The organism is Roseateles sp., from assembly GCF_039595295.1.
Taxonomy (GTDB): domain Bacteria; phylum Pseudomonadota; class Gammaproteobacteria; order Burkholderiales; family Burkholderiaceae_C; genus Roseateles.
In genome coordinates, this window is record NZ_JBCNLU010000004.1 from 111,717 (window position 1) to 167,095 (window position 55,379).

General features: G+C 68.9%; 53 protein-coding genes (2 of these 53 cut by a window edge). 28 read left to right on the plus strand and 25 right to left on the minus strand.

Annotated elements, in window-relative coordinates:
* On the plus strand, positions 1-535 hold the 3' portion of the coding sequence (locus ABDW59_RS04810) for a nucleotidyltransferase family protein (protein WP_343628361.1). It extends 110 nt beyond the left edge of the window; only the last 535 of its 645 coding nucleotides appear in the window; the start codon falls outside the window, past its left edge; its stop codon occupies positions 533-535.
* Positions 536-559: 24 nt separating this feature from the next.
* Here ABDW59_RS04810 and ABDW59_RS04815 read toward each other — a convergent pair whose 3' ends face one another.
* Entirely contained in the window at positions 560-1,192 is a 633-nt protein-coding gene (locus ABDW59_RS04815) for a gamma-glutamylcyclotransferase (RefSeq protein ID WP_343628362.1), read from the minus strand.
* A 265-nt stretch (positions 1,193-1,457) separates the two neighbouring features.
* Here ABDW59_RS04815 and edd point away from each other — a divergent pair, with 265 nt between their 5' ends.
* Together edd and ABDW59_RS04825 are read left to right on the plus strand one after the other, a co-directional pair.
* Complete coding sequence (gene edd / locus ABDW59_RS04820; protein WP_343628363.1) at positions 1,458-3,278, plus strand: phosphogluconate dehydratase; 1,821 nt, start codon at positions 1,458-1,460, stop codon at positions 3,276-3,278.
* A gap of 86 nt (positions 3,279-3,364) precedes the next feature.
* Positions 3,365-3,997: a bifunctional 4-hydroxy-2-oxoglutarate aldolase/2-dehydro-3-deoxy-phosphogluconate aldolase gene (locus tag ABDW59_RS04825; protein ID WP_343628364.1), complete on the plus strand. Its 633-nt coding sequence runs from the start codon at positions 3,365-3,367 to the stop codon at positions 3,995-3,997.
* Here ABDW59_RS04825 and ABDW59_RS04830 read toward each other — a convergent pair whose 3' ends face one another.
* A complete protein-coding gene (locus tag ABDW59_RS04830; RefSeq protein WP_343628366.1) occupies positions 3,998-4,600 on the minus strand; it encodes a PaaI family thioesterase in 603 nt (200 codons plus the stop codon).
* 83 nt (positions 4,601-4,683) lie between these two features.
* Here ABDW59_RS04830 and ABDW59_RS04835 point away from each other — a divergent pair, with 83 nt between their 5' ends.
* A complete protein-coding gene (locus ABDW59_RS04835; RefSeq protein ID WP_343628367.1) occupies positions 4,684-5,223 on the plus strand; it encodes a MarR family winged helix-turn-helix transcriptional regulator in 540 nt (179 codons plus the stop codon).
* Positions 5,224-5,253: 30 nt separating this feature from the next.
* Here the strand turns inward: ABDW59_RS04835 and ABDW59_RS04840 are convergent, their stop codons facing one another.
* Both ABDW59_RS04840 and ABDW59_RS04845 read right to left on the minus strand, forming a co-directional pair.
* On the minus strand, positions 5,254-6,717 hold the full coding sequence (locus ABDW59_RS04840) for a methyl-accepting chemotaxis protein (RefSeq protein ID WP_343628368.1): 1,464 nt from the start codon (positions 6,715-6,717) through the stop codon (positions 5,254-5,256).
* Between the two features lie 152 nt (positions 6,718-6,869).
* On the minus strand, positions 6,870-7,634 hold the full coding sequence (locus ABDW59_RS04845) for an exodeoxyribonuclease III (RefSeq protein ID WP_343628369.1): 765 nt from the start codon (positions 7,632-7,634) through the stop codon (positions 6,870-6,872).
* A gap of 276 nt (positions 7,635-7,910) precedes the next feature.
* Between ABDW59_RS04845 and ABDW59_RS04850 the strand changes: the two genes are divergently transcribed.
* The 7 genes from ABDW59_RS04850 (at position 7,911) to ABDW59_RS04880 (ending at position 15,538) form a co-directional block, all read left to right on the plus strand.
* Complete coding sequence (locus ABDW59_RS04850; protein WP_343628370.1) at positions 7,911-8,450, plus strand: ECF-type sigma factor; 540 nt, start codon at positions 7,911-7,913, stop codon at positions 8,448-8,450.
* The gene (locus ABDW59_RS04855) at positions 8,447-11,128 is read left to right on the plus strand and encodes a serine/threonine-protein kinase (RefSeq protein WP_343628371.1); all 2,682 of its coding nucleotides are present in this window, start codon (positions 8,447-8,449) and stop codon (positions 11,126-11,128) included. The genes ABDW59_RS04850 and ABDW59_RS04855 overlap by 4 nt, the downstream gene beginning before the upstream one ends.
* Before the next feature lie 197 nt (positions 11,129-11,325).
* Positions 11,326-12,138, plus strand: a complete 813-nt coding sequence (locus ABDW59_RS04860; protein ID WP_343628373.1) for a hypothetical protein — start codon at positions 11,326-11,328, stop codon at positions 12,136-12,138.
* Positions 12,139-12,238: 100 nt separating this feature from the next.
* Positions 12,239-13,003 carry a hypothetical protein gene (locus ABDW59_RS04865; protein WP_343628374.1) on the plus strand — a complete coding sequence of 255 codons (765 nt, stop codon included), beginning with the start codon at positions 12,239-12,241 and terminating at the stop codon, positions 13,001-13,003.
* Positions 13,004-13,046: 43 nt separating this feature from the next.
* Positions 13,047-14,057, plus strand: coding sequence for a hypothetical protein (locus ABDW59_RS04870; protein ID WP_343628375.1), 1,011 nt, complete (start codon positions 13,047-13,049; stop codon positions 14,055-14,057).
* A 175-nt stretch (positions 14,058-14,232) separates the two neighbouring features.
* Complete coding sequence (locus tag ABDW59_RS04875; protein WP_343628377.1) at positions 14,233-15,186, plus strand: fasciclin domain-containing protein; 954 nt, start codon at positions 14,233-14,235, stop codon at positions 15,184-15,186.
* A gap of 67 nt (positions 15,187-15,253) precedes the next feature.
* Positions 15,254-15,538 (plus strand): DUF72 domain-containing protein, encoded by a 285-nt coding sequence (locus tag ABDW59_RS04880; RefSeq protein WP_343628379.1) that lies wholly within the window; start codon positions 15,254-15,256, stop codon positions 15,536-15,538.
* Between the two features lie 255 nt (positions 15,539-15,793).
* On the opposite strand, the gene ABDW59_RS04885 is transcribed toward ABDW59_RS04880, so the two are convergent.
* The gene (locus tag ABDW59_RS04885; RefSeq protein WP_343628381.1) at positions 15,794-16,456 is read right to left on the minus strand and encodes a cupin domain-containing protein; all 663 of its coding nucleotides are present in this window, start codon (positions 16,454-16,456) and stop codon (positions 15,794-15,796) included.
* 2 nt (positions 16,457-16,458) lie between these two features.
* Positions 16,459-16,944, minus strand: a complete 486-nt coding sequence (locus ABDW59_RS04890; protein WP_343628382.1) for a nuclear transport factor 2 family protein — start codon at positions 16,942-16,944, stop codon at positions 16,459-16,461.
* 169 nt (positions 16,945-17,113) lie between these two features.
* Here ABDW59_RS04890 and ABDW59_RS04895 point away from each other — a divergent pair, with 169 nt between their 5' ends.
* Positions 17,114-19,432 (plus strand): TonB-dependent receptor, encoded by a 2,319-nt coding sequence (locus ABDW59_RS04895; protein ID WP_343628383.1) that lies wholly within the window; start codon positions 17,114-17,116, stop codon positions 19,430-19,432.
* Between the two features lie 78 nt (positions 19,433-19,510).
* On the opposite strand, the gene ABDW59_RS04900 is transcribed toward ABDW59_RS04895, so the two are convergent.
* The 3 genes from ABDW59_RS04900 to msuE all read right to left on the minus strand — a co-directional run bounded on the left by ABDW59_RS04900 (position 19,511) and on the right by msuE (position 22,269).
* Positions 19,511-20,536 carry a methionine synthase gene (locus ABDW59_RS04900; protein WP_343628384.1) on the minus strand — a complete coding sequence of 342 codons (1,026 nt, stop codon included), beginning with the start codon at positions 20,534-20,536 and terminating at the stop codon, positions 19,511-19,513.
* A gap of 35 nt (positions 20,537-20,571) precedes the next feature.
* Entirely contained in the window at positions 20,572-21,603 is a 1,032-nt protein-coding gene (locus ABDW59_RS04905) for a DUF1852 domain-containing protein (RefSeq protein WP_343628385.1), read from the minus strand.
* An 84-nt stretch (positions 21,604-21,687) separates the two neighbouring features.
* Complete coding sequence (gene msuE, locus ABDW59_RS04910) at positions 21,688-22,269, minus strand: FMN reductase (RefSeq protein WP_343628386.1); 582 nt, start codon at positions 22,267-22,269, stop codon at positions 21,688-21,690.
* A gap of 73 nt (positions 22,270-22,342) precedes the next feature.
* Here msuE and ABDW59_RS04915 point away from each other — a divergent pair, with 73 nt between their 5' ends.
* The gene (locus tag ABDW59_RS04915) at positions 22,343-23,242 is read left to right on the plus strand and encodes a LysR family transcriptional regulator (RefSeq protein ID WP_343628387.1); all 900 of its coding nucleotides are present in this window, start codon (positions 22,343-22,345) and stop codon (positions 23,240-23,242) included.
* On the opposite strand, the gene ABDW59_RS04920 is transcribed toward ABDW59_RS04915, so the two are convergent.
* The 9 genes from ABDW59_RS04920 to ABDW59_RS04960 all read right to left on the minus strand — a co-directional run bounded on the left by ABDW59_RS04920 (position 23,185) and on the right by ABDW59_RS04960 (position 30,826).
* Positions 23,185-24,150: a TIGR03915 family putative DNA repair protein gene (locus ABDW59_RS04920; protein WP_343628388.1), complete on the minus strand. Its 966-nt coding sequence runs from the start codon at positions 24,148-24,150 to the stop codon at positions 23,185-23,187. The two genes, ABDW59_RS04915 and ABDW59_RS04920, sit on opposite strands and share 58 nt — an antisense overlap.
* A gap of 13 nt (positions 24,151-24,163) precedes the next feature.
* Positions 24,164-25,489: a putative DNA modification/repair radical SAM protein gene (locus tag ABDW59_RS04925; RefSeq protein WP_343628389.1), complete on the minus strand. Its 1,326-nt coding sequence runs from the start codon at positions 25,487-25,489 to the stop codon at positions 24,164-24,166.
* Positions 25,490-25,579: 90 nt separating this feature from the next.
* A complete protein-coding gene (locus ABDW59_RS04930) occupies positions 25,580-27,121 on the minus strand; it encodes a hypothetical protein (RefSeq protein WP_343628390.1) in 1,542 nt (513 codons plus the stop codon).
* 140 nt (positions 27,122-27,261) lie between these two features.
* Positions 27,262-27,840, minus strand: a complete 579-nt coding sequence (locus ABDW59_RS04935; RefSeq protein WP_343628391.1) for a DUF4337 domain-containing protein — start codon at positions 27,838-27,840, stop codon at positions 27,262-27,264.
* 84 nt (positions 27,841-27,924) lie between these two features.
* The gene (locus tag ABDW59_RS04940) at positions 27,925-28,428 is read right to left on the minus strand and encodes a dihydrofolate reductase (RefSeq protein ID WP_343628392.1); all 504 of its coding nucleotides are present in this window, start codon (positions 28,426-28,428) and stop codon (positions 27,925-27,927) included.
* 37 nt (positions 28,429-28,465) lie between these two features.
* On the minus strand, positions 28,466-28,768 hold the full coding sequence (locus ABDW59_RS04945) for an antibiotic biosynthesis monooxygenase (protein WP_343628393.1): 303 nt from the start codon (positions 28,766-28,768) through the stop codon (positions 28,466-28,468).
* 142 nt (positions 28,769-28,910) lie between these two features.
* The gene (locus tag ABDW59_RS04950) at positions 28,911-29,690 is read right to left on the minus strand and encodes a zeta toxin family protein (RefSeq protein WP_343628394.1); all 780 of its coding nucleotides are present in this window, start codon (positions 29,688-29,690) and stop codon (positions 28,911-28,913) included.
* A complete protein-coding gene (locus ABDW59_RS04955) occupies positions 29,671-29,928 on the minus strand; it encodes a hypothetical protein (protein WP_343628395.1) in 258 nt (85 codons plus the stop codon). Before ABDW59_RS04955 ends, ABDW59_RS04950 begins: the two co-directional genes overlap by 20 nt.
* Before the next feature lie 40 nt (positions 29,929-29,968).
* The gene (locus ABDW59_RS04960) at positions 29,969-30,826 is read right to left on the minus strand and encodes a thymidylate synthase (protein ID WP_343628396.1); all 858 of its coding nucleotides are present in this window, start codon (positions 30,824-30,826) and stop codon (positions 29,969-29,971) included.
* A gap of 146 nt (positions 30,827-30,972) precedes the next feature.
* On the opposite strand from ABDW59_RS04960, the gene ABDW59_RS04965 reads away from it, so the two are divergent.
* Together ABDW59_RS04965 and ABDW59_RS04970 are read left to right on the plus strand one after the other, a co-directional pair.
* Positions 30,973-32,541, plus strand: coding sequence for a methyl-accepting chemotaxis protein (locus ABDW59_RS04965; protein WP_343628397.1), 1,569 nt, complete (start codon positions 30,973-30,975; stop codon positions 32,539-32,541).
* Between the two features lie 21 nt (positions 32,542-32,562).
* The gene (locus tag ABDW59_RS04970) at positions 32,563-34,569 is read left to right on the plus strand and encodes a bifunctional diguanylate cyclase/phosphodiesterase (protein ID WP_343628398.1); all 2,007 of its coding nucleotides are present in this window, start codon (positions 32,563-32,565) and stop codon (positions 34,567-34,569) included.
* Between the two features lie 176 nt (positions 34,570-34,745).
* Here ABDW59_RS04970 and ABDW59_RS04975 read toward each other — a convergent pair whose 3' ends face one another.
* From ABDW59_RS04975 to ABDW59_RS05000, 6 genes are all read right to left on the minus strand, one after another.
* Complete coding sequence (locus ABDW59_RS04975; RefSeq protein WP_343628399.1) at positions 34,746-35,390, minus strand: hypothetical protein; 645 nt, start codon at positions 35,388-35,390, stop codon at positions 34,746-34,748.
* Positions 35,387-36,709 carry a hypothetical protein gene (locus ABDW59_RS04980; RefSeq protein WP_343628400.1) on the minus strand — a complete coding sequence of 441 codons (1,323 nt, stop codon included), beginning with the start codon at positions 36,707-36,709 and terminating at the stop codon, positions 35,387-35,389. The genes ABDW59_RS04975 and ABDW59_RS04980 overlap by 4 nt, the downstream gene beginning before the upstream one ends.
* A 384-nt stretch (positions 36,710-37,093) precedes the next feature.
* Positions 37,094-37,735 carry a response regulator transcription factor gene (locus tag ABDW59_RS04985; protein ID WP_343628401.1) on the minus strand — a complete coding sequence of 214 codons (642 nt, stop codon included), beginning with the start codon at positions 37,733-37,735 and terminating at the stop codon, positions 37,094-37,096.
* The gene (locus tag ABDW59_RS04990; RefSeq protein ID WP_343628402.1) at positions 37,732-38,403 is read right to left on the minus strand and encodes an ATP-binding protein; all 672 of its coding nucleotides are present in this window, start codon (positions 38,401-38,403) and stop codon (positions 37,732-37,734) included. The genes ABDW59_RS04985 and ABDW59_RS04990 overlap by 4 nt, the downstream gene beginning before the upstream one ends.
* Before the next feature lie 76 nt (positions 38,404-38,479).
* Positions 38,480-40,681: an ATP-binding protein gene (locus ABDW59_RS04995; protein ID WP_343628403.1), complete on the minus strand. Its 2,202-nt coding sequence runs from the start codon at positions 40,679-40,681 to the stop codon at positions 38,480-38,482.
* A gap of 14 nt (positions 40,682-40,695) precedes the next feature.
* A complete protein-coding gene (locus ABDW59_RS05000; RefSeq protein WP_343628404.1) occupies positions 40,696-41,046 on the minus strand; it encodes a response regulator in 351 nt (116 codons plus the stop codon).
* Positions 41,047-41,332: 286 nt separating this feature from the next.
* Here ABDW59_RS05000 and ABDW59_RS05005 point away from each other — a divergent pair, with 286 nt between their 5' ends.
* The 13 genes from ABDW59_RS05005 to ABDW59_RS05065 all read left to right on the plus strand — a co-directional run bounded on the left by ABDW59_RS05005 (position 41,333) and on the right by ABDW59_RS05065 (position 54,989).
* A complete protein-coding gene (locus ABDW59_RS05005; protein ID WP_343628405.1) occupies positions 41,333-42,067 on the plus strand; it encodes a response regulator in 735 nt (244 codons plus the stop codon).
* A gap of 120 nt (positions 42,068-42,187) precedes the next feature.
* Complete coding sequence (gene tssA / locus ABDW59_RS05010) at positions 42,188-43,240, plus strand: type VI secretion system protein TssA (protein ID WP_343628407.1); 1,053 nt, start codon at positions 42,188-42,190, stop codon at positions 43,238-43,240.
* An 88-nt stretch (positions 43,241-43,328) separates the two neighbouring features.
* A complete protein-coding gene (gene tssB / locus ABDW59_RS05015) occupies positions 43,329-43,838 on the plus strand; it encodes a type VI secretion system contractile sheath small subunit (protein ID WP_343628409.1) in 510 nt (169 codons plus the stop codon).
* A gap of 46 nt (positions 43,839-43,884) precedes the next feature.
* On the plus strand, positions 43,885-45,384 hold the full coding sequence (gene tssC / locus ABDW59_RS05020; RefSeq protein ID WP_343628411.1) for a type VI secretion system contractile sheath large subunit: 1,500 nt from the start codon (positions 43,885-43,887) through the stop codon (positions 45,382-45,384).
* A gap of 151 nt (positions 45,385-45,535) precedes the next feature.
* Positions 45,536-46,015 carry a type VI secretion system tube protein Hcp gene (locus ABDW59_RS05025; protein ID WP_343628412.1) on the plus strand — a complete coding sequence of 160 codons (480 nt, stop codon included), beginning with the start codon at positions 45,536-45,538 and terminating at the stop codon, positions 46,013-46,015.
* A 175-nt stretch (positions 46,016-46,190) separates the two neighbouring features.
* Complete coding sequence (locus ABDW59_RS05030) at positions 46,191-46,688, plus strand: type VI secretion system tube protein Hcp (protein ID WP_343628413.1); 498 nt, start codon at positions 46,191-46,193, stop codon at positions 46,686-46,688.
* Between the two features lie 32 nt (positions 46,689-46,720).
* A complete protein-coding gene (locus tag ABDW59_RS05035) occupies positions 46,721-47,524 on the plus strand; it encodes a type VI secretion system accessory protein TagJ (RefSeq protein ID WP_343628414.1) in 804 nt (267 codons plus the stop codon).
* Positions 47,525-47,576: 52 nt separating this feature from the next.
* Positions 47,577-48,071, plus strand: coding sequence for a type VI secretion system baseplate subunit TssE (gene tssE, locus ABDW59_RS05040; protein WP_343628415.1), 495 nt, complete (start codon positions 47,577-47,579; stop codon positions 48,069-48,071).
* 10 nt (positions 48,072-48,081) lie between these two features.
* Complete coding sequence (gene tssF / locus ABDW59_RS05045) at positions 48,082-49,965, plus strand: type VI secretion system baseplate subunit TssF (RefSeq protein ID WP_343628416.1); 1,884 nt, start codon at positions 48,082-48,084, stop codon at positions 49,963-49,965.
* A complete protein-coding gene (gene tssG, locus ABDW59_RS05050) occupies positions 49,962-51,059 on the plus strand; it encodes a type VI secretion system baseplate subunit TssG (protein ID WP_343628417.1) in 1,098 nt (365 codons plus the stop codon). The genes tssF and tssG overlap by 4 nt, the downstream gene beginning before the upstream one ends.
* Positions 51,056-53,707 (plus strand): type VI secretion system ATPase TssH, encoded by a 2,652-nt coding sequence (gene tssH, locus ABDW59_RS05055; protein ID WP_343628418.1) that lies wholly within the window; start codon positions 51,056-51,058, stop codon positions 53,705-53,707. Before tssG ends, tssH begins: the two co-directional genes overlap by 4 nt.
* A gap of 105 nt (positions 53,708-53,812) precedes the next feature.
* Complete coding sequence (locus tag ABDW59_RS05060; RefSeq protein ID WP_343628419.1) at positions 53,813-54,310, plus strand: helix-turn-helix transcriptional regulator; 498 nt, start codon at positions 53,813-53,815, stop codon at positions 54,308-54,310.
* 28 nt (positions 54,311-54,338) lie between these two features.
* On the plus strand, positions 54,339-54,989 hold the full coding sequence (locus ABDW59_RS05065; protein WP_343628420.1) for a nucleotidyl transferase AbiEii/AbiGii toxin family protein: 651 nt from the start codon (positions 54,339-54,341) through the stop codon (positions 54,987-54,989).
* 18 nt (positions 54,990-55,007) lie between these two features.
* Here ABDW59_RS05065 and ABDW59_RS05070 read toward each other — a convergent pair whose 3' ends face one another.
* A protein-coding gene (locus ABDW59_RS05070) for a hypothetical protein (RefSeq protein WP_343628421.1) crosses the window boundary here: on the minus strand, positions 55,008-55,379 show its 3' portion. The gene runs 360 nt beyond the window's last position; only the last 372 of its 732 coding nucleotides appear in the window; the start codon falls outside the window, past its right edge; the stop codon is at positions 55,008-55,010.

The window sequence follows — 55,379 nt, forward strand, 5'->3', positions numbered from 1 at the left end:
GCACACGCTGCGTCAGGCGATGGCCTCGGATCTGCCGTTGCTGGTCGTCACCTCGTCCGCGTTGGCGCCCTTGGTCCGACGTCATGTGGCCTCGCGCGACATGCTGGTCTTGCCCGACCAGGACCGCCTCGGCCGTCCTGCGCCGCTGGGCATGGGCCACTCCATCGCGGCCGGCGTCGCCGCCACGGGGGATGCGCCGGGCTGGCTGATCCTGCCGGCCGACATGCCGATGCTGCGCGCCAGCACGCTGCTGGCGGTGGCGCAAGCGCTCGAGACCGATCCCATCGCCTACGCCCAGTACCAGGGCCGGCGCGGCCATCCGGTGGGCTTCAGCGCGGAGCTGTTCTCGGAGCTGGCCGCCCTCCAGGGCGACGAGGGCGCGCGGCGTCTGCTCGCGCGCTATCCGGCCCGTGCCATCGACGTCGACGATCCGGGCGTGCTGGTCGACATCGACACCCTCGAGGACCTGCGCCAGGTGCAAGGCGATCCGACCCAGCCCCGGCCGACCGGGACCGGACTGCGGGCCTCCGGCTGACAAGCACCCGGAGGCGCCGCTGCCTCAAAGCCCGTTCTTCCGCGCCAGCGCCAGTTGGCGTTCCAGCGCCCGATCGTGGATGCCGTGCTCCCGCAGCGAGGTCACGGCGCGCTGCAGATAGTCCAGCGTCGTGCCGTAGCGACCGTGCGCGTGCCGCAGGATGTGCAGCAGCCGGTCGTCGGCGATGTCGCCTACCCAGCCCGGGCTGCGCCGGGACAAGGTGAAGGCCAGCGCCTTGCGCACGCCCAGGCCGTCGGCGCAATGGCAGTCCAGCCAGCGCGGCACGTAGGTGCCGATCACCATCTCGCGCAGCCACAGGCGGTGCAGGGTGGCCTCGCTGTCCTCGGGCGCGACGCGGTACATCAGGCCGCGACAGCTGCCACCGGACAACAGCGTCATCACCAGCCCCGGTTCCTCCGCGCTCCCTCGGTTGACCAGCGAGCGCAGCCGCAGCGCGCGGTGATAGCCCTGGACCTTGGCCACCAGCGTCTGCGCCGGCTCGAAACCGGGGTTCCACATCAGCGAGCCATAGGCGAACATCATGAGCCCGTGCTCCCGGTCCCATTGGCGCTCGGCGACGGCGAGCAGCGCTCGGCTGTGGGCGGGCAGGTCTTCCAGGCGGGCGTCGGCGAGGGGGTCGGGCGTGGCGATCGACATGGGCTGGCATGCTGCCACAGGGCGGCGGGCGTGTTGCGCGGCTGGCGGGTTGGCCGAGAGACTCGCGCGGTATCGACCGCCTGGGTCGCCTGAGCCGGCGGGGCCGGGCGGGAACGCGTCGTGCCGCGTGTCGTCGGGCGCCGGAAACGGATGCGCTTGTAACTCGGTTGTACCTGGATTTGCGGTCCCGACAGGGGCGCCGCGCCTCCGGGGCGTGTAATATGGTTACCAATCAAACCCTGGCCGAGTTACATCGGCAGTCGGCATGAACAAGACGCTTCTCGACGTCACCGCGCGCATCAAGGCGCGCAGCGCCGCTTCCCGCGAGCGCTATCTGGACCTGATCGAGCGCATGGCGGGCCGCCAGCGCGGCGTGCAGCGCCTGGGCTGCGCGAACGTCGCGCACGCGGTGGCGGCCATGCCGGCCAACGACAAGCTCCGCATCGTGGCGGAGAAGGCCCCCCATCTGGGCATCGTGACGGCCTACAACGACATGCTGTCGGCGCATCAGCCCTACGAGGGCTACCCGGCCATCATCCGCGACGAGGTCCACCGCCACGGCGCGACCGCGCAAGTCGCGGGCGGCGTGCCGGCCATGTGCGACGGCGTGACGCAAGGGACGCCGGGCATGGAGCTCAGCCTGTTCTCGCGCGACACCATCGCGATGGGCACGGCGGTGGCGCTGTCCCACGACGTCTTCGACGCGGCGCTGCTGCTGGGCATCTGCGACAAGATCGTCCCCGGACTGCTGATCGGCGCGCTGCACTTCGGGCATCTGCCCTGCGTGTTCGTGCCGGCGGGGCCGATGAGCTCCGGGCTGTCCAACAACGACAAGGCCAAGGTGCGCGAGCTGTATGCGCAAGGCAAGGTCGGTCGCGACGAGCTGCTCAAGGCCGAGTCCCAGGCCTATCACGGCGCGGGCACCTGCACCTTCTACGGCACGGCCAACAGCAATCAGATGCTGCTGGAGGCGATGGGCCTGCATGTGCCGGGCGCCGCTTTCGTCCATCCGCATGACGGGCTGCGCGAAGCGCTGACCCGCGAGGCCGTGCGCCAGGCGCTGAAGATCATTCCGCAGCGCGACTACACGCCGATCGGCCGCATGGTCGACGAACGCACCATCGTCAACGCGATGGCCGCGCTGCTGGCCACCGGCGGCTCCACGAACCACCTGATCCACTGGGTCGCGGTGGCGCGCTCGGCGGGCATCCTGATCGACTGGGGCGATTTCTCGGACCTGTCCGGCGTGGTGCCGCTGCTGTCGCGCGTCTATCCGAACGGCAGCGCCGACGTGAACCAGTTCCAGGAGGCCGGCGGCCCCGGCTTCGTGATCCGCGAGCTGCTGGGCGCGGGGCTGATGCATGGTGACGTGCTGACCTCGGTTGCCGGCCAGGGCCTGAGCGCCTTCGCGCGACTGCCGCGCCGCGCCGAGGACGGCTCGGTCGCCTGGTCCGACTTGCCGGCCGCGAGCCGCGACGAATCGGTCGTGCGCACGGCCGCCGCGCCGTTCTCCCCGACCGGCGGATTGAAGCTGCTGGCGGGCAACCTTGGCCGCGCGGTGATCAAGGTCTCCGCCGTGCCGGAGGACCGCCACACCGTCGAAGCGCCGGCGCGCATCTTCGACAGCCAGGAGGCCATGCAGGCCGCCTTCAAGGCCGGTGAGCTGGAGCGGGACGTCGTGGTCGTCGTGCGCTTCCAGGGACCGCAGGCCAACGGCATGCCGGAGCTGCACAAGCTGACGCCGCCGCTGGCGGTGCTGCAAGGCAAGGGCTTCAAGGTCGCGCTGGTGACCGACGGGCGCATGAGCGGCGCGTCGGGCAAGGTGCCCGCCGCCATCCACGTCAGCCCCGAGGCGCTGTCCGGCGGACCGCTGGCCAAGCTGCGCGACGGCGACCTGGTGCGCGTGTGCGCCAACAGCGGAGAGCTCTCCGCGCTGGTGCCGGCGGCCGAATGGGATGCGCGCGGGCTGGCGTTGATCACCGATGACGCGGTGCTCGAGAACGGCGCCGGACTGGGCCGCGAACTGTTCGCGGGCATGCGCCGCAATGTGACCTCGGCGGAAGAGGGCGCCATCTCCTGGCTGTGAGCTCTGGACATCGACCTCGCGGCGCTTCTGAACGCCGCGTCGCGGGCTCGATGCCGCCCCATTGAATCGACTTTGAGGAACCTCGAATGAGCAAGCTGGATACCCTGAGCCTGGCCGACCATGGCCCCGTCATCCCCGTCATCGTCATCGATCGCGTCGAGGACGCGGTGCCGCTGGCGCGCGCGCTGGTCGCCGGCGGCGTGAAGGTGCTGGAGGTGACGCTGCGCACGCCGGTGGCGCTCGAGGCGATCGCGGCCATCGCCAAGGAGGTGCCGGAGGCCATCGTCGGCGCCGGCACGCTGCGCACGGCGGCGGACGCTGTCGCCGCCAAGCAGGCCGGCAGCCGGTTCGCCGTCAGTCCCGGCTTCACGCTGGAACTGGCCAAGGCCTGCGAAGCGCAAGACCTGCCCCTGCTGCCGGGCGTCTCCACCGCCAGCGAGGTCATGATGGCCGCCGATGCCGGTTACCGCTTCCTGAAGCTATTCCCCGCCACGGCGGTGGGCGGGGCCAACCTGCTCAAGGCACTCGCCGGCCCCTTCGCGGATGTCGCGTTCTGCCCCACCGGCGGCATCACCGTGCAGACCGCGCCGGACTTCCTGAAGCTCCCGAACGTCAAGGTCTGCGGCGGCTCGTGGCTCACGCCCGCCGACGCCGTCAAGGCCGGAGACTGGGTTCGGATCACGCAGCTGGCTAAAGAGGCCAGCGCGCTGCGCGGCTGATCACCCCTCTCGGGGGACTTCGCCACACAGCATCCCTGAACGCTTCGGCGGATCGAACACGAGGCAAGTCGTGCTGGCATGCGCATAGAGCTTCCCATCGTGGCCGATCAGGTCCGCTTCCGCCGTCGCCATCTGGCGACCCACGTGGCGGACCCGCCCGATCGCGCGCACGACCGGCACGCGTTCATTCAGAGCGCGGACCAGGTTGATCTTCAGCTCCAGCGTCGTGTAGCCCCGACCCGGGTCCATCGTCGTGTGAACCGCGCAGCCCAGCGCCGAATCCAGCAATGTGGCGTACCAGCCGCCGTGCACCGTGCCCATCGGGTTGTAGTGCCGGAACTTGGGCGTGCCCTGGAAGATCACCTCGCCCTTGGCCACGCGCAGCAGCGTGAAGTCCAGGGTCTGCGCGATCGGCGGCGGCGGGAGCTTCCCGTCCAGCATCGCCTGCATCTGCTCCAGACCCGTCAGCCCGGCGATCTCCGCCATCGTGGCCACGCCGTGATCGGGCCGGATCTTCGCCCGGACCTGCTTCTCCTCCTCCAGCCATTGCGCCAGGATCGCGTCGGACTCGGCCGTCGTGGTGGGGTTGACTGCTGCGTTCATCTGAACTCCATCGAAAGTCGAAAGCTTGTGCCTGCAATGGTTGCAGCTACAATCATTCCCTGTCAAGCAGCGAGGCGACACCCATGAACGCCATGAACGCGACGGTCACATCGTCCAAGTCTTCCGCCGGCGAGCGCCCGTCCGCGCCGGCCTCGCAAGGCGAGCCGATCTCGCCCAAGGGCTGTACCAACTTCAAGCTTCGTCAGCTGACCCGGCTGGTCTCCAACCACTGCGAAGCCCATTTCGCCGAGACCGGATTGAAGACCACGCAGTACGCGTTGCTGTCCCACATCGTCGTGCTCGGGCCCATCCAGCCCAGCGAGCTCGCCCGGCGCATGGATCTGGACCTGTCCACGCTCTCGCGCAACATCCAGCCGCTGCTGACCCTGGGGTTGGTGGAGATGCTCCCCGGCGCCGACGCCCGCAGCCGGCAGATCCAGGCGACGGAGGAAGGGCATGCGCGCCGCCGCCAGATGAAGGCCACCTGGAAGCGCGCCCAACTGTCGCTCAATGAGCGGCTGGGCGACGAGCGCGTCCAGCGCCTGCATGCGCTGCTGGACGAGTGCTCCGCGCTGATGCGCGGCGATGTGGACGTCGACGAACTCGACGGCCTCGACACCTGAGCGGCTTTACGAACGAGGCCGCTTCCGGTCTCAAGCTTCGAGCCTGAAGACACCCAGCGCGGCGCTGACCTCGCGCGTCTGCGCGCGCAGATGATCCGACGAGCGCGCCAGATCCTCGACCAGGGCGACGTTCTGCTGCGTGATGCCTTCCAGATGCCTCACGGCGCCGGAGACCTCGGAGATCCCTTCGAGCTGCGTCTGCGCGCTGCGCTCGATGTCCTCGATGACGCCGCCGAATCGCTCCACCGTGGCCAGCGTGTCCGCCATGCTGCGGCGCGCCTCGTCGGTCTGTTTCGCGCCGGCCTCGACCTTCTCGCCGGAGGCGGCGATGAGCTGCTTGATCTCGCGGGCGGCGTCGGAGCTGCGCTGCGCCAGCGCGCGCACCTCGCCAGCCACGACCGCGAAGCCGCGTCCGTGCTCCCCCGCCCGCGCCGCCTCCACCGCCGCATTGAGCGCCAGCAGATTCGTCTGGAAGGCGATGCCCTCGATGAGGTGGGTGATCTCGCCGATGCGGGCGGAGGCTTGCGCGATCGCCTGCATGGTGTCGTTGACCGAGCGCACGTTGCCGTCGCTGCGCCGCGCGGCGGCGCCGAGCTCGGCGGCCACCTCGCGGGCGCGGTGCGCCGTGTCGCGGTTGCCACGGACCTCGTCGGTGATGCGCGCCATGCTGCCGGTGGTCTGCTCCAGACTGGCTGTCTGCGACTCGGTGCGCTGCGCCAGGTCGTGATTCCCCTGCGCGATGGTCGCGGCGACCGCCTCCATCTGCGTCAGCTCGTGCTGGGTGTCCGAGACCAGCGCGCGCAGATTCACGCGCAGCTGGCTGAGCGCGCCTTCCAGCGCCACGGTCTGCCCTTGACCGCCGGCCGCGCCGCGCGCGTCCCCTGGCCCTGTCCGACCGCCTTGACCGTCACGCGGTCCGCTGAGGTCGCCCGCCGCCAGCCGGTAAGCCACGCGCTGGCTCTGCCGCAGCGCGGCGCGATGCCGGCCCGGCCGCAGCACCGCGCCGAGCCCGCTCAGCACGCGTTGCCACAGCGCCGCGCGCGGCCGGCCGCTGTCCAGGCGCGGGCCCCGGGTGCCGTCGCGTTCGGCGCTCTTGATCCGGGCGTAGAGGGCCTCGGCCTCGCGCACCTGCTCGCGCGAGGGCGCGGTGCGGACCGAGAGATAGGCCACCGGCACGTCTCCCTGCAGCAGCGGAGTGACGTTGGCCATGACCCAGTAATGGTCGCCGTCCTTGCGGCGGTTCTTGACCACGCCCGACCAGGGGCGGCCGCTTTGGATCGTCGCCCACAGATCGCGGAAGGCCTCTTCCGGCATGTCGGGGTGCCGGATCAGGTTGTGGGCCTTGCCGATGAGCTCTTCGCGGACGAAGCCGCTGACCGCCACGAAGGCCTCGTTGCAATGCAGGATGCGGCCCTTGAGGTCGGTGGTCGACACCAGCGCCCGACCCTCGGGCAAGGGGAACTCGCGTTGCGTGACCGGCAGATTCGTTCTCATTGATGCATTCCCTGTACGGCAGCTCTTGACTTGGATCAAGACGCAGCATCTATGAGTCAGTTCCACCACAACTTGAGCAATATCAAGTCATTGCGGGTTCACCCTGTAGTCGGTAGGCGCGGCGTGAAGGAATGCCGATGGGCGCAGGACGCTCAATCCAGGGTGACGATGACCGGCGCGTGGTCGCTGGGCTTGGGCAGCTTGCGCATCTGGCGGTCGATGGTGCAGGCGGTGACGCGGGACTTCAGCGCGTCGCTCACCAGGATGTGATCGATGCGCAGGCCCTTGTTCTTCTGGAAGCCCAGCATCCGGTAATCCCACCAGCTGTAGCTCTTCGGGGGCTGCTCGAACATCCGGTAGGCGTCGGTCAGGCCCAGGTCGAGCAGCGCCTGGAAGTGCGCGCGTTCCTGGGGCGAGGTGTGCGTCTGACCGACGAAGGCGGCCGGGTCATAGCAGTCCCGGTCCTCGGGGGCGATGTTGAAGTCGCCCATCAGCACCAGCTTCTCGTGCTGCTGCAGCTCGGTGGCGAGCCAGGCGCGCAGGCCGTCCAGCCAGGCCATCTTGTAGACGAACTTGTCGCTGTCCAGCGCTTGGCCGTTGGGGAAGTAGGCCCCGATCACGCGCACGCCGCCGACGGTGCCGGCGATCACCCGCGCCTGTTCATCCGCGTAGCCGGTGATGTTCTTGACGACGTCCTTGGCCGGCGTGCGGCTCAGCAGCGCCACGCCGTTGTAGGTCTTTTGCCCGAACCATTGGACCTGATAGCCGGCGTCGGCGATCTCCATGGTCGGGAACTTGTCGTCGGTGAGCTTGGTCTCCTGCAGCACCAGCGCGTCGACAGGGTTGGCCTGCAGCCAGTCGAGCAGCTGCGGCAGGCGCACGGCCAGGGAGTTGACGTTCCAGGTGGCGAACTTCATTGATCGTATAACCTATTGATTAACAGGGGCCCATCCTATCCATTCACGGCTCCGCCCCAGGAATGCGTCGCTGATGGCACCGGTTCTTCATTGACGCGCGCGGCCCCTCCTACCTGCGGGTGGTGGCGGGCCGGGCGCGGCTGCGGCACTATGCCCGCCCAACGCGCCGGCCGGAGATGCCGGACGACGGGTCGAGAGGAATCGCGGAGGCGGTCCGATCGACCCGACAGGAACGACGACAAGAACCAAGACCGACGGACAGGACGAGGGAGCGCCATGTCAGCACCACCGAACGAGGATGTCCGCGAGGATCCGCGCCTGGATCCCGCGCTCAGCAAGGAGCTCTACCGCCAGCTCAAGCAGATGGCGCGCCAACGCATCCGGCGCAACGGCCCGATGACGCTGCTCGACACGACCGCGCTGGTCCATGAGAGCTGGTTCAAGCTCTCGCGCCGCGACGATTGGGCCGGCATGGGCCGCGAGCACTTCATGGCCTACGCCGCCTCGGCGATGCGCTCCATCGTCGTCGACTACGCCCGCGCCAGGCAGACGGAGATCCACGGCGGCCTGGCGCCCCACGTCGACATCGGCGAGCTGCCCACGCTGGCCCATCGCGATGACGAGTACCTTGCCGTCCATCAGGCGCTGGAAGACCTCGAGCGCAGCGATCCCCGGCTCGCCCGGCTGGTCGAGCTGCGCTACTTCGCCGGGCTGGAGGAGGAAGAGTGCGCCCAGCTGCTCGGCGTCGCCCGCCGCACCGTGCAACGCGACTGGGCCAAGGCCCGTGCGCTTCTGTGGACCCTGCTGACCCCATGAACGATCTCCTGCTCAAGCACTGGTCCGACATCGAGCCGCTGCTCGACCAGGTCCTGGAGCTGCCCGACGACCAGCGCAGCGCCTTCCTGGATCGGCTTGCGCCTGAACAGCGGGCCTTGCGTCCCGCTATCGAGCAACTGCTGCGCACCGCCGCGTCGGTGCAGGCCGCCGGCTTTCTCGAGCGCGCGGCCAGTCTGCCGATGGGTACGACAGCGGCGGCCGGGGCCGTCAGCGAAGACTGGCACGCGGGCCAGCTCATCGGCCCGTGGCGACTGGAGCTCGAGCTGGGCCGCGGCGGCATGGCCAGCGTGTGGTTGGCGCGACCGGCGCAAGGCGAGTTCCAGCGCGAGGTCGCGCTCAAGCTGCCCCACAGCCCGACCCCGCATCTGGCCGACCGCTTCCGGCGCGAGCGGGACGTCCTGGCCCGGCTCGGCCATCCCGGGATCGCGCGCCTGTTCGACGCGGGCGTGACGCCCGAGGGACTGCCCTGGCTGGCGATGGAGCGCGTCGACGGCCAGGACCTTTTGGCCTGGTGCGAGAGCCGCTCGGCCACCGTGGAGCAACGCCTGACCCTGCTGCTCCAGATCTGCGACGCGCTCCAGTACGCGCATGGGCGACTGGTCATCCATCGCGACATCAAGCCCGGCAACGTGCTGGTGCAGTCCGACGGCCAGGTGCGCTTGCTCGACTTCGGCATCGCGCGGCTGCTCGATACCGGCGCGACGGATCATGCGGCGCTCACGCAGGTGGGGCAGCGGCCGATGACGCCGGAGTACGCCTCGCCCGAGCAGGTCCGCGGCGAGGAGCCGGGCATCGCATCGGACGTCTATGCGCTGGGCGTGCTGGCCTATCGGCTGCTGGCGGGCGTCAGCCCCTATGCCGCGGCCGACACCCGCCATCGCCACGCGCTGGAGCAGGCCATCCTCGAGTTCCAGCCGCCGCCGCCCTCCCAGGGCGCGCAGGATCCGTCGGCGCGGCGCGCGCTGCGGGGCGACCTCGACACCATCGTGCTGAAGGCGATGGCCAAGGAGCCCGCGCAGCGCTATGCGACGGTGGATGCGCTGGCCGCCGATCTGCGCCGCCATCTGGCCGGCGTGCCGGTGCTGGCGCGCGGGCCGTCGTGGCGCTATGTCGCCGGGCGCTTTGTGCGTCGCCACCGGATCGGCGTGAGCGCCAGCGCGCTGGCCGCGGCCGGACTGATCGGCGTGACCGCCTGGGCTTGGCACGCCGCCGACCAGGCGCGCCAGGAGGCGCAGCGCGCTCAGGCCATGTACGACTTCGTCGTCGGGCTGTTCAATCCGCGCCGCTCGCCTCAGCCCGATACCCGCGAGCGCGACATGCCCGTGGGCAAGCTGATCGAGCGCGGCGCCGAGCAGGTGCTGGACAGCCTGCAGGACCAGCCGCAGGTCCGCGAGCGACTGCTGGCCGACCTGGGCACGCTGACGCAGCAGCTCGGGCTGGCGCCGACCTCGCAGAAGCTCTCCGCCGAGCGGGTGGAGATGGCCAGGAAGGTCTATGGCGTCGACAGCGTCCGCTATGCCGACGCCTTGCTCGGTCAGCGCGACGGCTGGGAGGCGACGGGGCAGTACGCGGTCGGCTTCGAGAAGGCGCGCGAGGCGCTCTCCATTTATGAGGCACGCGGGGAGCGCGACCCGCTGCGGCTGGCGCGCGCGCACATGGCGGTGGGCGGCTTCGGCGCTCGACTGCATCCGGCCGAGAACGTGGATCTGGATCACCTGCGGCAGGCGGCCGCCTTGCTGGAGCCGCTGTCCGGGCCGACGCCGCTGGGCACCGTCTACGAGCAGCTGCTGGTCGCGCACCTGGGGCGCGGCGAGATGGAGCAGGCCTTCCAGGCCGGGCTGTCGGGGTGGAAGGCGAATGCGCGGCAGTGGGGGCCGGACGACTGGAAGACCGCCGCGTCGGAGGATCAGGCGGGGGCGCTCGCGGCGCAGACGCTGCGACCGGCCGAGGCCGAACGGATGCTGCGCCATGCGCTGGGCGGCTTGCGCCGGGCGATGGGGCGGGACGTGGTCCTGCTCGCGCGCGGCGAGGCGGTGCTGTCGATGGTGCTCTTCGCGAGCGGCAGGCGCGACGAGGCCTTGCAGCATCTGCGCGAGGCGCAGCGCATCACCGCGCTGCCGGCGAATCGCGCGCAGCTCGCGTTCACGGTGACGGTCGCCGCGACGACGATGGAGCTCGCCCAGCGCGGCGGCGACTGGGCTGCGCTGCGCGAGGCCTGCGCGCCCTGGGGTCAGGACGTGCACACGCCGCAGGCCGCCTTGGACATCCGCATCCAGCAGGCCTGCGCAGCCTCGGCGATGCACGAGGGCGCGCTCGGCAAGGCGCAGGCGCTGTTGGAACAGGGCATTGGCGTGGCTCGTCAGGCCTTCGCGCGACTCCCGCAGCGGCAGGCGGTGATCAGCCTGCGCCTGGGCGAGTTGGCCATGCTCCGTGGCGACCGTGAGGCGGCGCTGGCGGCCTGGCGCGACTGCATCCAGCGCGGCGATCCGTCGACGCTGACCTGGACGGCGCAGGCCTGGTCGCATCTGCGTCAGGCGCAGGCGATGAGCGCCGCGGACACCCAGGCGCTTGCCCGGTTCCGGCAGACGCTGGAGCAGGCGGGCGGTGCCCGCTACTACGCGGAGTACCTGCAGCTGCTGGACGGACCGGGGAGCTGATCAGGCTCCATCGGGTGATGGGCTCGACCGGGTGATCGGGTTGATCGGGTTGATCGAGGTGATCGGGCGACGATCGCCCGGTCGATGGAAATCTTTGGCGGGCGATGGCGCTTGGCGGCGCGGTTTCTCGTGAAGGAGGGCAGGGGACGGGAGCGCGGCTCCCGGATCCCTGATCCCAGCCTCACCAGGAGCCTTCCATGACGACCGTGAATCCGACCGCCGGCGCCCCGCTGCGCGGCACCATCCTCCGTGACACCCAGTCCGGGCCGGGGCTGCTCAGCGTCGGCGGCCGGCAGTACCCGTTCACGCTGGAGCAGCACTGGCGCTCCGACCGACCGCCGGTCACCGGCGCGCGCGTGGACGTCCAACTCGACGGCGATCAGCTGGCGCGCGTGAGCCTCGTCGACGAGGCGCAGATCGCGCGCGAGATGGCCGGCCAGGCCGCCGATCGACTCAGTGCCGGCGGCCGGCAGTTGCTGGGCCGCGCGGTGGCGGAGTTCGGTGTGGTCCCGCTGGGCGCGCTGGTCGCGCTCTGGCTGGGCTGGTGGGTCTTCGACTGGGTCGGCGTGCGACTCTTCGCCAACCAGGTCGCGGCCTACTCGTTCTGGGACATGGTCAAGATGCTGTCCGCCGGCAACGCGCTGGAGGCCATGCAGTACCACCAGGGCGGCTTCGGCCTGTGGAGCCTGCTGGCGCTGATCTGCGCCGCCGCCCCGCTGTTGCCTCTGGTCTGGCGCGACCGCCGAGCGAGCCTGGGCCTGGCCGCGCCGCTGGTCTTCCTGCTGCTGCAGGGCGTGCGCCTGTACGTCGGCATCCACAGCGCCGCGACGGCGCTTCAGCAGCAGCTCGGCGGCCTGGGCAACGCCCAGACGGGCCGCGCGATGCGCGACCTCGGCGGTGAACTGCAAGCTCAGATCTTCCAGTCCATCAGCCTGGGCTTCGGGCTTTACCTGTCGCTCGCGGCCGCCGTCGTGCTGACGGTCTTCGCCGCTATCCGGCTGCGCCGCTGAGGCCCGCGCCGACCACACCCATCAAGCCGATCACAGCGATTGCGCTGATCACGCTGATCACGCTGATCACGCGTCCCCAATTCCCTTCAGGAGATTCTTCATGACTCAACGTCCCGCCCTTCTTGCGCTGACTCTTGGCGCCACCTTGTGCCTGGGCCTGCTGACCGCTTGCGGCAAGCAGGACGCCGCGACGACGCCCGGCGCGCAGGCGCCGAGCCTGGCCGCCGCGCAAGATCCCGCCGCGCTGGCCAAGGCCGCGGAGGACAAGCGCGTGGCCGCGCTGCCCAAGGCCGACGCGGCCACGCCGGTCGACGCTTACCGCGCCATCGACTCCGGCAACCAGCTGATGTACCTGTTCTACGCGGTGTCCGGCATGCCGCCCGACATGGAACAGATCGCCGAGCGACTCTCGCAGGACTACCGCGCGACCAACGATTCCTTCAAGCGCCAGGACATCCTGAAGGTGCTCGCGCCGCGCGTGCAGTCGGAGATCGCCGCGGCGGGCGGCCATCGCTACGTGATCTGGGAGGCGGACAACGACGTCGTTGACCACTACGACTTCGAGCGCAAGCGCTTTCCGGTGAAGCCGCCGTTCTGGAAGGGCGAGAGCAACTTCTACTACAACGACAACGCCTTCTACAAGATCAGCTTCAACGGCGATGAGCGGGTGCGCGGCATTCCCGTGGCCGACGAAGCGGCGGCCCGCGCGATCGAGGACAAGGTCGGCAAGTACGGCGCACTGCGCCTGCGGGTCTACGCTTTCGTGCAGGACGCCGATCTCAACAGCAAGACCTTGCGCTCGCAGCCGGTGAAGCTGGAACTGCTGGACAAGCAGGGCAAGGTCCTGGCGACCACGGCGCTGTGAGCGCGCGCCTCCCGCACACGTTCATCGATCTCCGGATACGGCCATGACGCACGACCTCTCAACCCATTCTCACGCCCGTTCCCCCGCCCGTTCCCCGCGCCTTCTGCCGCTGGCGGCGGCCTCGGCCCTGCTGCTCTGCGCTTGCGGCGGAGGCGGCGGAGACGACAAGGGCGGCGGCTCGGTCGCCTTCAGCATCGATCCGGCCTCGGTCAATCCGACGTCGACGACGACCGATCAGCCCTTCCTCGACCCCAACGTGGTCGAGTTCTACGCTTTCGGCTCGAGCTGCCGCTCGACCGCGAAGGGGCAAGCCGTGCTGGTCACCGACAACACGGTGACCTACAGCGACGGCACGCCCTCGGCGGCGCATCTGAAGCGGGTCTCGCAGTACGCCGAGGCGGCGGTGCGCACGCTGCGCGACAAATTCGGCATCACGGCGCCGGGCAACGTCGGCTTCGACGGCCAGAAGCTGCGCGTGTGCGCCGTCATCAGCGGCAGCGACAACCAGACCAACGGCTCGGCGGGCGTGCGCACGCTGCACATCGGCACGCCGGAGGGCTACAGCCGGCTGGCCACGCTGATCTATCACGAGAGCACGCACGCCGTGCAGGCGCAGGCGCTGAACTGCCAGATCCAGCAGTACGGCTGGGAGCGCTGGTTCACCGAAGGCATGGCGCTGCACGTCGCGGGACAGGACGCGCCGTCGTCGGGCGATCTGGCGGGTCTGCAATCGACCTTCGCGGGCATCGAGGGCAATCTGCCGATGGGCGACATGGACCAGCGCGCCGGCGTGCGCAACGATCGCTACCCGGCCTACCGGCTGGCCGTGGACACGCTGCTGGGTGAGACCGGCAAGACCGACCAGGACCTGTACCGCTTCCTGGTGCAGGTCGGCCGCACGACGGGCTGCCCGGGCGAAGGCGCGAACTACACCCCCGCGGCGCTGGCTGCGGGATGGAAGACAAGCTTCGACGCGAGCTTTGGCACCGATCTGCGCGGCAGGGGTGCGATGGGTGCGGATTTCTGGACGGCGGCGAAGAAGTACGCGAAGTGACCTGTTTCAACAGCGCCTCTTCGGAAATGTGCGCTGCCGAACGCAGCGTAACGATACGCAGTCGGCCTGATCCGTCCTTCGCCCTGCCACGTAAATGCCATGCGTCCCGCGTTCCGCGTCCGGGTCCCGGCCACGCTGGCCCCGGGGCCGTTATCCAAACTACCAGGAGATCTCGATGTTTAGACTCTTCAAGTGGATCCTTGCGGCGGCGACCGTCTCCACCATGCTCACGGCGTGCGGCGGTGACGACGATCCCGCGCCCCTGCCGACCCTGGCGCAAGCCGCGCAAAGCGGCGGCTTCTCCGCTTTGACCGCTGCGGCCACGAAGGCCGGCTTGGCTGCCACGCTGTCGGACACCTCGGCTTCGCTGACCGTCTTTGCGCCGACCAATGACGCCTTCTCCAAACTGGCGTCGCAGCTGGGCTTTGCCAGCGCCGATGCGATGGTCACCGCCTTGCCCTCGTCAACACTGGCCAGCATCCTGCAGTACCACGTGCTGGCCAGTCGCAAGACGGCCGCCGAGTTGAACGCCGCCGGGGCGACGCAGCCCACCCTCTACAAGTTCAACGGTGCGGCCACCACGCTGAACCTGAACTTCTCCGCAGGCGTGTCCATACAGGACGCCGCGCTGACCACGGCGCGAGTGACCACGGCGGACGTGCAAGCGAGCAATGGCGTCATCCATGTCGTCGACAAGGTGCTGGTCCCGCCGGGCTTGCTGAACATCGTGCAGATGGCGCAGGTCAACCCGCTCTTCGATTCGCTGGTCGCTGCCGTGGTGAAGGCCAACCTGCAGACGACGCTCAGCGGCGCGGGCCCCTTCACGGTGTTCGCCCCGACTCACGACGCCTTCGCTGCGATCGCCGCCACCGTCAATGGCTTGTCCACGCAGCAGCTTGCCGACGTGTTGACCTATCACGTGCTGCCAAGCCAAGTGCTGTCGGCCAATATTCCATTCGGCAGTCCGGTCACGACCGTGCTTGGACAGACCGTGGTGATCAATGCGGGCACCCCGCCGACGATCACCGATTCCACCAGCACGAAGGCCAAGATCATCGCCGTCGACGTGCGGGCGAGCAACGGCGTGATCCATGTGATCGACAAGGTGTTGATCCCCAATCCGCTGTGATTGATCGGCGCCGAGGCGCGGTCTTCTCCCTCGCTGTCGCAGCGTCCTCAGGCGTAAGGCCGCTCGCGTGGGCCGCGTCATCGCGGACCCCGCGCGCCCGGCAGGCGCCGGCGATCCCGGCGGATGGCTCGGCGAACACGGCGATGGGCGCGGCGCGACCGTGTACTACCGCTGGCACGGCGCGCCGCGCATGTACTGGTCAGCCTATGGCGAGGAGTGGTTGCACGAGCGGGCTCGAGACATCGCGCGCTGGCCCAAAGGTACGCAGGTCTGGTGCATCTTCGACAACACGGCCTCCGGTGCCGCCACAGCCGACGCCCTGAGGCTGAAGGTCCTGCTCGGGGGCGTGTGATCACGGTCCAGCGCAGCACCGCGACCTGCTCGCTCTGCTTGAGCGGGCAAGGGCCGCATGGCACCGGGACCGCCTCCACGCCTCAGGCTCAGCCGCTTCCGGCATCGGCCCCGCAGCCATGACCGATATGACGCCCGCGGTGCTGACCGAAGTGCCGCAGTGTTTTGCGCTTCTGATTGACCTTCCAGGGGTCAGTTTTCTCCGATGCTCGGCCCGTCAACGCTTGATCGGGAGGACGAGCGAAGCCCGCCGAGGCTAGAAGATGGCTGGCGTGCCCACCCACAGCATGCGCAGAAGATCCTTGCCGGGGTTCTTCATGCTGTAGGGATGTCGCTGGTCGAAATGCGCGCTGTCCCCTTCGCTCAGGGTGAATCGCTCGTCGCCGACCGTCATCTCCAGCGCGCCGCTGAGCACGTACCAGAAGCCCTCGCCGTCGCGCGTCGCCGTGGGCGTGACGTTGCCGGCGGGGACCTCGATGAGCAAGGCCTCCAGCTGGCGCTCTTCATGCTTGCCGCTCAGCCGGACATACCGCGCCGACAGGCCGGCGTCGATCATTTCCCGTTTGGAGGCGCGCCGCACGATCTGGCTGGGCTTGGGAACGCTCAGGAAATAGCTGACCTCCACCCCCAGCCCCTTGGACAGCGCCAGCAGCGAGACGATGGAGGGCGCGGCTTGACCGCGCTCCACTTGCGAAATGAAGGGCGTGGACAGCCCCGATTGCTCGGCGAGCTGAGCGAGCGTCATCCCCAGCCGCTTGCGCCGTGCGCGCAAGGTCGGACCGATGCTCAGCGCCGAGCCGGATCCGCCGGACTCGACGGATTCGGAGGGCGCGACTTCCGGCGCTGCTCGCTTGGCGCGGGTGCCGGGCTCGGCCTTGGCCTCGGCTTTGGCCTTGGGCTCCGGCTTGGTCTTGCCCACCGTCAGGAAGAGTGGTCGTTGATGATGCGCCACTGGCCCTTGTCGCGGTGGAACACCAGCGTGAACAGGCCCGTGTACTCCGGCGTGTCCGGCTTGTCCATCTTGAGGTGGTAGCGCCCGATGAAGAGCGCGTGGTCGGTCCCCAGCGCGCGGGTCTCCAGCACGTCGAAGCGCAGCGCACCGAGCGAGCCGGGACCGCCCGGGCCGAAGCGGGACGCATACATGGCCCGGATCGCGCCATAGCCGGTGACATGCGTGGCGCCGCTGATGTAGGTCGTGGCCGGCGAGTCCTCGTACACCTTCATGAAGTCGTCGAACTTGCCCGCGGACCAGGCCGCGGCGCTGGCTTCCATCACCTGGCGCAGCTCATTCTCGAGCGAGGGGGCGGCGGCAAGACTTGCCCCGGGCGCCAGCACCGACGAGGCGCCGGCAACGTAGCCCGCGGCAAGCAGGCGACTGAACGAACGACGGCCGGAAAGCAGTGACATGGACGCTCCTTGAAGGGGTGGACCGAGTGTAGGGGCATCCGTGATTTCCACCGCTGTTGCGAAATCAACAAATTTTCTGTCTATCAAAAAAATTTGACGGCATTGAGAGGGCGCGCTGCTATGTTCGCCAGGCCTCCTCCCCGAAGGCCGATCACTGTCAGGAGAATTCATGTCCAAGCGCCCCCTTGCCCATCCGGTGTTCGCGCGTTGCGCCATCGCCGCCTGCATTCCACTGCTCAGCGCCTCGCTCGCCGGTTCCGCGCTGGCCCAGGCCGCGCCGGCCCCGGCCCCGGCGGCCGAGAGCGGCACGACGCAACTGGAGACCGTCGAGGTCACCGCGCAGAAGCGCCGTGAGACGGCCCAGACCGTGCCCATCAGCATGACCGCCATCAACGAGGCCAAGCTGGAGAAGCTGGGCATCGAGAGCGTCTCCGATCTCGCTCGCCAGGTGCCCAGCCTGAACGTGGTCTCGGCCGGTCCGGGGCAGAACGTGCTGATCCTGCGCGGCGTCGCGTCCACGGCGGGAACGGCGGGCACGGTGGGCTATTACCTGGACGACACGCCGATCTCCGCGTCCAGCAACGCGTCGCTGCTGTCCAGCCGCGGCCTGATCGATCCGTCCGTGTTCGACATCTCCCGCATCGAGGTGTTGCGCGGTCCGCAGGGGTCCTTGTACGGATCCAGCTCCATGGGCGGCACGGTGAAGTACGTGACCAACCAGCCCGACCTGAAGGACTTCGACGCGCGCGCCTCGGCGACCTTGTCGGGCACGCAGGGCGGCGGCTTGAACACGGCGGTCAAGGGCCTGATCAACGTGCCGCTGCTGGCCAACGTGGCGGCCATGCGGCTGTCGGTGTTCACGCGCAACCAGGATGGCTACATCGATCGCTATCCCATCGCCAAGAACGACATCAACGGCATTGCGCCGGGGAGCACGCCGCAGAAGGACGTGAACACGGAGCACACCCGCGGCGCGCGGCTGCAGCTGCGCGTGGAGCTTCCGGACCGCTGGTCCATCACCCCATCGATCTTCTATCAACGCACGGCGCTGGGCGCCCCGTTCCAGATCGACGTGCCGCCGGGCTCGCTCGACAACCTGATCCAGACGCGCCTGGTCGCCGAGCCCAGCGTGCAGCAGTCGACGCTGAGCAATCTGGCCATCCACAAGGGCTTCGACGACTTCGAGCTGGTGTCGTCCTCGTCTTTCTATCACCGCACGGTGGAGATGACGGAGGACGCCTCCAAGGTCCTGGACTTCTTCTTCGATCCCGCGCTGCAGACCTACGTCTACCCGGGCGCGATGAAGGGCTCCTATCGGAACAAGGAGTTCACGCAGGAGTTCCGCTTCGCCTCCAACTTCAAGGGGCCCTTGCAGCTGATCGCGGGCGCCTTCTATCACGACGTGCGCGCGCCGCTGAACTCCAGCATCGCCATCCCGGACGGCTACGAGAAGACCTTCGGCCCGATCGGCTTCTCGGAGTTCTACAGCGGCGCCCGCCAGGCGACGATGAAGGAGAAGGCGCTGTTCGCCGAGGCCTCGTACCAGGTCTTGCCCAGCCTCACCGCGCGACTGGGTCTGCGCGCCTTCCAGGTCGATCAGACCTTCGCGCAACAAGGGGACGGCCTGCTCAACGGCGGCCCGTCGTCGGTGGTGGGCGACTCCCGCGACAAGGGCGTGAACCCCAAGCTCAACCTGTCCTGGCAGCTCAACGATGACCACATGCTCTACGCCACCGCGGCCAAGGGCTACCGGCCCGGCGGCCCCAACAACCCGGCGCCGGCCTCGGTCTGCGGCGCGGAGGTGGCCAAGCTCGGCCTGGATGCGGACTCCCTGAACAAGTACAAGCCCGACACCTTGTGGAACTACGAGGTCGGCAGCAAGAACAGCTGGCTCAACCGATCGCTGCAGGTCAACGCGTCGCTGTATTACATCGACTGGAGCAAGGTGCAGCAGCAGATCGTGCTGAACTGCGGCTTCAACATCACGGCCAACTTCGGCAAAGCCGTCAGCAAGGGCGCGGAGCTGGAGCTGAGCTATCGCCCGACAAGCGCGCTCACCCTGTCCGCCGGAGCCGGCTACACCCACGCCACGCTGAGCAACGACGTGCCCGGCACGCCCGCCAAGCAGGGCGACACCCTGCTGAACGTGCCGCGCTGGACGGGCTCGACCTCCGCCGAATACACGATGCGGCTGTGGAACGACCTGCCGGCCTTCGCCCGTGTGGACTACACCTTCACCGGACAGGCCAACTCGCTGTACGACCGCACGAGTCCCTTCGCCAAGCGCGCCGCGTACGCCCTGACCAACCTGAAGTTCGGCGTGGACGCGGGTGAGCATTGGAGGACCACGTTCTTCGTGGACAACGTCTTCAACAAGATCGGCCAGACCGATCTGCCGACCGCCATCTCGGCGGATCTGCCCACGACGCGTCGCTATGCGATCACCCGGCCGCGCACGATCGGCCTGACGGTCAGCTACGGCTATTGATGCGCCTGGGCGCGTCTGAGCCACCCCGCTCGTGAGAGCGGAGTGGCTCGAGGCTGATTCGCCCGGGTCGCGCTGGCCTCAGGCCTTGGCGAGCCGCTCTTTCGCCAGCGCCGTCCCTTCCGCCAGCGCCTTCAGCTTGCGCCACGCCACGTCCCGCGCCATCGGCGCCAGGCCGCAGTTCGTGCACGGGAACAGCCGATCCTGAGGGACGAATTCCAAGGCCCGGCCGATGGCGTCGGCGACCTCCTCGGGGGTCTCGACGACATCGCTGGCCACGTCGATCACGCCGACCATCACGTCCTTGCCCGCCAGCAGCGTCATCAGGTCGGGCGGCACATGGGAGTGGATGCATTCCAGGCTCACCTGGTCGATGCGGCTGCGGGCGAGGGCGGGGAACACCGTCTCGTACTGGCGCCATTCGTCGCCCAGCGTGCTCTTCCAGTCCGTGTTGGCCTTGATGCCGTAGCCATAGCAGATGTGGACCGCGGTCGTGCAGGTCAGGCCCTGCGCCGCGCGCTCCAGCGCCTGCACGCCCCAATCGGCGGCGTCCTTCATGTAGACGTTGAAGGCCGGTTCGTCGAACTGGATGATGTCGACGCCGTCGGCCTGCAGTGCCAGCGCCTCCTGGTTGAGCAACTCCGCGAACGCGAAGGCCAGCTTCACCCTGTCGCCGTAGAAGCGGTCCGCCACGGTGTCGACGATGGTCATCGGACCGGGCAGGGTGAACTTCAGCTTCTTCGTCGTGTGGGCGCGCGCCAGCTGCGCCTCGAAGGCATGCACGCGGCCTTTCAGGCGCAGCGCCGACACCACCTGCGGCACCATCGCGTCGTAGCGGTTGTCGCGGATGCCCATCTTCACCTTGTTCTCGAAGTCGATGCCCTCGACCTGCTCCAGGAAGCCGTGCACGAAATGCTGGCGTGATTGCTCGCCGTCGCCCACGATGTCCAGGCCCGCGTCCTCCTGCGCCTTGATCCACAGCAGGGTCGCATCGGCCTTGGCCTGGCGAAGCGCGTCGCCCTCCGCCGCCCATTGCGGCCAGAGCTTGTTGGTTTCGGCCAGCCACGCGGGTTTGGGCAAGCTGCCGGCGATCGAGGTTTCAAACATCGGAGAGATTCCTTTCAGGAAGAGATCGGTGTGAATCAGCACGCGGCGCTGGCGGCCCAGCGTTCGAGGACCTGCCGGTAGGGCTTGATGAACTGCTCTTCCGCAAACTTCCCCTGCTTGACCGCGAGCTGGCTGCGCTCCTCCCGGTCGTAGACGATTTGCGTCAGCGAGTAGTCCTGGTTCTTCAGGCTCGGCTGATACAGCTGGCCCGCCGCGGAATTGGCGTTGTAGATCTCGGGGCGATAAATTTTCTGGAAGGTTTCCATGGTGCTGATCGTGCCGATCAGCTCCAGATTCGTGTAATCGCCCAGCAGGTCGCCGAAGAAATAGAAGGCCAGCGGCGCGACGCCGTTCGGCGGCATGAAGAAGCGGACCTGCATCCCCATCTTCGCGAAGTACTGGTCGGTGGAGGACAGCTCGTTCTGGAGATATTCGACGCCCAGCGCGGGATGGTGATTGCCGGTCTGCCGATAGATCTTGCTGGTGGAGGCGCTGATGCAGATGACCGGCGGCTTGCTGAAGCGCTCCTGATAAGCGCGCGAGCTGGCGAACTGCTTGAACAGCTTGCCGTGCAGGTCGCCGAAATCCTCGGGCGTCTGGAACTGCTCGCGATTCAGGTTGTAGTTGGGCAGCAGGACGCTGAAATCGTAATCGCGCACGTATGAGGAAAAGTTGTTCCCGACGATGCCCTCGATGCGCTTGCCGGTCCTCTTGTCGAGAATGCCGGTCTGCAGGATCTCGATCAGCGGGAATGCCTGCTTGCCGTCTTCATGGCCGCAGTCGCGGCCGCTTTCGTGGCCGTCCTCATGGCTTTCCCTTGCGTCGATGTTCATCTCGACCGAAATGATCTCGAGGTCGACCGAATAACGATCCCCCGTCGGGTTGTCCCAATGCGCCAAGCTGTTGAAGCGGTTGTCGATCATGCGCAAGGTGTTGCGCAGATTCTGTTGGCGATTCGCTCCTCGGGCCAGGTTGGCGAAATTGGTGGTGATGCGCGTGCTGTCCGAGGGAAGGTAGTCCTCGTCGAAACGGATGCTCTTGAGGCTGAAGCTGAATGCGTCGTTCATGGCGATGGAGGGCGTGAAGTCGGGGAATGTCGGAGGCGCTCGCAGGAACTCGGACGAACCTGGAGGAGCGGGTCGAGGGCGCTTTCAGGCCGCGGCCATGGCCTCGGGCCGAGGCGCGCCGGCGCGACGCGTCAGATCGATCAGTGGCAGGGCCCGTTCAACCGCCAGCGCGGCCCGCTGGAGCAGGGCCGGGTCACGCGGGCGGTGGTCGACGAAATCCTTGTCGGTCGCGTAGACGCCCAGGGGCAGGGTGCGCGCTTGGAAGAAGCTGAACAGCGGCCGCAACTGGTGGTCGATGACCAGGGCATGGCGTTTGCTGCCGCCTGTAGCGGCCAGCAGGATGGGCGTGTCGACCAGGGCGTCCTGATCGATGAAGTCGAAGAAGTGCTTGAACAGGCCGGTGTACGAGCCGCGGTAGACGGGCGTCGTGACGATCAGGATGTCCGCCTGCTCCACCGCGGCGAGCTCGCGTTCCACCTCCACGGGCAATTGGGATCGCCAGACGGCGCCGGCGAATCGCGGCGCCAGCGTGCCCAGCTCGATCAGACGTGGTTCGACGGGAAGGGCATCCGCGATCAGGCTGAGCAGGTGCTCGGCCAGGGCCGCGGACTTGGAGGGGCGTTGCATGCCGCCGGACACGGCGACGAGGCGGAGAGGATGGGTCATGAGGGAGCGGATGCTATCCAGCGAAGGTCATGACGTAAAATGGTCATATCTCACCAATCGATGAAAACGGCTCATGCTTGAACGCATCCACCTCAGCATCGTCCAGCAGGTCGAGAAACAGGGGTCGCTGACGGCGGCCGCCGGCGTACTGCACCTGACCCAGTCGGCGTTGAGCCACAGCATGCGGAAGCTGGAGCAGCAACTGGGCACCGACATCTGGCTGCGTGAGGGTCGCAGCCTGCGGCTCACGCAGGCCGGCCAGTACCTGCTGGCGGTGGCGAACCGGGTGCTGCCGCAGCTGGATCTGGCCGAGGAACGCCTGGGCCAGTTCGCGCAGGGCGAGCGCGGCGCGCTGCGCATCGGCATGGAATGCCACCCCTGCTACCAGTGGCTGCTCAAGATCGTCAGCCCGTATCTGGCCGCCTGGCCGGATGTGGAGGTGGACGTGAAGCAGAAGTTCCAGTTCGGCGGGATCGGCGCGCTCTTCGGCTACGAGATCGACCTGCTGGTCACGCCCGATCCGCTGTTCAAGCCGGGCCTGAGCTTCGTCCCCGTCTTCGATTACGAGCAGGTGCTGGTCGTGGCCAAGGGGCATCCGCTGGCGTCCGCCGCCTACGTGAAGCCGCAGCAGCTGATTCCCGAGGTGCTGATCAGCTATCCGGTCGACATCGAGCGCCTGGACATCTACAACCAGTTCCTGCTGCCGGCCGGCGTCACGCCCAAGCGGCACAAGGCGATCGAGACCACCGACATCATGGTGCAGATGGTGGCCAGCGGCCGCGGCGTGGCGGCGCTGCCGCGCTGGCTGGTTGACGAGTACGCCGCCCGCATGGACGTGGTCCCCGTGCGACTCGGACCGCGCGGCATCGCCAAGCAGATCTTCCTGGGCGCCCGCGAGGCGGAGACCGCCATTGATTACTTGCGCGCCTTCATCGAGCTGGCGCGCAAGCCGGTCGCCGACGCCGTGCGGTGATCGCGTTCGATCGCACGGATCGTCCGCGGCGTCCCCGGTTCGGCCTCCAGCATCGCGCGGGTGCGCTGCCGCGCCTCGTTCACCAGCGGCGCGATCAGCGCCGCCTCCGGCAGGTTGGTCCAATAGCGGCGAGGCATCTCGCGTTCCATCATCGCCACCTTCAGCCGCGCGGGATTGAAGATGCTGCGGTAGTACGTGAGCCACAGGCCGGCATCGGCGTCGGGGGGGGGCGCGTCCTCGCGGCGCGCGGGCGGCCCCGGGCACAGTCGCTGCCCGTCCCAGGCCAGCGAGCCGCGAGGCGTCAGGATGGCCCAGCGCAGAGTCGAGAAGCGACGGGCGAAGAAGGGCCCGTTGGCATCGACGATGAAATGCTCCGGCTCGAACCAGGCGACGTGCCGCGTGCCCGCAGCGTCCTCGACGGGAGTGAAGCGAACGAAGGCCCGCATCTTGTGGAGCTCATGACGCACTTCGCGGATCAGCTGTTCGGCCAGGCGACGGTCCGGATCGAGGGGGTCCCGCCAGATCGCCGGTCGGGCCCGCAGCCGCCACAAGAGCCGATAGAGGAGGGCGAAGCGCTGCGGCTCCCGATGCAGCACGACGCCGCGACACAGATCCAGGAACGACGCCGGCACGGTGACGCGCGGGCCGCCGCCGATGCCGCTCTCGCTGCCGATGCTCGATGCGGCCTCAGCGCCGCCGACAACGTCGGCGCCGCGCTCCGCCGGATCCGCGCAGCGCTCATCGCCGTGGCCTGACGGACCGGCCGGCAACGACCACAAGCTGCCATCGTCGGCGACGCCGGTGACCCATTCGACGGCGTCGGGCGGGACGCCTTCGGACATCAGCCGACGCGCGGCCTCGCGAAAGCCGTCCAGGTCGGTCGGCCCGCCGAGTCGGATGGTCTTCATCGTGCGGCGCCATTCATGAGAACAGCCCCAGCTGCTCTGGGGCGGCAGGGACGACAGGGATGGCCGGCAGCGTGGTCGGCACGCTGGCGGCGGCGTCGTGCCGGGCATGGCGCGCGGTCGGGACTGACGCCACGGCGGCGCCGGCCGAAGGCCGATGGCCGTCCACGATCACGAAGGGCAGCACGCGGCGCAGTGGCAGTTTCATCGCGCCGAGGTCCTCCGCCCTCAGGCGCCGCACGCGGCGTGACTGCAGCAGCCGGTCCACCGAGCCGACACCCAGGCCCGGGACTCGCAGCAGCAGCTCGCGTGGGGCCCGGTTGAGGTCGACCGGGAATCGCTCCGGATGCGCCAACGCCCAGGCGTGCTTGGGGTCGACGTCCAAGCGCAGCAGCCCGCTCTGGCCGGTGACGATCTCCTGCGCATCGAAGCCGTAGAAGCGCATCAGCCAGTCGGCTTGGTAGAGACGATGCTCGCGCACCAGCGGCGGCGGCTTGAGCGGGAGCGCGCGCGAGGCATCGGGGATCGGGCTGAAGGCCGAGTAGTAGACGCGCCGCATCCGGAAGCGGCCGTATAACGTGGCGCTGCTGTCCAGGATGCTGCGGTCGTCGGTGTCGTCCGCGCCGACGATCATTTGCGTGCTCTGCCCGGCCGGCGCGAAGCGCGGGGCGCGGGCAGGGCGCGCGGCCGCGCCCGGCAGCACCCGGATGGTCTTCTCTTCGCGGCGCGCCTGGCGCGCGTCGGCGATGTGCGTATGCAGCCGACCCATCGAGCGATGGATGGAGACAGCGTCCTTTTCCGGCGCGAGTTGCTTCAGGCCCTGCTCGGTGGGCATCTCGACGTTGATGCTCAGCCGGTCCGCGTATCGTCCGGCGCGCTGGAGCAACTCGTCGCTGGCATCGGGAATGGTCTTGAGGTGGATGTAGCCCCGGAAGTCGTGGTCTTCGCGCAGTTGACGCGCGACCTCCACCACCTGCTCCATCGTGTGATCGGGGCTCTTGACGATGCCGCTGCTCAGGAACAGACCTTCAATGCAGTTGCGGCGATAGAAGTCGAGCGTGAGCGCCACGACCTCCTCGGGCCGAAAGCGCGCGCGGGCCACGTTGCTGGACGAGCGGTTCACGCAGTACAGGCAGTCGTACTGGCAATGGTTGGTCAACAGCACCTTGAGCAGCGAGATGCAGCGGCCGTCCGGGGCGTAGCTGTGGCAGATGCCCATGCCCTCGGTGGAGCCGATGCCGCGCCCGCCGCGCGAATCACGCTTGTCCGTGCCGCTGGACGCGCAGGACGCGTCGTATTTCGCGGCGTCCGCCAGGATGGCGAGCTTGCGTTCGAGATCCATGAGATCGGGAGGAGGTGGTGGCTGTATAAATATACAGCATTCACCTCATCCCGCGCATTCCCCTGCTCCGAGCCCCGCCGCGAGTGCGGCTCAGCGCAGCCGCTCCACATAGCTGCGATTCACCGGCGTCTCCCGGTGCACGGTCGAGCGGCCTTTCTCGAAGGAATCGAAGATCAGCGACTGCTGCTCGTCCGTCTTGCGCAGCGCGCGCGAGATGCCGTTCTTCGCGGTCTCGATCAGCGTCGTGATCGTCTTCTCGTCGTTGATCCGCGTCGAGTCGTAGTTGCCGCTGCTGGGGTCCAGCATCGTGGTGCGGGTGCGCAGGAAGTTGGCGGTGAGCTTCTCGTGCTGGGTCTCGGTGACCGACTGGCCTTCGCCGCCGCTGCCCGGCTTCATGCTCGTGTGCTGGCTGATCGCGTAGGCGGCGTGGCCCTGTTCCTTCACCGCGCCGTACTTGTTGGTCTTCTGGGTGTCGCCGGAGAAGCTGGCATCGAAGTCCGCCAGGCCGCTGCGCAGCTTGCCGACCTCGTCGCTCAGCGACGGCGACATCGCCGGATTGGACTCGTCGTCGACCAGCATGGACACCGCGAGATGGCGCGAGCGCTCCGACTTGTCCGAGCTGCCGCCGTCCTGCCGGCCCTGCTCGGCCGAGGGCGCCTGCAATTGCAGGAAGCCGGCCTTGAAAGTCGCGGCCAGTTGCGGATCCGCATGGCCGCGCTCGGCGGCCGCGTCGATCTGCTGGAGCATCTTGTCGATGGCCGAGTAGCGTTGCGCCGCGCCGCCGCTGCCCAGCTTGGACGTGGCGTCCACGCTGATCGACAGGTCGCCGTTGACGCCCTTCATCTCGATGCTCTTCTTGTCCGCGCCCAGATGCAGCGCAAAGGAGCCGAGCGAGCCCGGTGCCGCATTCGGCAAGAGTCCCTTGGGATCCTCGACCTTGAGATCCAGTCCCGAGATCACGCTGCTGTCGACATTCATCAGCTTGGACAGATCCAGCGCGGGCGCGCCTTGGCCCAGGCCGTCGAGCGCCCGATCCAGGCCGTCGGCCAGATCGGCGAGGGCGTCCTTCTCGGCGCTGCTGAGCGGGCCGGAGCTGTTGACCTCGACCTCCAGTCCCCGCGTGCCCAGGCCGCCGTCGTTGGAGGCGATCTTGAGCTCCACTGTCTGGCCGGAGCGGGTCTGGATCTTCAGGCTGACCGTGGCCGCGCCGGTCAGGACGCCGCTGGCCTCGTCGGTCGCTGCGGCAGCATCCGTGGCCGCCGCGGCGCCGGCGGCGTCACCCGCTGCCGCCGCAGCGGTGGGGCGCGACTCGGTCAGCGATTGCTTGAAGTTCTCGCCGGTCTCGGAGAGTTGATTCAGCAGTGCGCCGCCCAGGCCGCGCCAGCGATTGGCCAGTCCGCTGCCGTTCAGGTTGAGCGACATCTGGCTGGCGACGTCGTTGCGGACGGCGCCGGGCTTGCTGTAGACGCTGCCGTTGGCCGAGTTGCCGCCCAGCGTGACGCGCGTGTTCGCGCCGCCGTAGTCGAGGGCGGACGCGCTGCTGCGAGAGGCGGCGGCGCGCTGCTGTTGCATCTGCCGGCTGGCGGTGATGCGTTCGAGGTAGTTGGCACTCCCCGATGCGATGACGTTCATGACGCGCCTCCCTGGCGGCGGATTCCGGCGCGGCTCTGACGGCCGTGCGCGCGGCGGGTTGCTTGTCTCCGGCTTATCGGCAACCCGTCAAGAATCTGTAGGGGAGGCGTTGGCGCGCCGTCGCGCGCGGGCGAATGGCGTCAGATGTGCAGCCAGGCGGCGATGCCCAGTCCCAGGCCCAGCACGCCGGCGCCCAGGGTGGCGTATTCCATCCAGCGGCGGCGCGTCAGCAGCGCGATGGCGGCCAGCGCGATGCCGACCTGCAGGGTCGTGGTCGCCTGCGCCCAGCGGTGGTGGAGGTGCAGTTGCTCGTCGCTCTTGCGGTCCCACTCGGTGGACTGGGCCTCGAGCTTCTCGGCCTCGGTCTTGATCTGGGCCTTCTCGGACTCGTAGCGCGCGATCTTGTCGCGGTACTTGGCCTTCTGCTGCTCGTCGCTGGCCAGGTCCAGCGCGAGCTCGGACAGGTTCTGGCGGCTGCTCTTGGCCTGGTAGTAGTTCCAGCGGTTGGCGGCCTCGGTCTTGGTGATCGCGGCGTTGTTCTTGTAGAGCCCCGCGTTGGCTTGCGTGGCGCCGCCCATGTAGGAGAAGAAAGCGCCGAGGGTGGCCAGGATGGCGGTGATCACCGCGAGCTGACCGGCCAGGCCCTTGGGCGATTGCTGGGCGGCGTGCTCGAGCTCGTGGTCGTGCGGGCCGTGGACGTGGAAATGGTTGCCGGACATACGGGCTCCAGGGACGGGGAGAGTCGGAAATGTGGGGCGGTCGGCGACCGCTTCAATAGGCGCGGCGCTCGGGCTCGTCGGCGCTCAGCGGCGCTCGTAGCGGACGAAGTCGTAATTCCAGCCGTGGCCGCGCTCGGCCGGGCTGTGATGGCGCTCGCGCGAGACCTCGGCGAACACGGCCGGATCGACGGCGGGGAAGAAGGCGTCGGCGGGGAATTGCTGGTCGAGCTCGGTGAGCTCCAACGCGTCGGCGCGGGGCAGGGTCTCGGCGTAGATCTGGGCACCGCCCATGACAAAGACGGCTTCGTCCTGACCGCAGGCGGCGAGGGCGGCGTCCAGCGTCGTGAAGACCTCGGCGCCGTCCAGGGTCAGGCCGGGCTGGCGGGACAGCACGAGGTTGCGTCGCTGCACCAGGGGGCGGAACTTGGCCGGGATGGAATCCCAGGTCTTGCGGCCCATGATGACGGTGTGACCGAGGGTGAGAGCCTTGAAGCGGGCCATGTCCTCGGGCAGACGGACGAGCAGTTCGTTGTCGCGGCCGATGCCGCGGGCGCGGTCCAGGGCGGCGATGAGGGTCAGATGCGGCATGACGGCGTACGGCGAGTGCAGGGCCGCGAGTGTAGGGTCAGCCGGCTGCTCCAGACACGGGCGCGTAATGCGAGACGACGGGGAAGGGCTCATAGAAGTGATGCAGATGGGCCTTCCACTCCTGGTACTGGGGCGACTTGCGGAAGCCGATCTCGTGGTCCTCGAGGGTCTGCCAGCGGACCAGGAGGATGTACTCGCCGGGGCGCTCGATGCAGCGCTGGAGCTCGTGGCCGAGATAGCCCGGCATGGTCGAGATGATCTTCTGCGCTTGCAGGAACGCGGCTTCGAACGCGGACTCCTGACCGGCGCGGACGGACAGCGGGGCGACTTCGAGAATCATGGGGAGGGGCCTTCGGGGATCGGGTAAGCGGGCGCCGCAGCGTCTTGGCGCGCCGGGTCGGATCCGCGATTGCACCCGAAACGGACGCAGGTGGTGTGCGAGCAACGGCCTGCGTGTTCCGCCGGCGGCCCAGGACATGGATCTAGGCGTCGAACGATCGCCAGAGGTCCGTCCGCAGGAACCATCGGGGCAGCGTGGCCGTCTCCACTTCCATGCGTTCGCTGTCGACGACCTGAACCAGCAACTTGTGCTTTGCACCGGAGTTGTCGAACACGTAGGCGCGATGCGATGCGTCGGCAGCTTCGGTGAGCAGCGCGATCGAGCGCGTGTAGCGCTCCCGGATCTTGTTGGCCGGGACAGGGTGTCCGCCCAGCTTCACACGGCGTTGGACCCGGTCGATGTTGATGCCGGGATCGTTGGTGGCGACGAAGTAGAGGTACACACGATACCCGCGCGCCCTCGCTTCGCGCATGAAGTCGATCTTGTCGCGTGACGACATGACGGTTTCAAAGGTGAAGGTTTGCCCTTCGTCGAGCAGCTCGTGCCGAATCGCATCCGCGAGCACGGAAGCCAGGTACGAGTTGTAAGGGGGCGGGACGCGTAGTCGCAGCGATGCGTCAATGCTGAGCCGTCCGAGCAGGGCGTGAAGCCCCAACTGGGCGGCGAAGGCTGAGCTGCGGATGTGTGCTTCGAGACTCTGAAGCAACTTGGCCGGCGGCCGGGCGATGCCCAGCGCCGTCAGGTCAAGGACACCCTCGGATTCCTTGAGCGTGCGCTCGATCTCGTCGGCGTTGATGAACACCCCGATCCATTGGGGCTTCAACTCGCGCTTGATGGTGCTCTTGCCGGAACCGTTGGGGCCGGCCAGAACGCGCAGCCGGGGCTGCGAGATCTTCCTGGATTCAGGCAGCTTGCTTGACACGCTTCAGGACAAGACCGACCTTGACGCGCTTGCCTGGCGGCAGATCCTTGATAACCGTCGTGGTGCCATCGGCCATGCGTTTCACGAGCTGGCCCTTGCTGGTCGCGACCACCACGGCACCCGTCTTGGCCAGTGCTTCCTTGTAGGCCTCGTGGCCTGCCTTGGCAGCCAGCTCCGGGAAGCGGCGCTCGGCGGCGCGCATCGCGGATTCGGTGAGGTCTTCGGGGCGGCGGGACATGGCGTCGACTTTCAGTAATGCGTAGGTCGGAGTCTAGCCCTTAGACCGCCACCGGCGCCTTGATCGCCGCGTGATGCTGGTAATCCACCAGCTCGAAGTCCTCGTACTCGTACTCGAAGATCGAGGCCGGCTTGCGCTTGATGCGCATCGTCGAATACGGGAAGGGCTCCCGCGCCAGCTGCGTCCGCACCTGCTCGAAGTGATTCGAGTAGATATGGCAATCGCCACCCGTCCAGATGAAGTCGCCCAGTTCCAGATCGCATTGCTGCGCCAGCATCTGCGTCAGCAGCGCGTAGCTCGCGATGTTGAAGGGCACGCCCAGGAAGATGTCCGCGCTGCGCTGGTACAGCTGGCAGGACAGCTTGCCGTCCGCCACGTAGAACTGGAAGAACGCGTGGCACGGCATCAGCGCCATCTGGTCCAGCTCCGCCACGTTCCAGGCCGACACAATGATCCGGCGCGAATCCGGATTCGTCTTCAGCTGCTTCACCACCTCGGCGATCTGGTCCACATGGCCGCCACCGGCCTTGGGCCAGCTGCGCCATTGCACGCCGTACACCGGACCCAGGTCACCGTCCTCGCGCGCCCACTCGTCCCAGATCGTGCAGCCGCGCTCCTGCAGCCACTTGACGTTGGAGTCCCCGCGCAGGAACCACAGCAGCTCCAGGATGATGGACTTCAGATGCACCTTCTTGGTCGTGACCAGCGGGAAGCCCTCGCTCAGGTCGAAACGCATCTGATGCCCGAAGACGCTGCGGGTCCCCGTCCCGGTCCGGTCTCCCTTCGCCACCCCGTGCTCGAAGACGTGGCGCATGAAGTCCTCGTACTGGCTTCGCACGGGGCGAGCGGTCGAGGCATCGGCAGGGACGGGGGCGGCAGGGACGTGCGGGGCGGTCATGGGGCGCGATTCTAGGCGGTCGATGACGACCCCCATTACGTCTGTAATGCGATCCGCCCCGCGCCGTAACAGGTCGTCAATCACAGGATCTGAACATCCACCCCACGCCGCCACCACACCACCACCACGGCGATCGAGGGGTTCCCATGCATTCCATCCAGTCTTTCTACAAGTCGCTCGGCATCGGCACCCGGCTGACCAGCGTCTTCCTGCTGCTGATCGCGCTGTCCGCCGTGACCACCGGCGTGGCCGTGACGCGGCTCGCCGCCGTCAGCGCCTCGCTGCGCCAGATCGAGCAGCAGCGCCTGCCGCTGGTCCGCCAACTGGTGGACATGACCGATCAGGTCAACGCCGTCGCCCGCAGCCTGCGCAACGCCCTCATCTATGAGGACGAGACCCGCATCGCCGCCGCCCTGGCCGACAGCGAGCGCCAGACCCGCGAGATCGCCGCCGGCATCGAGACCCTCAAGCGCCATCCCGCCCTGCGCGATGCCGTGCTGGATCCCTCCCGCCTGCAGCATTCCTTCGCCGCCTACCTGCCGTTGCAGGAACGCTTCATCGCGCTGGTCAAGGACCACCAGCGCGAAGCGGCGGGCGCCTTGCTGGTGGGCGACCTGCGCGCCGCGCAGCTGCGCACCATGGCGGATCTGGACGCCCTCAAGGACCGCCAGACCGCGCTGGTCGGCGCCGCCGCCGAGGCCGGCGAGACCAGCTACGCCCAAGCGCGCCAACTGCTGATCGGCATCTTTGGCGCGATGACCGTCGGCGCGCTGATCCTGGCGCGGCTGATCACCCGATCCATCGTCCAGCCGCTGCATCAGGCCGTGGCGATCGCGGAGACCGTCGCTCGCGGCGATCTCTCCACGCCCATCGCCGTCGACGCCGACGGCGCCGAGACCGGCCGCCTGCTGGGCGCGCTCAAGGCGATGAACGAGGGCCTGAGCGCCGTCGTCTCCACGGTGCGCGAGAGTTCCCAGGCCATCGCCACCCAGTCGACGCAGATCGCCGCCGGCAATGCCGATCTGAGCCATCGCACCGAGCGCCAAGCGGTCAGCCTGGAGCAGACCGCCGCGACCATGGAACAGCTCACCGCCACCGTGCGCCAGAACGCCGAGGTCGCCGAGCGCGCGACCCGTCTGGCCGATGCCGCGACCGCGGCCGCCGGCCAGGGCGGCGAGCGCATGGATGAGGCGATCGCCGTGATGGACCGCATCTCGGCGCGCTCGCGCCGCATCGCGGAGATCGTCGGCGTCATCGACGGCATCGCCTTCCAGACGCATCTGCTCGCGCTGAACGCCGCCGTCGAGGCGGCCCGCGCCGGCGACGAGGGCCGCGGCTTCGCGGTCGTGGCCGGCGAGGTGCGCGGTCTGGCCGCCCGCAGCGCCGACTCCGCCCGGGAGATCCGTCAGCTCATCGACGAAGGCGGCGCGGCGGTGAAGTCCGGCGGTGTCGTGATCGCCGAGGCCGGCACGACCATGCGCCACATCGTGGCGCAGGTCCGGCAGGTCAGCGATCTGATCGCCGAGATCGCCCATGCCAGCGCGGAGCAGTCCGTCGGCATCAGCCAGGTCGGGCAGGCCGTCGCGCAGCTGGACGACGTGACGCAGCAGAACGCCTCGCTGGTGGAGCAGGGCGCCAGCGCGGTCGACGACTTGCGCGGACGCGCCGATGCGCTGCACCGCGCCGTGTCGGTCTTCCGCACCGCCCACGTTTGAACCGACCGCCGGGAGCTCGTCATGAATCACGCTGTCGGCCGCGCGTATCGCTGGAGCGTCTTCGGTCTGCTGACCGCGCTGGTGGCGCTCAGCATCGGCATGTCCGTCGCGATGGACTGGATCACCGCGTCCATCCGTCGCGACGCCGCCCCCTTGCTGCGCGACAAGGTGCCGTTGCTGCACCACCTGGGCGACTTCGAGTCGGCCCTGCTCCAGCATCAGCTGGCGATGAACAAGTACTTCGCCGCGTCCATCACCCACGACCGCTTCCTGATGTTGGAGCGGGAGACCCGTCGCGAGATGGACGCCGCGCTCAGCCTGCTCCAGGAGCAGCCCGCGCATGCCGAGGCCATCGCCCGCATGCGCGTCGGACTGGACGCGATCCTCGCGCTGACGCCGCGATTCAACGCAGTGGCGGACAGCCCGCGCGCCGAGCGCGCGGAGGCGGTGCTCTTCGACCTCAATCGGTTGACGAATCAAGTCCGCGTCGACATCGACACCTTGCAGGCCGTCATCGAGGACGCCGTCTATCAGGCCAGCGAGCGCACCACGCATCGCCTGGATCAGATCGGCACGTTGATCCACGTCTTCAACCTGATCACGGCGCTGACGGCGTTGTTCATGATTCACCACGTCTGGGCGCGATTGCGGTCGGAGGATGTGCTGGCCCATCAGGCGGAGCACGACCCCCTGACCGGTCTGCCGCATCGCCGCAGTCTGGAGCGGCGGCTGGTCGCGCGGCAGGACGCGGCGCTGATGCTGGTGGTGGGCAAGCTGGACCGCTTCGAGCGCGTGGTGGCCAGCCTGGGGCATCGGCATGCGGATCAGCTGATGCTGAATGTGGGCCGGCGGCTGGATGTCGCGGCCGCGTCGGGCGGCGGCGCCTTGCATCGACTGGATGGGGCGGCCTTCGCGGTGCTGTACGAGGGCGAGGGGCCGCATGCGGGTGCCGTGGCGCGGCTGCGTGAGGAGCTGGCACGGCCGTTCCGGCTCGGGCGACACGAGGTCTTCCTGACGATGAGCCTGGGCGCGGTCGACAGCCGCGAGGACGGCGGCCATCCCGAGACCCTGCTGCGCAAGGCCGATGCCGCGCTGCAATCGGCGGAGCGGGCGGGCGGGGATCAGCTGGTGCCGTACTCGGCGCATCTGCAGACGCAGACGCTGGAGCGCCTGGATCTGGAGGCCGATCTGCAGCGTGCGATCGAGCGCGGGGAGCTGACGCTGCATTACCAGCCGCAGCAGGATCTGGCGAGCGGCGAGCTGCGAGGGTTCGAGGCGCTGCTGCGGTGGCAGCATGAGGGGCGCTTGGTGTCGCCGGCGGAGTTCATTCCGTTGGCGGAGGAGTCAGGGTTGATCGTGCCCATCGGGGCCTGGGTGTTCGAGCGGGCTTGCCGTCAGGCGCGCGAGTGGAACGAGGGCCGTGAGGGCGAGCCGGTGGTGGTCGCGGTGAACGTGTCGATGCGGCAGTTCCAGCAGCCCGGCTTCGTGGATCAGATCCGGCAGGGGCTGGCGGCGTCGGGGGTGGATCCGAGGCACATGGAAATCGAGCTCACGGAGAGCACGGCCATGCAGGATCCGGACAAGGTGCTGGCGGTGCTGCATGAGCTCCGCGGGCTGGGGCTGGCGCTGGCGATCGACGACTTCGGGACGGGGTACTCGAGCCTGGCGTATCTGAAGCGGTTTCCGCTGAACAAACTCAAGATCGACCAGGCCTTCGTGAAGGGGATGAGCTTGGATCCGAGGATGAACGAGTCGTGCATCGTGCAGGCGGTGGTGAGCCTGGCTCACAACATGCGGTTGACCGTGCTGGCGGAGGGCGTGGAAACGCCGGAGCAGCGGGCTCGCCTGGTGGAAATGGGGTGCGATGAGATTCAGGGGTTCTTTTATGGGAGACCGCTGACGGCGGAGCAGGCACGGGAGTTTCTGGCGCGGCAGCAGATGCCCGTGGGAGTCGCGAGTCCGGCGGCCGCGCCGGCCGGGCAGGTGGCGCCGGCGATGGGGCTGGTGTTTGCGTCGATGGCGGCTTGAGGGATGGGCGGAGGGGGGGCTCGCTGTGTGGCCCGGCCCTCACCCCAACCCCTCTCCCGCGCAGCGGGAGAGGGGCTCCCACCGCGCTCGGCTTGCATTGCCCCTCTCCCATGAAGTGGGAGAGGGGTTGGGGTGAGGGCCGTCGCAGGCAGCGAGACCTTCACCCCACCGACCATTCAACCCCGCCCGCGTCCCCCCGCCATCCTCATCACCCCGACCAGTAGCAAGCCCGCCGCAACGACGCCACCCACTGCCGCGATCGCCGCCCGCATCGACGCCTCTCTCGCCGCCTCCGCCATATTCATCAACGCCCGCGCCCTCAGCCCCCGCCGCGCCACGAGCGCGCCATCCAAGGCCTGATCCTCGCCGCTCTCATGCAGCCGCGACGCCAACAGCGGCGCCCCATCCCGCAACTGCTCGTTCTCTTCCGCCACCAGCGCCCAGGCCCGACGATCCGCCGACACCATGGTCGCCACCGCCTCGAACCCCGACGTCCCCCGCGCGCCCACCAGCATGTCCGCGCGCGTCTGCTCCGCCTGGTACCCCAGCGCGGTCACCCGATGGAAGGCCCCCCGCGGTCCGGCCTCCGCCTCCAGCCGCGGCGCCACGCGCGCCCGCATCAGCTGCTCGCCGGCTTCGTCCATCAGACTGTCCAGCCGGTCGAGCCGATGCACCGCCAGCAAGTCCTCGTCGATGACCCGATCTACATCGCCGCCCCCATCCCCGAAGCTCGCGATGCCGATCCCCAGGACGATCCCCGCCGCCAACAGCCCGCGCCCCGGCGCCCGTAACGAAAAGGTGTCGAAAGCGATCGCAGTCATGGTGTGAGCTCCTGATTGTTGGCGTCGCGTCCCGGCGCGACGGCGGCAAGCTGCGTCCCCGCGCGGCCCAAGGCGGTGCTGATCGCATCCGCCACGCCGCGCAGGCGCGCGACGGTCTCGGGCGTCAGGAGGTCGGTCGATTGCGTGAACACCGCCAGGCAGCCGGACCAGACCGGTCCTCGCCACAGCGGCAGCAACAGGGCCCGTGCGCAAGCCGGGCAACCCGGCCAGGCGAAGGTCGTGCCCAGATCGGAGAGCTGTTCGCCGAGCATCACCGGCTCCCCGCTGCGCAGCGTGCGAATGAGATTCCATCGCCCCGGCAGCAGCAGCGGATCGCCCGGCCACGGCGGCGCCGCCACGGCAGGACCCGCGGCGAGCTGCCGGATCACCAGCTCGGAGCTGCCCTCAGCCGCCACGACGGCGCGCGCGACGCAGACCAGGTCCGCGACGCCCGCCCGCACCAGCGCGGTCGCGACGCCTTCAAGCGCCGCATCGCCGGTGCCCAGGCGCAGGCAATCGCGCCACGCGGCGTCGTCCAGCGCCGGTTGCGGCACGGCCAGTCGCTCGGTCTGGCGTCTCAGCCGCGCCGAGACCCACAGCAGGCTGAGCGCCAACACCCAGCCTGCCGCGAGCGCGCCGTCGACCAGCATCCGATCCGCCTCCTCGTGATCCTCGGCCCACAGGCGATGCTGTTGCTCGGCCTCCGCGGGCGCGGCGGCCAAAGTGGACAGCGCCCGCTCCAGCTCGGCCGAGGCCGGCGCCAGCTGGGTCGCGGCCACGCGACGGGCGCCGTCCAGGTCGTCGATGCGCAGGCTGTTGGAGAGCCGCTCCAGCACCATCGACAACGAGTGCAGCTGCGCCGCGGTGGAGGCGCTGGCGGCGGCCATCGCGGGGGACATCGGCGCCACGGGGATCGAAGGCGAGGAGGGCGACGAGCGAGGCGTGGGGGGCGGCAGGCTCAGTTGCCGGAACGCGGCGCGGGCGCGCTCGGCGCTCGCCTGCAGCGCGTTGGCGGCTTGAGGGCCGGTGAGTTTGCCCTCGACGCGCTCGTCGATGATGCGCAGCGGCGCGGTGAGCAGGCCGTCGCTGATGCTCAGCAGCAAGGTCGCGCGGCGCGAGGCCGGCAGGGGCTCCGCGCGGGGCGGGTCACGGTCGATTCGGAAGGCGACGAGCGTGGTCAGGGTCAGGACGGCCAACAGGCCGATCGCGGCGCGATGGGCCCAGCGCGGACTGGCCGGCGCAAATGGGAAAGCCGCCTCGGACTCGGGCGGCGGATCGCGCGGCGGCGGCGTGGCGGGCAGGGCGGACAGGACGGGCATGGCGTGACGCGCTGAGGAGCGCTCCGGCAGCGGACCAAGGGGCGGGAGACTGCGTCAGCATCCCGTGACGGCGCCGTCGTGACCATCGGGCGGCGCGGATTTGGGGCTCGGCAAGGGCTGGTCAGGTCTGGGCGGCGGCCGGCTCGGGGTCAGCGTGCGGCGGCCTCGCGGCTGGGGGGACTGCCACGCTCCCACCCTCTCCCCAGCCCTCTCCCGCCCCGCGGGAGAGGGGGACGAGAGCGTCCTACCCGCGTTCCCGCGCTGCGGAAGAAGGGTAAGAGCGTCCTACCCGCGTTCCCGCGCTGCGGAAGAAGGGCAAGAGCGTCCTGCATCCTTTCGCGCGCTGCGGAAGAGGGAGCGAGAGGGAGAGCGGGTGTGGGCGCGCTACACGCTGGGGCAGGTGTCGCGCAGTCCGCGCTCGAGGGCGTAGCAGACCAGATCGGCCACCGAGTGGAAGCCCATCTTGAACATCAGATTCGCCTTGTGGCTGCTGACCGTCTTGTGGCTGATGCCCAGCCGCGTCGCGATCGCGCCGACCGACTCGCCGGTCGCCAGCAGCTCCAGCACTTCCTGCTCGCGCGCGCTCAGCGCCTCGTGCGAGGCCTTGGGTGACAACGCTTCGAGCGCCAGCGCCTCCGCCACCAGGTGGCTGATGACACGCTCGCCCGAGGCGACCCGCACCAGCGAGGTCGTCAGTTCCTCGGCCCCCATGTCCTTGGTCAGATAGCCGTCCGCCCCGGCGTTCAGCGCGCGCTGCGCCATGGCGAGCCGGTGATTCAGCGTCAGCACGGCGATGCGCACGCCCGGGTGATAGGCCCGGATCCGCGTGATCAGGTTGACGTCCGACAGCCCCGGCATCGCCATGTCGACCACGACCAGATCCACGCCCGTCGTGCGCAGCAGCGCCAGCGCCGCGTTGCCGTCGGCCGCGTCGGCCACGACGCTCAGGGTCGGATGGTGCTCGAGCAGCCGCCGCAAACCCTCGCGCACCAGCAGGTGGTCGTCGACGATGAGCAACCGGGTCATTGCGCCGACTCCCGCGGCATCAGCGGCAAGGCGATGCGGATGCGCGTACCGCGATCGATCTCCGATTCCAGCGTCAGGCTGGCCCGCAACAGCTCGGCGCGCTCGCGCATGCCCACCAGTCCGTAGGCGTCCGCGCGACGCGAGCCCAGCGGATCGAAGCCGCAGCCGTCATCGGCGATCGTGATCGCCAGCAATCTCGGCGAGGCGTTGACGCTGACCTGGATGTGCCGGGCCTGAGCATGCCGGATCGCGTTCATCACCGCCTCCTGCACCAACCGCAGCAGCTCCTGCGCGCGGTCGTCGTCCAGCGAGACCGCCTCGACATTCAGATGCAGCACCGGCTTGGGCGCGGGCGGGATGACGGCGGCGCAGTGCCGGCCCATGCGCTCGATCATGGCGTGCAGCGCATGTGGCAGCCGGGCACCGACGGCCTCGGCGCGCAGGCCGTTGAGCACGCCCCGCAGCACCGCTTGCGCGCCTTCGACCTCGCCGCGCAGACGCTTGAGCGCGTTGCTCAGCGCCGTACCCGGCACGTGCCGGTCTTGCAGCGTGTGCAGCTCCCAGTGCAGCACCGTCAGGCGCTGGCCCAGGTCGTCATGCAGTTCGCGGGCCAGGCTCGCCGGGGAGGGCGGGGCCAGCGGCGTCGGGGTGTGCAGCATCGTGTCCATGAATCGCACTGTCCGCGTCGACCGCTACCGCCGAGTTACTCCGCGCCCGCCTTGTATTTCAGATGAAACCGCGCCATCAGCGGTCCACCGCCCTCGTGGACGAGGCGGACGAGGCGGACGAGGGAGGCGATCCAAGCCGATCGTCCGATCCTGCCGATGCGGATGCGGATGCGGATGCCGGCGCGATCCGGCTCACGACCGCCGCCACGGCCTGCGCCAGCTCGGTCGCGTTCAGCGGTTTGCGCACCAGCGCTCGCGCGCCGGCCGCGGCGACCTTGGCCTCGAGCTCCTCGCCGCCATAGCCGCTCATCACCAGTACCGGCAGCCCAGGCCGCAGCGTCAGCAGCCGGCGCGTCAGCTCGACACCGCTCAGCCCCGGCATGGTCTCGTCGGTGAGCACCGCGTCGAAGCGCTCCGGCGACCGCTCGAAGGCCTCCAGCGCCGCGGCGCTGTCGGTGAAGCCCACCGGCTCGTAGCCCAGCTCGGCCAGCAGCTCCTCGGCGAACTCCACCAGCGGCGCCTCGTCGTCCACGATGAGCAAGGTCTGACCCTCGCCGCGCGGCGGGGCCACGGCCTCGCGATCCCGGGACTGGCGCGGCGCTTCGCCCGCGACGGGGAACCACAGCGCGAAGCTGCTGCCCCGGCCGGGCTCGGTGCGCACGTCGATGACGCCGCCCATGTCGCTGACGATGCTGTGCACCACCGACAGGCCCAGCCCCGTCCCTTCCCCAACCGCCTTCGTGCTGAAGAAGGGATCGAACATGCGGGCGTAGACCGCCTCGGGCATGCCGGTGCCGGTGTCGGTCACGCGCAGTTCGACGTAGCGCCCGGGGGGCAGCGCGCCATGGCTCAGCAGCACGCGGCGCTCGATGAGGCGGGCGTCGACCTCGATGGCGAGCCGGCCGCCCTCGGGCATCGCGCCGACCGCGTTGCTGCACAGGTTGCTCACCAGCTGCTGCATCTGCAGCACGTCGCCCAGGATGCCCGCTGAGCCGGCGCGCGGGGCGAGCTCCAGCGTCACCGCCGGCGGCAGCGTGGGCACGACCAGCTGCAGCGCCTCCTCCACGGCCTGATCGACATTGAGCAGGCTGCGGTCGTGCACGCCGCTGCGGCTGAAGTCCAGGATCCGCCGCACCAGCAGCTTGGCGCGCGCGCCCGCCTGCATGATCCGGTCGAGGTGCCGGTTCAGATCGGCGTCGGAGCCGGCGCGGCGCTGGGCCATCTCGCCGTGGCCGAGGATGGCGCCGAGGATGTTGTTGAAGTCGTGGGCGATGCCACCGGCCAGCGTGCCCAGCGACTCCATGTGCTGCGCCTGGCGCAGCTGCGCTTCCAATTGCTCGCGCGCGGCCTGGTCGCGCTCGACCCGGCGCAGCTGGCGCAGCAGCAGGCTGATGGTCAACAGGCCCACCAGCGCCAGCACCAGGGTGCGGCCGACCAGCCCCCACATCTCCGCCCGCCACGGGGCCATCGCATCCTCGAAGTCCTTGGTGACCGACATCACCAGGGGCCGGTCCGACACCGGCAGCGACACGATGTACTTCTTGCGGCCGTCGACCGGGCTGAGCTCGACGCGGGCCTCGGTGGTCTGGGCGGAACTCAGGTCGTGGAAGACGCGCCCATCCGCGCGCGGGTCCGGCGGCTGGCGCACCACGAGGCGGCCGTCGTCGAAGGTCAGCAGCAGCGCGCTGGCGGTGCCCAGGTCGATGGCGTCGTAGACCTCGCGCAGCTCGTCCAGCGTGACGATGGCGGTGACCACGCCGGCGAAGTGACCCGCCGGCGTTTCAAGCCGGCGCGACACGACCAGGGCTGGCCGACCTTCGGAGCGCGTCACGATGGGCGGGTTGATGAACATGCCGGCGCTGCGCGAGTCGCGCTGCGCCTGGAAGTAGGGCCGGTCCGAGACATCGGCCAGCGGCTCTCCGGTGGGGCGCGAGCGGAAGCGCTGCAGGCCGGCGGCGTCCGTCACCGTCAGCACGCTGACCTGCGGCGTGGCGGAGGCGCGGGTACGCAACGCCGTCTCGATGTCGGTCGGATCGAGCTTGGCGCCGGTGTCGCGGTACCAGATCGAGGTGTCGGTCAGCAGCAGGTCCACCGCCTGCAGACTGCGCTCGGCCTCCTCGGACAGGGCGCGGGCCAGGTTGCTCAGCTCCCGCGCGGTCGATTGGGAGACCTGCTGATGCAGCCGCCAGGCGTCGTAGGCCGAGGATGCCGCGAAGGCGACGATCACGCCGCTGCCCACGCCCGCGATCCAGCGGCGCAGCGCCCGAGTCTCGCTCAAGGGCCGGCCGAGCTTCATGAGCGGCGCGGCAACTGGGCGATGGCGGCGAGCAGCTCCTCACGCCCGCAGGGCTTGGGCAGCAGGCCGATCAGCCCCAGCTCGCGGGCGGTCGGGGAGGAGGCGGGCAGGGCTTGCGCGACCTGCGTGGACAGGCCCAGCAAGGCGGCGTCGGGGTAGGTGGCGCGCACCCGGCCGACCAGCGTGCGCACGCTGTCGCGCAGCATGGGCAGGTCCAGCAGCACCAGATGAACCGCGGCGGCGGCGGTGGGTCGAGCGTCCATCACATGGTGACCGGCGGCGGCGAGCCACTCGGAGATCAGTTCGCGGATCGCGGGATTGTCGTCAAGAACTACGGCGGTGAGCATCGGCGGGGAAGTCGTTGTCGGCTCTCCCGTCCGGGGGATACCCGGACGCGCCTTCCGGACCGAGGATCGCGGGCCGTGTCAGGGCGCGCGTCGCGGGCGGGTCGGAAAGGGCGAGGTGTCGGAGAAGGGGCTGACCGTATTGGGGCGCCTTGGTGTTCCGTCATCATTACCGCCGGATTTCCTGGATTACAGCTGTAATGCGGGCCACCCCGGTCGCGGCTTTCTTAACGTGCGCTTCACGTGATAGCTTTGCGCCGCTCCGAGTTTTCCGTCCCCCCGTTTCCCGATGAACGCCCAGACGCCTGCCCACATCCTTGCCGTCGACGACGATCCGGCCATCCGCGAGTTGCTGGTCGACTATCTGACCGAGCACGGGCTGCGGGTGACCGCGGTCGAGTCGGGGGTGGAGATGCAGCGGGTGTTGCAGTCGCAGCTGGTGGACCTGGTGCTGCTGGATCTGCGGCTGGGGCGCGAGGACGGGATGCAGCTGGCGCGCTCGCTGCGCGAGGCCAGCCAGGTGCCGGTGATCATCGTCACCGGCCGGATGGATGAGGCGGACCGGGTGATGGGGCTGGAGTTGGCGGCCGATGACTACATCAACAAGCCGTTCAGCTCGCGGGAACTGCTGGCAAGGATTCGGGCGGTGCTCAGGCGCTATCAGCTGATGCGGGAGGCGTCGCCGGCAAGGGACGCGGAGCGGCGCGGGTATCGCTTCGATGGGTGGGAGCTCAATTTGCGCAGCCGCCGGCTGACGGCGCCCGATGGGGGGCGGGTCGAGCTGTCGAACGGGGAATTCAATCTGCTGCAGGCCTTTTGCTCGGCGCCGCAGCGGGTGCTGTCGCGGGATCAGTTGCTGGATCTGTCGCGGCTGCATGGGGCGGAGGTGTATGACCGGTCCATCGACGTGCAGATCTTGAGGCTGCGGCGGAAGATCGAGAGCAATCCGGCGGAGCCCGCTTACATCTGCACGGAGCGCGGCGCGGGGTATGTGTTCAGCGTGACGGTCGAAGTGCTGGAGTAGGGGCTGGCAATCCCTAGGCCGCGCCCGCCAGCGCGGCCCAAAGTGACTTTCGACCACTGCGCGTCGAAACCGCTGTCTCTAGAGTCCACGTCATGCAACCGACCGTGCGCCTCTGACGCGATGGCTGACCTCGACATCGACTCCCTGCTGGCCCCCCTCCAGGACGACGCCCCGTGTGGCGCCGACCTGGAGTACGACGGCGCGTTCCTCGCGATGCAGCAGGCCGGCGCGGGCAAGCCCGAGCAGCAGTACGGCGACACCATCATCCCCGCCGAGGAGCCCGACTGGGCCGCCGTGCACGAGCAGGCGCTCGCGCTCTCCCTGCGCACCCGCGACCTGCGCGTCGCCGTCTGGCTCGTGCGCAGCGGCGCCCGCCTGCACGGCTACGGCGCCGCCCTGCAAGGCCTGTCCCTCATCCGCGGCCTGCTCGAGCGCCATTGGCCCCACGTCCACCCGCAGCTCGACGCCGACGACCACGACGATCCCACCATGCGCCTGAACGCGCTGCAGCCGCTGGCCAGCGACATCGCGGTCTTCGGCGACCTGCGGGCGGCCAGCCTCACCGGCCAGCGCGGCGGACCGCGTGTCCGCGACGTCGAGCTGGCGCTCGGCAACGCCGAACCGATGACCGACGAGCCTGTGCCCTCCGCGCAGGGCCTGATGGACGGCCTGGCCGCGCGAGCCGCCGACGATCCTGCCTTCGCCACCCGGTTGCAGGACGGCCTGCCCACCGTGCAAGCCATCCAGGCCGCGATCGAGGCCCACCTCGGCCCTGGACAAGGACTCGACTTCACCTCCCTGCAACGCCTGCTCAAGCCGCTGGCCGTGGCGGGCGCGCAGCTGCAAGGCCAAACGACGCCGGCCGGGCAGGGCGCCGATGGCATGAGCGGCATGACCGGCGGCGTCGAGGGCTCCGTCTCGCTCGGCGCCTTCGCGGGCACGACGGCGCAACCGGCCTTCAATCCCGCCGCCATCAACAGCCGTGACGACGCGGTGCGCGCGCTGCAACGCGCGTGCGAATGGATCGAGCGCCACGAGCCCAGCAATCCAGCGCCGCTGCTGATCCGCCGGGCGCAGCGGCTGATGAGCAAGTCCTTCATGGAAATCATGCGCGACCTCAATCCCGAGGGCGTGCACGAGATCGAGAAGCTCGCCGGCACGCCGAGCGAGTGAGCCCGCCTGATCCGACGTTCGTTTCGATTCTCCGTCCCGATCCTTCGTTCCCTCAACGCTTACCGATCCACGCTTCAAGGAGCACCCCATGGCCACCAGCAGCCAGAAGTTCATCGCCAGGAATCGCGCCCCGCGCGTGCAGATCGAGTACGACGTCGAGCTCTACGGCGCCGAGAAGAAGGTCCAGCTGCCCTTCGTGATGGGCGTGCTCTCGGACCTGTCGGGCAAGCCGACCGAGCCGCTGGCGCCGGTCTCCGACCGCAAGTTCCTGGATTTCGACGTCGACAACTTCGACGCCCGCATGAAGGCCATGAAGCCGCGCGTCGCCTTCCCGGTGACCAACACGCTCACCGGCGAGGGCAACCTGATGGTGGACATCACCTTCGAGTCCATGGACGACTTCTCGCCCGCCGCCGTGGCGCGCAAGGTCGACGGCCTGAAGCAGCTGCTCGAGGCCCGCCAGCAACTGGCCAACCTCATCACCTACATGGACGGCAAGGCCGGCGCCGAGCAGCTGATCGCCAAGGTCGTCAAGGACGAGGCGCTGCTCAAGTCGCTGGCCTCGGCCCAGAAGCCCGCCGACGACGCCGCGCAGTAAGCGGCGCGACGCTCAAGCAGACACACGGACCACCGGAGCACACACCATGGCCGAAGAGATCCTCGCGCAACCCTCGGCGTCGCTGCAGGGCATCGAGTACCAGGGCGGCGAGTTCGCCTCGCTGCTGAACAAGGAGTTCAAGCCCAAGACCGACGAGGCCAAGTCCGCCGTCGAGCAGGCGGTGCTGACGCTCGCCCAGCAGGCGCTGTCGCAGACCGCATTGATCGGCAGCGACGTCGTCGTGTCGATCGAGGCGATGATCGCCGAGCTCGACAAGAAGCTGTCCGAGCAGGTCAACGCCATCCTGCACCACCCCGAGTTCCAGCAGCTCGAGAGCGCCTGGCGCGGCCTGCACTACCTGGTCAACAACACCGAGACCGACGAGCAGCTCAAGATCCGCGTGATGAATCTGTCCAAGGCGGAACTGGGCAAGACGCTCAAGCGCTACAAGGGCACCGCCTGGGACCAGAGCCCGCTGTTCAAGCGCGTCTATGAAGAGGAGTACGGCCAGTTCGGCGGCGAGCCCTTCGGCGCGCTGGTCGGCGACTACTACTTCGACCACAGCCCGCCCGACGTCGAGCTGCTGGGCGAGATGGCCAAGGTCTCCGCCGCGGCGCACGCCCCGTTCATCGCCGCGGCCAACCCCTCGCTGATGCAGATGGGCTCGTGGCAGGAACTCGCGAACCCGCGCGACCTGACCAAGATCTTCGGCACGCCCGAGTACGCCGCCTGGAAGTCGCTGCGCGAGTCCGACGATGCGCGCTACATCGGCCTGGCCATGCCGCGCTTCCTGTCTCGTCTGCCCTACGGCGCGAAGACGAATCCCGTCGAGGAATTCAACTTCGAGGAAGAGACCGGCGGCGGCGAGCACAACAGCTACACCTGGGCCAACGCGGCCTATGCGATGGCGGCCAACATCAATCGGTCCTTCAAGACCTACGGCTGGTGCACCCGCATCCGCGGCGTGGAGTCGGGCGGCGCGGTCGAGGGCCTGCCGGCGCACACCTTCCCGACCGACGAGGGCGGCGTGGCGATGAAGTGCCCGACCGAGATCGCCATCAGCGACCGCCGCGAGGCCGAGCTGGCCAAGAACGGCTTCATGCCGCTGGTGCATCGCAAGAACTCGGACTTCGCCGCCTTCATCGGCGCCCAGTCGCTGCAGAAGCCCGCCGAGTACGACGACGCCGACGCCAGCGCCAATGCCAACTTGGCCGCGCGCCTGCCCTATCTCTTCGCCTGCACCCGCTTCGCGCATTACCTGAAGTGCATCGTGCGGGACAAGGTGGGCTCCTTCAAGGAGCGCGCCGACATGGAGAAGTGGCTCAACAAATGGATCATGAACTACGTCGACGGCGACCCCGCCAACTCCTCGGAGACGACGAAGTCCCAGAAGCCGCTGGCCGCCGCCGAAGTGCTGGTCGAGGAGATCCCCGGCAACCCGGGCTACTACACCTCGAAGTTTTTCCTGCGTCCGCATTACCAGCTCGAGGGTCTCACCGTCTCGCTGCGGCTGGTGTCCAAGCTGCCCTCCGAGAAGGGCAAGTGACCGGAACCGATTCAAAAGAAATCGCGCGCGACGACGCGCGACGCGTCCAAGGGAGCGCTCGAAGGCGCAGTTCTCTTCACCCCCGGTTTTCGCAAGCGACAGGCGTCGACGCGGAGACCGTTTCACAGAGTCTTTCTAGGAGAAACCGACCATGACGATCGACGCCAATCTGAAGTTCGCCGGAGTCGAAGGCGAATCCACCCACAAGGACCACAAGGGCGAGATCGACGTGCTCGCCTGGTCCTGGGACGTGCACCAGGAGAGCACCGCCAACGCCGGCAGCGGCTCGGGCAAGGGCAAGGGCATCCCGGGCCAGTTCGTGTTCTCGCATTACTTCGACAAGGCCTCCCCGGTGCTGGCCAAGGCCTGCGCCTCGGGCAAGCACTTCGACCAGGCGGTGCTGACCTGCCGCAAGGCCGGCGAAGGCCAGCAGGACTTCCTGAAGATCACGCTCAAGCAGGTGCTGGTGACCTCGGTCGCCCCGTCCGGCGCCACCGGTGGCGACATCAATGAAGCCGTGTCGCTGTCCTATGCGGACATCGAGTTCGAGTACAAGGCCCAAGACGCCAAGGGCGGCCTGGGTGGCGCGGTCAAGTTCGGCTGGAACGTCTCCACGACCGAAACCCGCTGAGCGCGATCCCCGATCACGCCAAAGCCTTCGCGGCGCGACGTCCCCACGGGGCCGGCGCGCCGCGCTCGGACCACGAATGCCGGTGCCACGCGCATGCGAGCCCGTGATCGCCTGATCAGCTGATCACGCCTTCGCTCGATGCCGCCGTCATCCGTTGTCCATGCCGGAGCCAGCAATGATTTCGTTGACCCAGGGCGCGCAGAGCGCCGACATGTATCTGGACCTGTCGCTCAAGCGCGCCGGCAAGGTCAAGGGCGAATCCAGCGCCGCGGGCCATGCCTCGGACATCGTGGTCAAGGGCTTCAGCTGGGGCGTGGGCGCCGCCGGCGACGCCGTGGCCGGACAGGCCGCCGGGCGCCGCAGCTACCGCCAGCTCAGCATCGTCAAGGGGCTGGACACCGCCAGCACCGCGCTGATGAGCGCGGTGGCGACCAACGATGAGGTCAAGAGCGCCAAGCTCTTTCTGCGCAAGGCCGGCGGCGAGCAGGAGGACTACTTCTGCCTGACGCTGGAGAAGGCCCGCATCGCGTCCTACGACGTCGAGTGCGGCCCCGACGGCGCGCCGGTGGAACGCATCTCGATGAGCTTCCAGAAAGTCGCGGTCGAGTACCGCCCGCAGAGCGCCAAGGGCCAGGCGGGCGGCACCACGACCTTCAATGACGATCTCACTTGAGCGTCACCCGAGAACCCCTTGAGACCCACAAGATGAACGCAGTGCAGGACTTGCTGGCGGCGGGCCGCCCGACCGAGGCGCTGGCCGCCGCACAGGCCGAGGTCCGTCAGCGTCCGCAGGACGCGACGCTGCGCACGATGCTGTTCCAGCTGCTGGCCGTGACCGGCCAGTGGGCGCGGGCGGCGGCGCAGCTGGAGGTCTGCGGCGAGCTCGACGCGGGCACGCTGGCCATGGTCAACACCTACCGGGAAGCGCTCAAGTGCGAGCTGGTGCGCGAGGCCGTCTTCGAGGGCAAGACGACGCCGATGGTCATGGGCGAGCCGGCCGAGTGGGTTGCGCAGCTGATCCAGGCGCTCAAGACCGAAGCCGATGGCGACGCCGCAGGCGCGCGGCAGCTGCGCGCGCAGGCGCTGCAGGCGGCGCCCGCGAGCGCCGGCAGCATCGACGGCAAAGCCTTCGAGTGGCTGTGCGACGGTGATTCGCGCCTGGGGCCGGTGCTGGAGGCGGTCATCAACGGCCGCTACTGCTGGGTGCCGTTCTCCGCGATCGCCAAGATCCAGCTGGAGGCGCCGGCCGATCTGCGCGACCTGGTCTGGATGCCGGCGCACATCGAGTTCCCCAACGGCGGCGGCGCGGTGGCACTGATCCCGGCGCGCTATCCGCGCACCGTGGCTTTCGACGACGAGCGCGCCTGGATGGCGCGCCGCACCGAATGGCAGCCGCTGCCGGCCTCGGAGGAGGACCAGTACGCCGGTGTCGGCCAGCGCGTGCTGATGAGCGATCACGGCGACGTCGGCCTGCTCGACGCGCGCCTGATCGAGCTGAAACCCGCATGAACACGGGGACGGCGCGGATCGACGTCCCGCGCTCCGGCCTCGCGACGCGCCCATGAGCCAGATCCATCGCGACCGCTTGCAGCCTGCCCTGCTGGACCGGCTCACCGACGAGGACCCCTTCGACCGCGTCGAGGCCGAGGAGCGCCGCGTGATGACCAAGTCGCAGCTGCGCCAGGCGGTGCTGCGCGACCTGGGCTGGCTGTTCAACGCCATCCAGCCCTTGGGTCGCGAGTCCGCCCCGTATGCCCGCGTGGCCGAGAGCGTCCTGAACTTCGGTCTGCCGGCGCTGTCCGGGCAGCTGGCGTCCAAGATCGACGTGCACCTGCTGGAGAAGGCGATCCGCCAGGCCATCCTGCGCTACGAGCCGCGCATCCTGCCCGACACCCTGGAGGTCCGCGCGGTCGAGACCGACAGCGTGCTCGATACCCACAACGTCATCGAGTTCGACATCCGCGGCCATCTCTGGTCGCAGCCGGTGCCGCTGGAGATCCTGCTGCGCACGCAGATGGACCTGGAGGCCGGGCAGGTCGAGGTGCGCGAGGGCTGAGGAGAGCACCATGGATCCGCGCCTGCTGCGCCTGTACAACGACGAGCTGACCCACCTGCGCGAGGTGGGCGCCGAGTTCGCGCGCGACTTCCCCAAGATCGCCGCGCGCCTGGGCATGGAGGACGCCGAGGTCGCCGACCCCTATGTCGAGCGATTGCTGGAGGGCTTCGCCTTCCTGTCCGCGCGCGTGCAGCTGAAGTTGGACGCCGAGCACCCGCGGCTGATCTCGCATCTGCTGGAGTCCATCTATCCCAACTTCCTGGCGCCGGTGCCGTCGATGATGATCGCGCGCTTCAGCGTCGATCCCACCGATCCGAATCTGTCCAAGGGACATCCGGTGCCGCGGGGCAGCGTCCTGCAGTCGTCGGTGCCGCGCGGTCAGGACACGCGCTGCGAGTTCCGCACCGCGCATGCGGTCACGCTGTGGCCGCTGGAGCTGACGTCGGTCCAGTACTTCAGCCACGCGCCCGACCTGCCGATGTCGCGCCTGCACGAGGCCGCCGGCAGCCGCGGCGGGCTGCGGCTGAAACTGCGCACCGGCGGCGGCATTCCGGTGCGGCAGCTGGGCGTGGACCGGCTCTCGCTCTACCTGAGCGCGCCGGACGATGTCGCCTTCCGGCTGCATGAACTGGCGCTGGGCGCGCCGCTGGGCAGCTACGTCACCGGCGACGGGATCGAGGCGCCGCAGGTGGCCGCCCAATGGCGAGACGCCGGCAGCATCCGCCCGCAGGGCTTCGCCGCCGACGAGGCGCTGCTGCCCGAGACGCATCGCAGCTTCTCCGGCAGCCGGCTGATGCAGGAGGCGGCTGCCATGCCGCGGCGCTTCCTGTTCCTGGAGGTGACAGCTCTTGCCGACCGGCTGGCCCGCATCGACGGGAACGAGGCGGAGATCGTGCTCTTCTTCAGCCGCGGCGATGCGGCGCTGGAGGCGCTGGTCGACGCGGACAGCGTGGCGCTGCACTGCACGCCGGCGATCAACCTGTTCCCCAAGCGGCTGGATCGCATCCAGCTCGGCACCGGGAGCTGGGAGTACCACGTCGTGCCGGACCGCACGCGGCCGATGGACTATGAGGTCCACAGCCTGCAATCGGTGACCGGCTACGGCGCCGGCAATCTCGGCCAGCAGACCTTCTGGCCGCTGTACGCGACCTATCACGAGGCCCCGACCGAGGCGCCCGGTTTCTACACCGCGCGGCGCGAGCCGCGCTTGCTGTCCTCGCGGCAGAAGGACCAGGGGCCGCGCAGCGCCTACATCGGCGAGGAGGTGTTCCTCTCGCTGGTCGACCCGCGGCATGCGCCGTATCGGGAGGACATCCGGCAGCTGTCGGTGTCCGCGCTGGTGACCAACCGCGATCTGCCCATGCTGCTGCCGCACAACGGGGCCGGCACCTGGCGGCTGGATGCGGCGGGCCCAGTGCTCAAGGTCGAGGCGATGCATGGACCGACGCGCACGGTCAGCCGTCAGCCGGCGGGCGAGGCGGGCTGGAATCTGGTGGGGCTGCTCACGCAGCAGCAGCTGCCCTGGGCCGACGAGCCGCCCGCGCAGGCCGCGGCGACGCTGCGACGGATGCTCGCGCTGTACGGCCCGCCGGGCGACGCGGCCTGGCTGCGCCAGGTCGAGGGCGTGCGCGGCGTGAGCGCCAAGCCGGTGGTGCGGCGTTTGCCTTTCAGCGGTCCGTTGAGCTACGGCGCCGGCACCGAGATCGAGCTGGAGCTGGACGAGCTCCATTTCCAGGGTCACAGCGCCTTCCTCTTTGCCAGCGTGCTGGAGCGCTACTTCACGCGCTATGCGGCGATCAACAGCTTCAGCCAGCTGAGCCTGCGCAGCGCGCAACGCGGGCCGGTCAAGCGCTGGCCGCCGCGTATCGGCGGCGAGATCGAGGATGCGCGATGAGCGCGATGAGCACGGGTGACGAGGCGCTGCGGACGCTGTTCGACGATGTCGAGTCGCGGCCCTGGGCGCATGATTTCTTTGCGCTGCTGCGCCGCATCGAGGGACTTCGTCCGGATGCGCCGCGCCTGGGCCGGGCGCTGCGTCCGACGCAGGAGGCGGTCCGTCTGGGCCAGGAGCCGGAGTTGGACTTCGCTCCGGCCGCGCTGGCCAGTCTGACACGCGGCAACGGATCGGCGCCACGCTTGGGCGTGCGCTTCTTCGGCTTGCTGGGGCCGCAGGGGCCGATGCCGCTGCACCTCACCGAGTACGCGCGCGAGCGCCAGTACCAGCGCGGCGATCCGACGCTGGCGCGCTTCCTCGATGTGTTCCACCACCGGCTGCTGCTGCACTTCTATCGCGCCTGGGCGCAGTCGCAGCCCGCCGTTCAGCATGACCGGCCGGCCTCGGACCGCTATGCCGCCTGGCTGGGCGCGGCAGTCGGTCTGGCCGAGGGTCTGCAGCCCGGCGACGCGCTGCCGCGGTCCGCGCGCCTGCATCAGGCGGGGCTGCACGGCGGCCGCGCGCAGCATGCGGAAGGGCTGGAGAAGATCATTTCTCAGTACTTCGGCGTCCCGGTCCGCATCGAGCAGCACGTCGCTCACTGGCTGCCGGTCGAGGAGGGGGAGCGCACCCGGCTGGGCCATGCGCGCAATCGCGCCGAGCGCATCGGCCGGCCGCGTGCCGCGCTGGGCCGCGACACCACGGCCGGCAACAAGGCCTGGGACCGGCAGTACCGCTTCCGCGTGGTGCTGGGCCCGCTGACGCTGCGGCAGTACCAGCGCTTCCTGCCCGACGGCGACGCGTGGCGTCCGCTCAACGACTGGATCCGGCAGTACGTCGGCCACAACCTGCAATGGGAGCTGCAGCCGGTGCTGCGCCGCGACGAGGTGCCGCAGGCGGCGCTGTCGGGCAGCGCGCGGCTGGGCTTCACCTCCTGGACCGGCCGCGCCCGCGGCCAGCCGCATCAACACGACCGGGGCGACCTGCGCCTGCATCCGCGACAACGGGTGCGGGGCAGGGCGGCGCCACCGGCGACACAGGGAGCCTCCACATGACTGAAATCGCCCGCACCAGCCTCTTCGGCAAGCTCAACCCGCTGGCCTACAAGGCGATCGAAGGCGCGACCGTCTTCTGCAAACTGCGCGGCAATCCATACGTCGAGCTGCAGCACTGGATCTATCAGATCCTCAACACGCCCGATTCCGACCTGCATCGCATCGTCAAGCATTACGGACTGGACGCGGCGCCGCTGTCGGCGGACCTGATGGCCTCGCTGGACCGGCTGCCGCGCGGCGCGACCTCGGTGACCGATCTGTCGAGCTGGGTCGAGAACGCGGTCGAACGCGGCTGGGTCTACGGCTCGCTGATGTTCGGGGACACGCAGGTGCGCACCGGCCATCTGGTGCTGGGGCTGCTCAAGACCGCGTCCATGCGCAACGTGCTGCTGGCGGTGTCCAAGCAGTTCGAGAAGATCCATGTGGACGACCTCAGCGAGCACTTCGCGCAGATCACCGAGGGCTCGCCCGAGCGCTCGATGCGCGCGGCCGAACCGGGCGCCGAGCCCGGTGACGCCAGTGGCGCCATCGCGCCGGCGGCGATGGGCAAGCAGGAGGGGCTCAAGCGCTTCGCCGTCGATCTGACCGAGCGCGCGCGCAACGGAGAGATCGATCCCGTGGCCGGTCGCGACGAGGAGATCCGGCAGATCGTCGACATCCTGATGCGGCGCCGCCAGAACAACCCGATCCTCACCGGCGAGGCCGGCGTCGGCAAGACGGCGGTGGTGGAGGGCTTCGCGCTGCGGCTGGCGCAGGGCGACGTGCCGCCGCAGCTCAAGGACGTGTCGCTGTACATGCTGGACATCGGCCTGCTGCAGGCGGGCGCGAGCATGAAGGGCGAGTTCGAGAACCGCCTGCGCCAGGTCATCGACGAGGTGCAGGCCTCGCCCAAGCCCATCATCCTGTTCATTGACGAGGCGCACACCCTGATCGGCGCGGGCGGCGCGGCGGGCACGGGCGACGCGGCGAATCTGCTCAAGCCGGCGCTGGCGCGCGGCAAGCTGCGCACGATCGCGGCGACCACCTGGGCCGAGTACAAGAAGCACATCGAGAAGGACCCCGCGCTGACGCGACGTTTCCAGGTCGTGCAGGTGCCCGAGCCCGACGAGGCCAAGGCGGTGCTGATGCTGCGCGGCGTGGCCTCCATCCTGGAGAAACATCATCGGGTGGCCCTGCTCGACGAGGGCATCGAGGCGGCGGTGCGCTTGAGCCATCGCTACATCCCGGCGCGGCAGCTGCCGGACAAGGCGGTGAGTCTGCTGGACACGGCGTGCGCGCGCGTGGCGGTGAGTCAGCATGCGACGCCGGCGGAGCTCGAGGACTGCCTGCGCCGCATCCAGGCGCTGGAGGTCGAGCGCGAGATCATCGCCCGCGAGGCCGCGATCGGCATGGACGTCGCGGAGCGCAAGCAGCGGGTGGCGGCCGCCCTGGACGAGGCGCAGACGCGCAAGACGGCGCTGGAGGCGCGTCATCAGAAGGAGAAGGGGCTGGTCGACCGCGTGCTGGAACTGCATGCCTTGCTGCGCAAGGACGGCGAGGGCGCGCCCGAGGAGAAGGAACGCGAGACCTTGCTGACCGAGTTGCACGGCCTGCGCGCCGAGCTGAGCGAGCTGCAAGGCGATGCGCCGCTGATCCTGCCGACGGTGGATGAGCAGGCGGTGGCGGCGGTGGTGCAGGACTGGACCGGCATCCCCGTCGGCCGCATGGTCCGCAATGAACTGCAAGCGGTGCTGCAGCTGGCGGACACGCTGAATCAGCGGGTGGTGGGGCAGCGGCATGCGCTGGAGATGATCGCCAAGCGCATCGAGGTGTCGCGCGCGGGGTTGGACAACCCGAGCAAGCCGATCGGGGTGTTCCTGCTGGCGGGGACCTCCGGCGTGGGCAAGACCGAGACGGCGCTCGCGCTGGCCGAGGCGCTCTACGGCGGTGAGCAGAACGTCATCACCATCAACATGAGCGAGTTCCAGGAGGCGCACACGGTCTCGACGCTCAAGGGTTCGCCGCCGGGCTACGTGGGCTATGGGGAGGGCGGCGTGCTGACCGAGGCGGTGCGGCGTCGTCCCTACAGCGTGGTCTTGCTGGACGAGGTCGAGAAAGCGCATCCGGACGTGCACGAGCTCTTCTTCCAGGTCTTCGACAAGGGCTGGATGGAGGACGGGGAAGGGCGCTACATCGACTTCAAGAACACGATCATCTTGCTGACGAGCAATGCGGGCAGCGATCTGATCATGAAGCTGTGCGCGGATCCTGAGCTGATGCCGGAGCCGGATGGGATCGCGAAGGCGTTGCGGGAGCCGCTGCTGAAGGTGTTCCCGGCGGCGCTGCTGGGGCGGCTGGTGACGATCCCGTATTACCCGCTGAGCGAGGAGATGCTGGGGCAGATTGTTCGGTTGCAGCTGGGACGGATCCAGAAGCGCGTGGGCGAGAACCTGGGCGTGCCGCTGAGCTTCGGCGAGGACGTGGTGAAGCTGATCATCAGCCGCTGCAACGAGGTGGAGAGCGGGGGGCGGGTGGTGGATGCGATTCTGACCAACACGGTGCTGCCGAGGATCAGCCGGGAGTACCTGACGCGATTGACGAATGGGCAGGCGATCACGAAGGTGGCGCTGGCGGTGAAGGATGGGGATTTCGAGTACGGGTTTGATTGACGGTCTCACACCCTCTCCCGCTTGCGGGAGAGGGCAGGGGAGAGGGTCTTCGGTGGGCCCTACCTTGACTTGCGCCGTCGGGCATCTTCGTATAAAACGCGATACATGCCCGCCAAAGCCGCTCCCCTCACCAATCACCTCCAGCGACTCTGGAGTCAGGTCAGCGAGCGCGTCCGCGAGGCGCGATTGAGGCGGAACATGTCTGCCGAACAGGTGGCTCGCGAGGCGGGGATCACCCGCGTGACCTTGAGCCGCTTGGAGCGGGGCGATCCGTCGGTGACCGTGGCCACATTTCTCAAGGTGTTGGACTCGCTCAGGCTGAGCCAGGACCTCATTGGCGTGGCGGAGGATGCCGGGCGACGAAGCTCGGACGAACAGCTTCCTCAGCGCCGATTGCCGGCAAGAATTCGGGTCGACGCCTACCCACAGCTGCGACAGATTGCGTGGCACCTGCAACCAGGCGCCAGCCTGTCGCCGCCGGAAGCTCTGGAGCTCTACGAACGGAACTGGCGCCACGTCGATCAGCAGGATGTGCTGCCCCGCGAGCGAGCGCTCATCAAGAAGCTGGTCGATACCGTCGGGAAGGGGGTGCTGCTTGTTTGAACGGCCCCATCACCAGCACATTGCCGCGGTGCTTGCGCACACGAACACCGACTTGCTGCGGGAGAACCGTTGCTTGTTTGGCGGGGGGACGGCGATCGCGCTTTCCTATGGCGAGTACCGCGAGTCGGTGGACATCGATTTCCTGTGCGACGACAAGGACGGCTACCGGACGATGCGGTCGCTCGTGGACCAGAGCGGCCTCGCGTGGGCGTTCGGCCCGGAGGTCAAGATGGAGCGTGAGCCGCGGGTGGACCAATACGGCATCCGCAGCGCGATTTCGATGGGTGGGGCACGTCCGATCAAGTTCGAGATCGTCTTTGAGGGCCGCATCGCGCTCGATCAACCGAAACCGGCGCAGAAGGTCTGCGGGGTCTGGCGGCTGACCGACGTCGATCTGGTGGCCTCGAAGCTGATGGCCAATGCGGATCGATGGCGCGATGACAGCGTCATGTCGCGTGATCTCATCGATCTCGCGATGATGGCGGCCACGCCGGCGGTCATCGCCGCGGGGCGCAAGAAGGCCGAGCAGGCCTATGGCACGTCGATCCTCAACTCGTTCAACAAGGCGAAGACAGATTTCTTCGAGCGGAGCCAGAAGATCAAGGGCTGCATGCAAGGCATGGGCATGACGATGACGGAAGCGAAGCTGAAGGCCGCGGTGAAGCGGCTGAGCATTTGAATCGGCGCCGCAGCTCGCTCACCCCAGCCGATTCACCCCATACGAATCCATCTCAAACCCGTGGTGCCGCTTCATGAAGCTCGCCACGCGGCGCCCGTCCTCGACGGAGGCCACCTCGATCGGCGCGCAACGCAGCGTGACGATAGCCTTGCCGCCTTCGCTCGCCGGCCCAATGGCATGCCCGATGTCATCAATCAACGTCGACACGTCGTGCCTTGCCTGAACGCCCCCCATCGCGACCACCTCGAAGGTCGTCGCTTCCGTCCTCGGCGGCCAGAACGTCAGTGACTCCCCGATCGCCGGCGCCTTGGGCAGCCGGCAGTGCCCGAACACCGCGCACAGCGTCTCCCGCTCCTTGCCACGCCCGAACACCAGATCGATCCAGACGTC

Excerpts from the sequence above, each read along its gene's own strand:
- tssG (WP_343628417.1), top strand. The coding sequence starts at position 49,962 with ATGAGCGCGATGAGCACGGGTGACGAGGCGCTGCGGACGCTGTTCGAC.
- ABDW59_RS05025 (WP_343628412.1), top strand. The coding sequence starts at position 45,536 with ATGACGATCGACGCCAATCTGAAGTTCGCCGGAGTCGAAGGCGAATCC.
- ABDW59_RS05005 (WP_343628405.1), top strand. The coding sequence starts at position 41,333 with ATGAACGCCCAGACGCCTGCCCACATCCTTGCCGTCGACGACGATCCG.
- ABDW59_RS04970 (WP_343628398.1), top strand. The coding sequence starts at position 32,563 with ATGAATCACGCTGTCGGCCGCGCGTATCGCTGGAGCGTCTTCGGTCTG.
- ABDW59_RS04825 (WP_343628364.1), top strand. The coding sequence starts at position 3,365 with ATGAGCAAGCTGGATACCCTGAGCCTGGCCGACCATGGCCCCGTCATC.
- ABDW59_RS04860 (WP_343628373.1), top strand. The coding sequence starts at position 11,326 with ATGACGACCGTGAATCCGACCGCCGGCGCCCCGCTGCGCGGCACCATC.
- ABDW59_RS04850 (WP_343628370.1), top strand. The coding sequence starts at position 7,911 with ATGTCAGCACCACCGAACGAGGATGTCCGCGAGGATCCGCGCCTGGAT.
- ABDW59_RS04980 (WP_343628400.1), bottom strand. The coding sequence starts at position 36,709 with ATGCCCGTCCTGTCCGCCCTGCCCGCCACGCCGCCGCCGCGCGATCCG.
- tssB (WP_343628409.1), top strand. The coding sequence starts at position 43,329 with ATGGCCACCAGCAGCCAGAAGTTCATCGCCAGGAATCGCGCCCCGCGC.
- ABDW59_RS04935 (WP_343628391.1), bottom strand. The coding sequence starts at position 27,840 with ATGTCCGGCAACCATTTCCACGTCCACGGCCCGCACGACCACGAGCTC.
- ABDW59_RS04960 (WP_343628396.1), bottom strand. The coding sequence starts at position 30,826 with ATGACCGCCCCGCACGTCCCTGCCGCCCCCGTCCCTGCCGATGCCTCG.
- ABDW59_RS04865 (WP_343628374.1), top strand. The coding sequence starts at position 12,239 with ATGACTCAACGTCCCGCCCTTCTTGCGCTGACTCTTGGCGCCACCTTG.
- ABDW59_RS04920 (WP_343628388.1), bottom strand. The coding sequence starts at position 24,150 with ATGAAGACCATCCGACTCGGCGGGCCGACCGACCTGGACGGCTTTCGC.
- tssF (WP_343628416.1), top strand. The coding sequence starts at position 48,082 with ATGGATCCGCGCCTGCTGCGCCTGTACAACGACGAGCTGACCCACCTG.
- ABDW59_RS04875 (WP_343628377.1), top strand. The coding sequence starts at position 14,233 with ATGTTTAGACTCTTCAAGTGGATCCTTGCGGCGGCGACCGTCTCCACC.
- tssA (WP_343628407.1), top strand. The coding sequence starts at position 42,188 with ATGGCTGACCTCGACATCGACTCCCTGCTGGCCCCCCTCCAGGACGAC.
- ABDW59_RS04955 (WP_343628395.1), bottom strand. The coding sequence starts at position 29,928 with ATGTCCCGCCGCCCCGAAGACCTCACCGAATCCGCGATGCGCGCCGCC.
- ABDW59_RS04895 (WP_343628383.1), top strand. The coding sequence starts at position 17,114 with ATGTCCAAGCGCCCCCTTGCCCATCCGGTGTTCGCGCGTTGCGCCATC.
- ABDW59_RS04905 (WP_343628385.1), bottom strand. The coding sequence starts at position 21,603 with ATGAACGACGCATTCAGCTTCAGCCTCAAGAGCATCCGTTTCGACGAG.
- ABDW59_RS04915 (WP_343628387.1), top strand. The coding sequence starts at position 22,343 with ATGCTTGAACGCATCCACCTCAGCATCGTCCAGCAGGTCGAGAAACAG.
- ABDW59_RS04840 (WP_343628368.1), bottom strand. The coding sequence starts at position 6,717 with ATGAGAACGAATCTGCCGGTCACGCAACGCGAGTTCCCCTTGCCCGAG.
- msuE (WP_343628386.1), bottom strand. The coding sequence starts at position 22,269 with ATGACCCATCCTCTCCGCCTCGTCGCCGTGTCCGGCGGCATGCAACGC.
- ABDW59_RS04830 (WP_343628366.1), bottom strand. The coding sequence starts at position 4,600 with ATGAACGCAGCAGTCAACCCCACCACGACGGCCGAGTCCGACGCGATC.
- ABDW59_RS05000 (WP_343628404.1), bottom strand. The coding sequence starts at position 41,046 with ATGCTCACCGCCGTAGTTCTTGACGACAATCCCGCGATCCGCGAACTG.
- ABDW59_RS04990 (WP_343628402.1), bottom strand. The coding sequence starts at position 38,403 with ATGGACACGATGCTGCACACCCCGACGCCGCTGGCCCCGCCCTCCCCG.
- edd (WP_343628363.1), top strand. The coding sequence starts at position 1,458 with ATGAACAAGACGCTTCTCGACGTCACCGCGCGCATCAAGGCGCGCAGC.
- ABDW59_RS04870 (WP_343628375.1), top strand. The coding sequence starts at position 13,047 with ATGACGCACGACCTCTCAACCCATTCTCACGCCCGTTCCCCCGCCCGT.
- ABDW59_RS05030 (WP_343628413.1), top strand. The coding sequence starts at position 46,191 with ATGATTTCGTTGACCCAGGGCGCGCAGAGCGCCGACATGTATCTGGAC.
- ABDW59_RS04815 (WP_343628362.1), bottom strand. The coding sequence starts at position 1,192 with ATGTCGATCGCCACGCCCGACCCCCTCGCCGACGCCCGCCTGGAAGAC.
- ABDW59_RS04900 (WP_343628384.1), bottom strand. The coding sequence starts at position 20,536 with ATGTTTGAAACCTCGATCGCCGGCAGCTTGCCCAAACCCGCGTGGCTG.
- ABDW59_RS05035 (WP_343628414.1), top strand. The coding sequence starts at position 46,721 with ATGAACGCAGTGCAGGACTTGCTGGCGGCGGGCCGCCCGACCGAGGCG.
- tssH (WP_343628418.1), top strand. The coding sequence starts at position 51,056 with ATGACTGAAATCGCCCGCACCAGCCTCTTCGGCAAGCTCAACCCGCTG.
- tssE (WP_343628415.1), top strand. The coding sequence starts at position 47,577 with ATGAGCCAGATCCATCGCGACCGCTTGCAGCCTGCCCTGCTGGACCGG.
- ABDW59_RS04965 (WP_343628397.1), top strand. The coding sequence starts at position 30,973 with ATGCATTCCATCCAGTCTTTCTACAAGTCGCTCGGCATCGGCACCCGG.
- ABDW59_RS05060 (WP_343628419.1), top strand. The coding sequence starts at position 53,813 with ATGCCCGCCAAAGCCGCTCCCCTCACCAATCACCTCCAGCGACTCTGG.
- ABDW59_RS04845 (WP_343628369.1), bottom strand. The coding sequence starts at position 7,634 with ATGAAGTTCGCCACCTGGAACGTCAACTCCCTGGCCGTGCGCCTGCCG.
- ABDW59_RS04835 (WP_343628367.1), top strand. The coding sequence starts at position 4,684 with ATGAACGCCATGAACGCGACGGTCACATCGTCCAAGTCTTCCGCCGGC.
- ABDW59_RS04975 (WP_343628399.1), bottom strand. The coding sequence starts at position 35,390 with ATGACTGCGATCGCTTTCGACACCTTTTCGTTACGGGCGCCGGGGCGC.
- ABDW59_RS04890 (WP_343628382.1), bottom strand. The coding sequence starts at position 16,944 with ATGTCACTGCTTTCCGGCCGTCGTTCGTTCAGTCGCCTGCTTGCCGCG.
- tssC (WP_343628411.1), top strand. The coding sequence starts at position 43,885 with ATGGCCGAAGAGATCCTCGCGCAACCCTCGGCGTCGCTGCAGGGCATC.
- ABDW59_RS04945 (WP_343628393.1), bottom strand. The coding sequence starts at position 28,768 with ATGATTCTCGAAGTCGCCCCGCTGTCCGTCCGCGCCGGTCAGGAGTCC.
- ABDW59_RS04985 (WP_343628401.1), bottom strand. The coding sequence starts at position 37,735 with ATGACCCGGTTGCTCATCGTCGACGACCACCTGCTGGTGCGCGAGGGT.
- ABDW59_RS04855 (WP_343628371.1), top strand. The coding sequence starts at position 8,447 with ATGAACGATCTCCTGCTCAAGCACTGGTCCGACATCGAGCCGCTGCTC.
- ABDW59_RS04930 (WP_343628390.1), bottom strand. The coding sequence starts at position 27,121 with ATGAACGTCATCGCATCGGGGAGTGCCAACTACCTCGAACGCATCACC.
- ABDW59_RS04940 (WP_343628392.1), bottom strand. The coding sequence starts at position 28,428 with ATGCCGCATCTGACCCTCATCGCCGCCCTGGACCGCGCCCGCGGCATC.
- ABDW59_RS04925 (WP_343628389.1), bottom strand. The coding sequence starts at position 25,489 with ATGGATCTCGAACGCAAGCTCGCCATCCTGGCGGACGCCGCGAAATAC.